The sequence below is a fragment of the Providencia burhodogranariea DSM 19968 genome (genome assembly GCF_000314855.2).
Taxonomy (GTDB): domain Bacteria; phylum Pseudomonadota; class Gammaproteobacteria; order Enterobacterales; family Enterobacteriaceae; genus Providencia; species Providencia burhodogranariea.
Genome location: NZ_KB233222.1, coordinates 381495 through 432695, shown reverse-complemented (window position 1 = coordinate 432695; position 51201 = coordinate 381495). Strand labels below are relative to the sequence as shown.

44 protein-coding genes and 1 other RNA gene are annotated in these 51201 nt (G+C 39.0%); 16 read left to right on the top strand and 29 right to left on the bottom strand.

Features of this window, described 5'->3' with window-relative positions; genetic code table 11:
• The 7 genes from OOA_RS20565 to xerD all read right to left on the bottom strand — a co-directional run.
• Nucleotides 1–1280, bottom strand: a 1280-nt coding sequence (locus OOA_RS20565; protein WP_008910406.1) for a coiled-coil domain-containing protein, incomplete at its 3' end; no start/stop codon positions are given.
• The gene (locus OOA_RS01780; protein WP_008910405.1) at nucleotides 1277–1831 is read right to left on the bottom strand and encodes a hypothetical protein; all 555 of its coding nucleotides are present in this window, start codon (nucleotides 1829–1831) and stop codon (nucleotides 1277–1279) included. The genes OOA_RS20565 and OOA_RS01780, both read right to left, overlap by 4 nt.
• 761 nt (nucleotides 1832–2592) lie before the next feature.
• Entirely contained in the window at nucleotides 2593–4110 is a 1518-nt protein-coding gene (lysS, locus tag OOA_RS01775; protein WP_008910404.1) for a lysine--tRNA ligase, read from the bottom strand.
• Nucleotides 4111–4117: 7 nt separating this feature from the next.
• Nucleotides 4118–5219, bottom strand: a protein-coding gene (prfB, locus tag OOA_RS01770; RefSeq protein ID WP_148284482.1) for a peptide chain release factor 2 whose coding sequence is annotated in 2 segments (ribosomal slippage) — nucleotides 4118–5140 and nucleotides 5142–5219 — 1101 coding nt in all. Because the reading frame shifts where the segments join, the coding sequence is not laid out codon by codon here.
• 137 nt (nucleotides 5220–5356) lie between these two features.
• Nucleotides 5357–7090 carry a single-stranded-DNA-specific exonuclease RecJ gene (recJ, locus tag OOA_RS01765; protein ID WP_008910402.1) on the bottom strand — a complete coding sequence of 578 codons (1734 nt, stop codon included), beginning with the start codon at nucleotides 7088–7090 and terminating at the stop codon, nucleotides 5357–5359.
• Nucleotides 7091–7099: 9 nt separating this feature from the next.
• Complete coding sequence (dsbC, locus tag OOA_RS01760) at nucleotides 7100–7801, bottom strand: bifunctional protein-disulfide isomerase/oxidoreductase DsbC (RefSeq protein WP_008910401.1); 702 nt, start codon at nucleotides 7799–7801, stop codon at nucleotides 7100–7102.
• A gap of 19 nt (nucleotides 7802–7820) precedes the next feature.
• Nucleotides 7821–8723, bottom strand: coding sequence for a site-specific tyrosine recombinase XerD (xerD, locus tag OOA_RS01755; RefSeq protein WP_008910400.1), 903 nt, complete (start codon nucleotides 8721–8723; stop codon nucleotides 7821–7823).
• Nucleotides 8724–8827: 104 nt separating this feature from the next.
• Between xerD and fldB the strand changes: the two genes are divergently transcribed.
• On the top strand, nucleotides 8828–9346 hold the full coding sequence (fldB, locus tag OOA_RS01750; protein ID WP_008910399.1) for a flavodoxin FldB: 519 nt from the start codon (nucleotides 8828–8830) through the stop codon (nucleotides 9344–9346).
• Between the two features lie 43 nt (nucleotides 9347–9389).
• Here the strand turns inward: fldB and OOA_RS01745 are convergent, their stop codons facing one another.
• Complete coding sequence (locus OOA_RS01745; RefSeq protein WP_008910398.1) at nucleotides 9390–9800, bottom strand: protein YgfX; 411 nt, start codon at nucleotides 9798–9800, stop codon at nucleotides 9390–9392.
• Nucleotides 9781–10047: an FAD assembly factor SdhE gene (sdhE, locus tag OOA_RS01740; protein WP_008910397.1), complete on the bottom strand. Its 267-nt coding sequence runs from the start codon at nucleotides 10045–10047 to the stop codon at nucleotides 9781–9783. Before sdhE ends, OOA_RS01745 begins: the two co-directional genes overlap by 20 nt.
• 252 nt (nucleotides 10048–10299) lie before the next feature.
• Between sdhE and ygfZ the strand changes: the two genes are divergently transcribed.
• Both ygfZ and OOA_RS01730 read left to right on the top strand, forming a co-directional pair.
• Nucleotides 10300–11289 carry a tRNA-modifying protein YgfZ gene (gene ygfZ / locus OOA_RS01735; RefSeq protein WP_008910396.1) on the top strand — a complete coding sequence of 330 codons (990 nt, stop codon included), beginning with the start codon at nucleotides 10300–10302 and terminating at the stop codon, nucleotides 11287–11289.
• A gap of 11 nt (nucleotides 11290–11300) precedes the next feature.
• Nucleotides 11301–11921 carry an HD domain-containing protein gene (locus tag OOA_RS01730; RefSeq protein WP_008910395.1) on the top strand — a complete coding sequence of 207 codons (621 nt, stop codon included), beginning with the start codon at nucleotides 11301–11303 and terminating at the stop codon, nucleotides 11919–11921.
• Nucleotides 11922–12060: 139 nt separating this feature from the next.
• Here OOA_RS01730 and gcvP read toward each other — a convergent pair whose 3' ends face one another.
• The 8 genes from gcvP to OOA_RS21170 all read right to left on the bottom strand — a co-directional run bounded on the left by gcvP (nucleotide 12061) and on the right by OOA_RS21170 (nucleotide 21998).
• Complete coding sequence (gene gcvP / locus OOA_RS01725; protein WP_008910394.1) at nucleotides 12061–14937, bottom strand: aminomethyl-transferring glycine dehydrogenase; 2877 nt, start codon at nucleotides 14935–14937, stop codon at nucleotides 12061–12063.
• Nucleotides 14938–15029: 92 nt separating this feature from the next.
• Complete coding sequence (gcvH, locus tag OOA_RS01720; protein ID WP_008910393.1) at nucleotides 15030–15422, bottom strand: glycine cleavage system protein GcvH; 393 nt, start codon at nucleotides 15420–15422, stop codon at nucleotides 15030–15032.
• A gap of 54 nt (nucleotides 15423–15476) precedes the next feature.
• Nucleotides 15477–16571: a glycine cleavage system aminomethyltransferase GcvT gene (gcvT, locus tag OOA_RS01715; protein ID WP_008910392.1), complete on the bottom strand. Its 1095-nt coding sequence runs from the start codon at nucleotides 16569–16571 to the stop codon at nucleotides 15477–15479.
• A gap of 609 nt (nucleotides 16572–17180) precedes the next feature.
• Nucleotides 17181–18410 (bottom strand): FAD-dependent 2-octaprenylphenol hydroxylase, encoded by a 1230-nt coding sequence (gene ubiI, locus OOA_RS01710; protein ID WP_008910391.1) that lies wholly within the window; start codon nucleotides 18408–18410, stop codon nucleotides 17181–17183.
• 25 nt (nucleotides 18411–18435) lie between these two features.
• Nucleotides 18436–19614, bottom strand: a complete 1179-nt coding sequence (ubiH, locus tag OOA_RS01705) for a 2-octaprenyl-6-methoxyphenyl hydroxylase (protein WP_008910390.1) — start codon at nucleotides 19612–19614, stop codon at nucleotides 18436–18438.
• A 28-nt stretch (nucleotides 19615–19642) separates the two neighbouring features.
• On the bottom strand, nucleotides 19643–20959 hold the full coding sequence (gene pepP, locus OOA_RS01700; protein WP_008910389.1) for a Xaa-Pro aminopeptidase: 1317 nt from the start codon (nucleotides 20957–20959) through the stop codon (nucleotides 19643–19645).
• Nucleotides 20960–21246: 287 nt separating this feature from the next.
• The gene (locus OOA_RS01695) at nucleotides 21247–21825 is read right to left on the bottom strand and encodes a YecA/YgfB family protein (RefSeq protein ID WP_008910388.1); all 579 of its coding nucleotides are present in this window, start codon (nucleotides 21823–21825) and stop codon (nucleotides 21247–21249) included.
• 26 nt (nucleotides 21826–21851) lie between these two features.
• On the bottom strand, nucleotides 21852–21998 hold the full coding sequence (locus tag OOA_RS21170; protein WP_158467567.1) for a hypothetical protein: 147 nt from the start codon (nucleotides 21996–21998) through the stop codon (nucleotides 21852–21854).
• On the opposite strand from OOA_RS21170, the gene zapA reads away from it, so the two are divergent.
• The 3 genes from zapA to OOA_RS01685 all read left to right on the top strand — a co-directional run bounded on the left by zapA (nucleotide 21997) and on the right by OOA_RS01685 (nucleotide 23355).
• A complete protein-coding gene (zapA, locus tag OOA_RS01690; protein WP_008910387.1) occupies nucleotides 21997–22326 on the top strand; it encodes a cell division protein ZapA in 330 nt (109 codons plus the stop codon). The two genes, OOA_RS21170 and zapA, sit on opposite strands and share 2 nt — an antisense overlap.
• A 111-nt stretch (nucleotides 22327–22437) precedes the next feature.
• Nucleotides 22438–22619: non-coding RNA, 6S RNA (gene ssrS, locus OOA_RS19895), on the top strand.
• Nucleotides 22620–22764: 145 nt separating this feature from the next.
• Complete coding sequence (locus tag OOA_RS01685; RefSeq protein ID WP_008910386.1) at nucleotides 22765–23355, top strand: 5-formyltetrahydrofolate cyclo-ligase; 591 nt, start codon at nucleotides 22765–22767, stop codon at nucleotides 23353–23355.
• Nucleotides 23356–23404: 49 nt separating this feature from the next.
• Here the strand turns inward: OOA_RS01685 and serA are convergent, their stop codons facing one another.
• Entirely contained in the window at nucleotides 23405–24655 is a 1251-nt protein-coding gene (gene serA, locus OOA_RS01680) for a phosphoglycerate dehydrogenase (protein WP_008910385.1), read from the bottom strand.
• A gap of 444 nt (nucleotides 24656–25099) precedes the next feature.
• Nucleotides 25100–25756 carry a ribose-5-phosphate isomerase RpiA gene (rpiA, locus tag OOA_RS01675; RefSeq protein WP_008910384.1) on the bottom strand — a complete coding sequence of 219 codons (657 nt, stop codon included), beginning with the start codon at nucleotides 25754–25756 and terminating at the stop codon, nucleotides 25100–25102.
• A 201-nt stretch (nucleotides 25757–25957) separates the two neighbouring features.
• Here rpiA and OOA_RS01670 point away from each other — a divergent pair, with 201 nt between their 5' ends.
• Both OOA_RS01670 and OOA_RS01665 read left to right on the top strand, forming a co-directional pair.
• Nucleotides 25958–26860: a LysR family transcriptional regulator ArgP gene (locus OOA_RS01670; RefSeq protein ID WP_008910383.1), complete on the top strand. Its 903-nt coding sequence runs from the start codon at nucleotides 25958–25960 to the stop codon at nucleotides 26858–26860.
• A 379-nt stretch (nucleotides 26861–27239) separates the two neighbouring features.
• Nucleotides 27240–28241, top strand: coding sequence for an FUSC family protein (locus tag OOA_RS01665; protein ID WP_008910382.1), 1002 nt, complete (start codon nucleotides 27240–27242; stop codon nucleotides 28239–28241).
• A gap of 167 nt (nucleotides 28242–28408) precedes the next feature.
• Here OOA_RS01665 and OOA_RS01660 read toward each other — a convergent pair whose 3' ends face one another.
• From OOA_RS01660 to nadC, 10 genes are all read right to left on the bottom strand, one after another.
• Nucleotides 28409–29143, bottom strand: coding sequence for an oxidative stress defense protein (locus OOA_RS01660; protein WP_008910381.1), 735 nt, complete (start codon nucleotides 29141–29143; stop codon nucleotides 28409–28411).
• Between the two features lie 120 nt (nucleotides 29144–29263).
• The gene (gene argO / locus OOA_RS01655; protein WP_008910380.1) at nucleotides 29264–29881 is read right to left on the bottom strand and encodes an arginine exporter ArgO; all 618 of its coding nucleotides are present in this window, start codon (nucleotides 29879–29881) and stop codon (nucleotides 29264–29266) included.
• A 377-nt stretch (nucleotides 29882–30258) separates the two neighbouring features.
• Nucleotides 30259–31134 carry a small-conductance mechanosensitive channel MscS gene (mscS, locus tag OOA_RS01650; protein WP_008910379.1) on the bottom strand — a complete coding sequence of 292 codons (876 nt, stop codon included), beginning with the start codon at nucleotides 31132–31134 and terminating at the stop codon, nucleotides 30259–30261.
• Between the two features lie 138 nt (nucleotides 31135–31272).
• Complete coding sequence (locus OOA_RS01645; protein WP_008910378.1) at nucleotides 31273–31644, bottom strand: YacL family protein; 372 nt, start codon at nucleotides 31642–31644, stop codon at nucleotides 31273–31275.
• Between the two features lie 132 nt (nucleotides 31645–31776).
• A complete protein-coding gene (gene acnB / locus OOA_RS01640; protein WP_008910377.1) occupies nucleotides 31777–34374 on the bottom strand; it encodes a bifunctional aconitate hydratase 2/2-methylisocitrate dehydratase in 2598 nt (865 codons plus the stop codon).
• A gap of 654 nt (nucleotides 34375–35028) precedes the next feature.
• A complete protein-coding gene (gene lpdA, locus OOA_RS01635; protein WP_008910376.1) occupies nucleotides 35029–36456 on the bottom strand; it encodes a dihydrolipoyl dehydrogenase in 1428 nt (475 codons plus the stop codon).
• Nucleotides 36457–36661: 205 nt separating this feature from the next.
• Nucleotides 36662–38518 carry a pyruvate dehydrogenase complex dihydrolipoyllysine-residue acetyltransferase gene (gene aceF, locus OOA_RS01630; RefSeq protein ID WP_008910375.1) on the bottom strand — a complete coding sequence of 619 codons (1857 nt, stop codon included), beginning with the start codon at nucleotides 38516–38518 and terminating at the stop codon, nucleotides 36662–36664.
• A 13-nt stretch (nucleotides 38519–38531) separates the two neighbouring features.
• Entirely contained in the window at nucleotides 38532–41198 is a 2667-nt protein-coding gene (gene aceE, locus OOA_RS01625) for a pyruvate dehydrogenase (acetyl-transferring), homodimeric type (RefSeq protein WP_008910374.1), read from the bottom strand.
• Between the two features lie 165 nt (nucleotides 41199–41363).
• Nucleotides 41364–42134: a pyruvate dehydrogenase complex transcriptional repressor PdhR gene (pdhR, locus tag OOA_RS01620; protein ID WP_008910373.1), complete on the bottom strand. Its 771-nt coding sequence runs from the start codon at nucleotides 42132–42134 to the stop codon at nucleotides 41364–41366.
• A gap of 1040 nt (nucleotides 42135–43174) precedes the next feature.
• Nucleotides 43175–44098 (bottom strand): carboxylating nicotinate-nucleotide diphosphorylase, encoded by a 924-nt coding sequence (gene nadC, locus OOA_RS01615; RefSeq protein ID WP_008910372.1) that lies wholly within the window; start codon nucleotides 44096–44098, stop codon nucleotides 43175–43177.
• Between the two features lie 109 nt (nucleotides 44099–44207).
• On the opposite strand from nadC, the gene ampD reads away from it, so the two are divergent.
• The 8 genes from ampD to OOA_RS01575 all read left to right on the top strand — a co-directional run.
• Nucleotides 44208–44750: a 1,6-anhydro-N-acetylmuramyl-L-alanine amidase AmpD gene (ampD, locus tag OOA_RS01610; protein ID WP_169316239.1), complete on the top strand. Its 543-nt coding sequence runs from the start codon at nucleotides 44208–44210 to the stop codon at nucleotides 44748–44750.
• Between the two features lie 391 nt (nucleotides 44751–45141).
• The gene (gene ppdD, locus OOA_RS01605; RefSeq protein WP_008910370.1) at nucleotides 45142–45567 is read left to right on the top strand and encodes a prepilin peptidase-dependent pilin; all 426 of its coding nucleotides are present in this window, start codon (nucleotides 45142–45144) and stop codon (nucleotides 45565–45567) included.
• A 13-nt stretch (nucleotides 45568–45580) separates the two neighbouring features.
• A complete protein-coding gene (locus OOA_RS01600) occupies nucleotides 45581–46981 on the top strand; it encodes an ATPase, T2SS/T4P/T4SS family (protein WP_008910369.1) in 1401 nt (466 codons plus the stop codon).
• A complete protein-coding gene (locus OOA_RS01595; RefSeq protein ID WP_008910368.1) occupies nucleotides 46981–48168 on the top strand; it encodes a type II secretion system F family protein in 1188 nt (395 codons plus the stop codon). Before OOA_RS01600 ends, OOA_RS01595 begins: the two co-directional genes overlap by 1 nt.
• A gap of 300 nt (nucleotides 48169–48468) precedes the next feature.
• Nucleotides 48469–49086 (top strand): dephospho-CoA kinase, encoded by a 618-nt coding sequence (coaE, locus tag OOA_RS01590; RefSeq protein ID WP_008910367.1) that lies wholly within the window; start codon nucleotides 48469–48471, stop codon nucleotides 49084–49086.
• On the top strand, nucleotides 49083–49841 hold the full coding sequence (gene zapD, locus OOA_RS01585) for a cell division protein ZapD (protein WP_008910366.1): 759 nt from the start codon (nucleotides 49083–49085) through the stop codon (nucleotides 49839–49841). The genes coaE and zapD overlap by 4 nt, the downstream gene beginning before the upstream one ends.
• A 16-nt stretch (nucleotides 49842–49857) precedes the next feature.
• Nucleotides 49858–50055, top strand: a complete 198-nt coding sequence (yacG, locus tag OOA_RS01580) for a DNA gyrase inhibitor YacG (protein ID WP_008910365.1) — start codon at nucleotides 49858–49860, stop codon at nucleotides 50053–50055.
• 546 nt (nucleotides 50056–50601) lie between these two features.
• Nucleotides 50602–51201: IS982 family transposase (locus OOA_RS01575; protein ID WP_008910364.1), on the top strand; the 600-nt coding region annotated here is incomplete at its 3' end.

Genomic DNA, 51201 nt, shown 5'->3' with positions numbered 1-51201 from the left:
TCTTCCAAATCGGCTTCAAAAACCTTAGCCACATCTTGTTGCTTCTCTAATTCAGCTTTAATTTCGTCTCTTTCATTTTCGATTAACTGCAATGCTGCTTCTTTCTGTTTGAGCAATACTTGCTGTTGTGCAAGATCTGCATTCACTGATTTAAGTTGTTCGTCCCTAGTTTTAGCTAATAATTCAGTTTGTTCTCTAGAATCCATTTCTAACTGAGCAAGCTGTGAGGTCAGCTGATTAATTTGCTGTTGAGCATCCTCAACTTGTTTATTTTTTTCAGCTAACTGCTTTTCCGCTAATAATTGAGCACTAACACTTTCACTGAGCTTGGCTTCGAGCGTATTAATTAATTGTTGAGCATTTTGATTCTGTGAAGTCAATTGCTCGAAATCATTTTGCTTTTGTGCAAGATTATTTTTAACTGACGTTAATTCATCGGTGAGTAAAGTAATTCTTTCTTGGTCATCAGTTACTTTTAATTGCTCTTGTAAAAGAGCAATCTGACTTTTATTCGAAGCTAATTCAGCATTGATTCGTTCTATTTCGAATTGTTTTTCTGCAATTGTATGACTAAGTTCTGCCACACTTTTATTATGTGCAATTAACTTTTCGACTAATTGCCTATCCGTCAATAATTGATGATAAGCAATCAACTGCCCTGTACCTTGAGCAACACCAAACTTAAATAGATGCGTAGATTGTTGTTGCCCTAAAAGATCCGCAAGTTGCTCTAAATATGCTGAGTTATCACTCGATGCCGCCATCGAGAACTTGGAGGAATACAGCCCTAATGGATCTAAAACAACTTGATACTTAGCAAAATCCTTAGATAAATACTGAGGGTGCCACTGATTCGAGTTAAAGAAATATGGGTACGATGATAATAGTAAAGATTGCTGTGCTGAGCCAGTTGGCTGCTCTACCATATTTATTTCTGGTATTGGGCATTCCGATAAAGAAGCTTTTGCTTCTTTTTTCGGTTGAGCAGCCACAGCCTTCGCGGTGGTATTCGTTTTAACTGGCTTATTTACCGAGCCTTTTGTTTTTAGCGAAGAACTCGGTTGCTTTTTAGGCTCAGCAACAAGCGGCAAAGATGATAATGAATCATAACCTTGAGCTTGAATATTCAATGGTTTTTCAGGCAGTTTACCTTCTTGCTCGAGTTTAAGGTAACTGTCAAAGTCATCAATGACATTATTAAAGCTATCCGATTTAGCAAATTGACTAAAAGCAGCCGAAAAAAGTGCCAGAGATATACAAAGCCTTAGGTTAATTCTCATAATCCACTAATTTTTTCCAATGTTGATTCGGTAGATAAGACTGAGTTATAACGAACTTTAGCGCAAAGAACTTTTGTTTTAGACTCTATCGCCATTTGTAACAGTTCAATTGTGTCAGGGCTTGCCGTCGATGCAACTTGCTTATAAAGCTGATTTATTTCGCTAACTTCTTTAAAAGAGCCTACAAGACGATTGTAATCAGTTGGTGATAGCGATTTTAATGCATTAAGTTCTTTAATACAGGTGTTTAAATATTGCAATGACCCTTTATCAGATTCATTTGAATTCAATGAGTCCTGTTCCGTTGCTGTGATTATCTGAGCATTTGAAACAGTCGCTAGTTTACTTGTTTCCGTTGGTCGGTTACTTGTTGCAGAATTCAAAACAGCTTGTGAATCAGAATATGAATAATCCGTTTGTGATGTTTGAGTCGCAGGTTCGCTGCTTGTTGGTGCTGTAGTGCGTGCATTATTACCGAAAGAACAACCAGATAGAATGACTGTACCAGCTAAAAGCAATGACACAGTAATAAAATTATTTTTTGAAAACATATAGTTACCTTAACAGTACTTTTTCTTTGCTATTATAAATATACCCAAGGATCCCAGTGTAAGCTAAAATTTAGCTATTTACTATAAGCCCTAATCTAGAAATAGAGTCATCTCATAAATTTAAGTTAATTGATTTAATATTAACACTAATTAGCCGACGTGCCATATTGTTTTTATCTCAGCAATATATCGACACTCTCTTTATGAGTGCAATTAATAAGGGCTGCAAAGCTGTCAACTCCTAACATGTTTATTTAGAACGTTTACCAATCTAAAGCCTTATTTCATTACAATCTAATAACACTTATTTGTGCTATTTTCTTAGTCGATTATATTAGTTTTGAAATATTTTTTAACAAAAAATATATTTATATTGTTTATCTATTTTAAAAAACCTGAACCGAGTTATCCATAATATGGATATTAACGTTCTAATGTTACTAGTATATTTTTCATATCAACTATCAGTTAATCATCACTTATATACTCTTTATACCTCTACTTACGTGATTGTTGACTATACTCAGCTAGTCGATTCACATTTTTTATCTATACTTTTCTTTCCTACCGTCCCTTTCCCACTAATGTAAATAGAATTATTTAGAGTATTGATGAGTATTTATAAGAACTTTATCTAACTAGTTTTATTTAAGTAATAACTTAACAAAGATTTGTTATATTAATTAGGATATTATCGATAAAGCTCATTATCGATATAAAACAATGCCCAGACTAAGCTGGGCATTTGAAGCACATCTAAATTAGCCTTTAGATGGACGCAATGCAGGGAATAAAATAACGTCACGAATAGTATGGCTGTTAGTAAATAACATCACCATACGATCTATGCCGATACCTAAACCTGCTGTTGGTGGCATACCATGTTCTAATGCGGTGACGTAGTCTTCGTCATAGAACATCGCTTCATCATCACCTTCATCTTTGTGGCGAACTTGCTCAGCAAAACGTTCTGCTTGATCTTCTGCGTCATTTAACTCAGAGAAGCCATTACCAATCTCACGCCCGCCAATAAAGAACTCAAAACGGTCGGTAATAAATGGATTATCATCATTGCGGCGAGCTAATGGTGAAACTTCCGCTGGATACTCAATAATGAATGTTGGCTGAATTAAGTGGCTCTCCGCGACTTCTTCAAAGATTTCACATTGGATACGACCTAAGCCCCAGCTTTTCTCAATCTTAATACTAAGAGATTGTGCAATAGCAACGGCTTTATCCATATCATCCAGATCAGACACATTAGTTTCAGGGCGATATTTGCAAATAGCTTCTTTCATTGTCAATTTAGTAAATGGTTTACCGAAATCGAACTCTTGCTCACCATATTGCACAACCGTATTGCCTAAAACTTCCTGCGCTAATGTACGGAATAGCTCTTCTGTGAGGTCTATCAGATCACGGTAATCTGCATACGCCATATAGAGTTCCATCATCGTGAACTCTGGGTTATGACGTGGTGATAAACCTTCGTTACGGAAGTTACGGTTGATTTCGAATACTCGTTCAAAACCACCAACAACCAAACGTTTCAGGTATAGCTCCGGCGCGATACGCAGGAACATATCAATATCGAGCGCATTATGGTGTGTAATAAATGGACGAGCAGAAGCACCACCTGGAATGACTTGCATCATTGGTGTTTCGACTTCCATAAATCCTTTACCTACCATGAAATTACGTAATTCAGCCAAGATCTTCGAACGAACCATAAAGGTATGACGTGATTCATCGTTAGCAATCAGGTCAAGATAACGCTGACGGTAACGAGTTTCTTGATCAGCCAAACCATGGAATTTGTCTGGTAATGGACGAAGTGCTTTCGTTAATAAACGAACTTCATGACAGTGGACGGTTAATTCACCCGTCTTGGTTTTGAATAAGCGGCCCTTCGCACCTAGGATGTCACCTAAGTCCCACTTTTTAAATTGTTCGTTATAAATGCCTTCCGCTAAATCATCGCGAGAAACATAAATTTGAATACGACCACCCATATCTTGCAGTGTTGCGAATGAAGCCTTACCCATGATACGACGAGTCATCATTCGGCCAGCAATCGAAACTTCGATATTTAAGTCTTCCAGTTCTTCGTTTGATTTATCATCATACTGTGCGTGGATCTTTTCTGATGTAATTTCACGACGAAAATCATTTGGGAACGGAATCCCTTTTTCACGTAAAGCAACCAATTTTTCTTTACGGCTTTGTAGTTCGTTATTCAAATCGGGAGCTTGTTCTGCACCCTGTTGTTGTTGAGACATTTTTCCCTCACAGGCCAGCTTTTAAACTAGCTTCAATGAATTTATCCAAATCACCATCCAGTACGGCTTGCGTATTACGCGTTTCCACACCAGTACGTAAATCTTTAATACGTGCATCATCAAGAACATAAGAACGAATTTGACTTCCCCAGCCAATATCCGATTTATTATCTTCCATCACTTGCTTATCTGCGTTTTTCTTCTGCATTTCCAATTCATAAAGCTTAGCTTTTAACTGGCGCATGGCTTGATCTTTATTTTTATGCTGTGAACGGTCGTTCTGGCATTGAGTCACGATATTTGTTGGTATATGTGTAATACGAACCGCTGACTCAGTTTTGTTTACGTGCTGACCACCCGCACCAGATGCGCGATAAACGTCAATCCGTAAATCAGCTGGGTTGATTTCTATATCGATATCATCATCAACTTCAGGATAAATAAAGGCTGAGCTAAACGATGTATGACGACGGCCACCTGAATCAAATGGGCTTTTACGAACTAAGCGATGTACACCCGTTTCGGTTCTCAGCCAGCCATAGGCATAATCACCAATAATCTTAACAGTAGCGGATTTTAAGCCAGCCACATCACCATCCGACTCTTCAATAATCTCTGTTTTGAAGCCTTTCGATTCCGCCCAACGCAAATACATACGTAACAACATGCTTGCCCAATCTTGGGCTTCAGTTCCACCAGAACCTGCTTGTAAATCAATGTAGCAATTAGCGCTGTCGTATTCACCTGAAAACATACGACGAAATTCAAGTTGCTCTAACTTCGCTTGCAGCTGTTCTAACTCTTCACCAGCTTCGTTAAAGGTATCTTCATCATCGGCTTCAATCGCGAGTTCAAGTAAACCTTCAACGTCCTCAATACCTTGAGTTAGTTGATCAATAGTGTCAACAATTGCTTCAAGGGAGGAGCGCTCTTTACCTAATGCCTGTGCTCTTTCGGGTTCATTCCAGACATCTGGCTGCTCAAGCTCTGCATTGACTTCTTCTAAGCGTTCTTTCTTGGCATCATAGTCAAAGATACCCCCTCAGAACTGCTGTCCGTTCAGACAGGTCCTGAATCTTACTTTTTACCGGATTAATTTCAAAGGTCATTTTTCAATGTCTTATGTTGGATCGTTAAGTAGAATGAATTCTACACAAACCGTCGATTATAACGGAATTTCATTAAGGTTTATAGCACCCCACAAAACCGATGTTACTACAAACTTTCTTAACAAAAACTATGCCCATTACTCAGGCCAAATATGTTCGACCATCAACTGAACACTTTTTTGCCCACGGAATTCATTTACATCGAGTTTAAATGCAATTTTTGCTCGCTTTACACTATTGTCAGGCCATCTACGAACATCGATATTAAACATAATCGCATCAATCATCGGACCACCATTCACTGGTTCTAACATCAATTTAAGATGACGTTCACCGACTAATCGTTGTTGTAAAAGTTGAAACTGCCCATCAAATATAGGTTCTGGGAAAGATTGCCCCCAAGGGCCACTTTCACGAATGAGCTCTGCTGTTTCCAAAGAAAACTCATTGCGTTTTAGTTCACCATCACTCCAAACCACCCCAGATAATTGTTCAGGTTGGATGATCTCTCCCATTAACTGTTCAAAATGGTATTTAAATAACTCAAATTTAGTCTCTTCGAGACTTAAACCTGCCGCCATTGCATGGCCACCAAATTTTTGCATCAAACCAGGTTGCAATGTATTTAGACGTTCTAAAGCATCACGCATGTGTACACCTTGGACTGAACGCCCTGAACCTTTAAGAATACCATCACCTGCTGGTGCAAATGCAATCACAGGACGATGATATTGCTCTTTAATACGAGAAGCCAAAATACCCACCACACCTTGATGCCATTCTGGATGATAAATGGCTAACCCATTGGGTAATTGATTATTACCGTACTCTATTTGATTAAACAAAACAGCCGCTTCCTGCTGCATTCCAGCTTCTATTTCGCGCCTAGATTGGTTCAAACCATCCAATTCGTTAGCAAGCTCACGCGCATAAGCCATATCATCAGTTAGCAGTAACTCAATACTAACTGACATATCATCAAGCCTACCTGCCGCGTTTAAACGAGGCCCTAGCGCAAAACCAAAATCATTTGCGACCATACGAGAGCATTCGCGTTTTGAAACTTCAATCAAGGCTTTAATACCTGCGCAGCAACGCCCCGCCCTCACCCTACTTAAACCTTGATGAACTAAAATACGATTATTGGTATCAAGTGGAACAACATCTGCAACAGTTCCAAGTGCAACTAAGTCCAAAAACTCGGCTAAATTAGGTTCGTTTAGCCCTTGCTTAATAAACCAACCTTCAAGGCGTAGTTTGGCTCGTAATGCTGACATTAAATAGAAGGTAACACCAACACCCGCAAGGGATTTCGAAGCAAACTGGCAATCTTCAAGGTTAGGGTTAATAATTGCGTCTGCACTTGGTAATATAGCACCGGGTAAATGATGGTCCGTCACAATCACTTTGATTCCAAGTTGATGTGCGGCGTCAACACCTTCATGAGATGAAATGCCATTATCAACCGTGACGATAAGATCAGCTCCATGTTTATGAGCTTCTTCTACGACAAGTGGCGTAAGGCCATAACCATTTTCAAATCTGTTTGGAACAATATAATTTAAATTAGCATATCCCATTGCTTTTAGTGCACGAATAGCCAAAGCCGTACTAGTTGCGCCATCAGCATCGAAATCACCCACTATCGTAATCGAGTCGTTATTTTCTAATGCGCTATAGAGCAGTGATAAGGCATTTTCCATTCCAGATAATGTACGATAATCCAATAAATTAGCAGATTTTCGTTCTAATTGAGCAATATCAGTGATACCACGATGAGCATATACTCGTTGAAGAATTTCAGGGAATCCGTCTAACGTGTAGATTTCATCAGTTAATATTCTTTGGCGTAAAAAAGTTTCAACATTCACAATAATTAACTATTTTTGTTCGAGTAGTTGTAAAAGAGAGTCCGGCGCTAAATAACCTGAAAGTAACTGACCATCAGGTAGCACAATCGCTGGTGTGCCAGTCATTTTAAATTGGCTGCCCAACTTAATATGTTTACTGAGATCAATTTTGCAATCATCAATGATGGCAACCTCATCACCTTTAAATGCTTTTGTTAATGCGCTTTGCGGTAATGCATTACACCAAATTGATGCCATTTGCTTCGCTGATTCATGCTCTAACCCTTGGCGTGGATATGCAAGGTAGCGAACTGTAATGCCTTTACTATTTAATTCACCAATAGATTCATGCATTTTCTTACAATAACCACAGGTAATATCTGTAAATACTGTGATGACATATTTTTCTTTCGGTGCTTTGAAGATGATCATTTCATCTTTTAGTGCTTCCACTTTTTTCATCAAGGGTTGATTAGAGATATTAACTGGCGCGTTTCCGCTTAAGTCGTAAATTGGGCCTTGTAATAGATATTTACCATCATCCGTAACGTAAATAATCCCATCTGAGGTATCAACAGTATTTAATCCAACAATAGGTGATGGCTTAATAGACTCTACTGATATGTTATATTTTGCGAGTTTTTCTTCTATTACTTTATCATCTGTGGCCGCAGAAACTGAGACGGAAAATGTTGCAATACAAGCTGCCCATAATAATAATTTACGTTTCATAATTATCCTTTTACGCAAATCACCCTCTAGGGTGATGCTGCTCATGTAACATGCGCAAACGCTCTGTTGCGACATGTGTATAAATTTGTGTTGTGGACAGATCACTGTGCCCTAATAACATTTGAACAACGCGTAAATCCGCGCCGTGATTAAGTAAATGTGTAGCAAAAGCGTGTCGTAAAACATGAGGCGATAATGCTTCTGAATCAATATTCGCGAGCACCGCATAATATTTAATACGGTACCAAAATGTTTGGCGTGTCATTTTTGTTCCGCGCTTGCTAGGAAATAAAACGTCACTCGCTTTACCATTTAATAGGTCAGGCCGCCCTTCTTGGATATATTTTTCTATCCAATAAATAGCCTCTTCACCTAAAGGGATCAACCTTTCCTTATCCCCTTTACCTAGAACACGAATAACACCTTGCCGTAAACTAATATCGGGGAAAGTTAAACCCACCAGCTCAGAAACACGTAACCCACATGCATAAAGTACTTCCAACATCGCTTTATCGCGAAGTTCGAGTGAATCTTCAATAGCAGGTGCATTAAGCAGGTCTTCAACTTGATGTTCACTCAAATCCTTCGGTAACCGCTTAGGTATTTTAGGTGCTGCAATAACTGCGGAAGGGTCATCAAGACGAATTTTTTCACGATAAAAATATTGAAATAATCGACGCATTGCGCTTAATAACCGTGCAGAGCTTGCCGCTTTATAGCCGCTATCTATGCGCTCAGCTAAAAAAGACTGTAAATCAATTGACTGAACACTTTCTAAATCCAATTGGTTAGCTTCTAGCCATTTATCTAATAAGTGTAGATCATGCCGATAAGACGCTAGCGTATTTTCAGCTAGATCTTGCTCTAACCAAATTGTATCAAGAAAATTTTCTATTAATGGATTTAATTGTTTTGTTTCCACGAAACGATATTCCTCATCGAGACCACCACACAATCTATTATGCCTGAATACCATTCATTCTGTTACAATACTTATCTCCTGCAACGAAAACTAGTTACAATAACATGAAAATAGGTCTCTTTTACGGTTCTAGCACCTGTTATACCGAAATCGTCGCTGAGAAAATACGCGATATTCTTGGGGATGATTTTGTTACATTGCATAATGTTAACGATACGCCACCGGAAATGATGGAGCAGTATGAAATCCTTATTTTTGGGATCCCTACGTGGGATTTTGGTGAAATACAAGAAGACTGGCTAGCAATTTGGGACGAGCTTCCCAATCTGCAACTCAACAATAAGATTATCGCTATGTATGGAATGGGCGATCAGGTTGATTACAGTGAATGGTTTCTTGACGCACTAGGCATGCTTTATCATCAAATCAAACCAACTGGGGCTAAATTTATTGGTTTTTGGCCACTTAAAGGGTATGAGTTTGATAGCCCGAAACCGTTAAGTGACGATGGTACGCAATTCGTCGGTTTAGCCTTAGATGATGTGAATCAATTTGAGGAAACAGATGAGCGAATTGCACAATGGTGCATGCAAATCCTAAACGAAATAGAAGAGTTGCTGTAACCTAACTATACCAATATTCCATTACTGCAATAAAATCTGACGATTAAATATCAGGATATTGCAGTAATAACTGATTTAAATTACGCCAGCTCTCTTCCGATAGTGCATCTTTTGCCACCCACAAGCGAATTTCCTGAGATTTTCCCTGTAATGCGCTGAGTGTCAATAGTATACCAACTTGACTACACCAAGGCTGTTTTATAATACTCCACTCATTCTTTTTCCACTGAACTTTATTGCCATTAAGTAATACGAGTACACCTTTAATTTTACTGATATTTTTTTGGCTTTTCGCCCAGCTGGCAATAACCACAACCAGCAAAGGCAGCCATATGACTAAATTATCCTGAGCCCATGGCGCAGCTAATAGCGCAAAGCCTATCGCCCCGTGAGCACAGGTTGAAAAAAGCTGCGTTTTCCATGAAATGAAAAGATTAGATTTCCACAGGACCACGATCTTTATTTCTTTTTTGAATGAGTTTAATCATACCGAATAGTTCATCGTCTTCTGGACGACCGTGATTCATTAACCAGTTAAAAAGGTCTGGATCAGCACATTCGAGTAAACGTATAAATGTATGTTTGTCCTTATCTGAAAGACTATCATACTCATATTCAAAGAATGGCATGATGGAAATATCTAATTCACGCATACCACGACGGCAAGCCCAATGAATTCTTGCTTTGTTCTCTATATCCATTCCACTACGACCTTATATTGTTGCAGCTAGCTGATAAGATTGATTATTTTTAGCACTCTAACAGATAATGGGATAAGAAAACATGACATAGAAGGCAATGTTGCTATTTTTCATTGCTCTATCCCGCTTTTATCTAAACCCACCGCTTAAAAATATTGGATAATTGAGAACGCATCATAATAACTACTTGCAATGTTATCCAGCTCTTTTACCATTACTATCTTCTGATATGAAAGAATAACAGGTGAAATCATGACTACTGAAGTTGCTCACTCACAACAATTCCCTCTCGATTCTCAGTCTTTACCACTTATATTGATTTCACTGGAAAACTGGGGGTTAGTTCACTTACATGGCCTTGATGCTGAAAAATATATTCAAGGGCAAGTTACCGCCGATGTTGCGGCATTAACACCATCCCAGCATACCTTAACGGCTCATTGTGACCCGAAAGGTAAAATGTGGAGTGACTTGCGACTATTCCACCATCTTGATGGTTTCTCTTACATAGAAAGAGCCAGTGTGCTCGCAAATCAATTAGCAGAGCTAAAAAAATATGCTGTTTTCTCTAAAGTGTCCTTTGAACATAAAACTGATCTGAAATTATTAGGAATTGCAGGAAAAGGTGCCCGTGATGCATTAGCTATCATTTTTAATGAATTACCTGACGCTGAAAACCAAGTCGTTGTTGATGGTGAATCTACCTTGCTGCAATTAGCATTACCTCGCGAGCGTTTTTTAGTTATCACTGATGAGCTAACGGCACAAAGACTCAGCAGCATACTGAATGCTACGGTTGTATCTGATGAGCAATGGCTATCATTAGATATAGAAGCTGGCTACGCTGTAATTGATCCAACCAATAGTGCCCAACATCTCCCACAAGCAACTAATTTACAAGCCTTACCTTATGGCATTAGCTTCAAAAAAGGTTGTTATACTGGACAGGAAATGGTTGCTCGTGCAAAATTTCGTGGTGCGAACAAACGTGCAATGTATTGGTTAAAAGGCACTGGCACATCAATCCCTGCTGCGGGAGAAGGTCTTGAGTGGCAACTTGGGGATAAATGGCGTCGAACTGGCACCATTCTTGCTGCGGTACAATTAGCTAATGGCGAAATAAATGTTCAGATCATTATGAATAATGATATGGAAGCTGACAGCGTATTTAGAATCACCGGCGATGAGCAAAGCCGACTCACCATTCAACCACTCCCTTACTCTTTGGAAGAAGAAAAATAATTGAGGTTTCTATGTCATCTGTAAATGGTAATAAGCCAGTTGAAGTCATGAATTTTGGCGCGTTTACCGAGGTTATTCAATTCATAATGGAGTTGGATAAACTAAAAAGTATTTATCGCAAAAATAAACTACTCAATAATGAAAGACATGAAAATACGGCTGAGCATAGTTGGCAATTTGCCATGGCAGCAATGAGCTTTGCGCCTTATGTTGATGGAGTTAATGTAGAACACGCGATCAAATTAGCATTAGTTCATGATGTAGTGGAAATCGATGCAGGAGATGTTCTAGTTTATGATATTGCTGCGCGTGAAGCTGTTCGAGAACAAGAAGTTAAAGCAGCTGTTCGTATTTTCGGATTACTTCCATCCCCACAAAATGAACAGTTTTTAGCACTTTGGAATGAATATGATGCAGCTGAAACATTAGATTCAAAATTCGCTAACGTCATTGATAGAGTCACCCCAATGCTATTAAACTTACATAATAATGGCCAAAGTTGGGTTGAAAATAATATTCGTCTGGAACAAGTTCTAGATAGAAGTAAATTTATTGTTGACGTTTTTCCTGAGCTATGGGAACAGCTTCTCCCGCAATTAGAATTAGCACAAAAAAAAGGCTGGTTGCTTTAATATACGCGCCATAATTCATGTTACATAAGTATCGATTAAAAAACGTGAATTATGATATATATATACAATCCACCACTGCTGATAAAAAAGCCCACAATTTCAATCCATTGCGGGCTTTTTTTTATTTAATGAAAGCTAACTAGATATAATCTTCAATTGGTACACATGAACAATGCAAATGGCGGTCACCATACACATCATCTAAACGTTTTACTGCTGGCCAATATTTGTTAGCCCTTGTAGCTAAAGTTGGAAATACTGCAAGCTCACGACTGTATGAATAGTTCCACTCACCGGCTAGCTCAGTCTGAACATGTGGTGAATTAACGAGTGGGTTATCTTCAAGTGTCCACTCCCCTTTAGCAACTTTGTCAATCTCATTCCGGATAGCCAACATCGCATCAACAAAACGATCAATTTCAACAAGGCTCTCTGATTCTGTTGGTTCGATCATTAGAGTCCCGGCAACAGGGAATGACATAGTTGGGGCATGAAAACCATAATCAATTAATCGCTTAGCAATATCTAACTCACTGATACCTGTTTCTTTCTTGATTGGACGTAAATCAACAATACATTCATGAGCCACATAACCATCACGACCTGTATATAAAATTTCATAATGCTTGCTGAGTCGCTTAGCTATGTAGTTAGCATTCAAAATAGCAACTTGGCTAGCTCTTCTTAGCCCATAAGAACCCATCATGCGGATATACATCCAACTAATTGGTAAAATCGATGCACTACCAAAAGGGGCGGCAGAAACAGCACCTTGATCTGTTACCATCTCTTGTTCAACGACGGAATGCCCTGGAACAAATGGTGCTAAGTGTTTCTTCACTCCAATCGGCCCCATACCTGGGCCACCACCGCCATGAGGAATACAGAACGTTTTATGTAAATTAAGATGAGAAACATCAGCACCGATATAGCCCGGTGTGGTTAATCCTACCTGTGCATTCATATTGGCACCATCAAGATAGACTTGACCACCATACTGATGAATTATCTCGCAAACTTCTTTGATACTTTCTTCATAAACACCATGAGTTGATGGATAAGTCACCATAACACAAGAAAGATCTGCACTGTGTTTTTCAGCTTGTTGACGTAAATCCACAAGGTCAATATTGCCTTCATCATCACAACGTACTACTACAACTTCCATTCCTGCCATATGTGCAGATGCAGGGTTTGTCCCGTGTGCTGATGCAGGGATCAGACAAATATTACGATGACCTTCATTACGGCTTTCATGATAGCGACGAATGGCCAACAAGCCTGCATATTCACCTTGAGCACCAGAGTTAGGCTGCATACAAACAGCATCATATCCAGTCAATTGAACCAACCAATGGGACAGTTGCTCGATCATCTGATGATAACCTTGCGCTTGCTCAGGTGGACAGAATGGATGCAATTCGCCAAATTCAGGCCAAGTAATCGGTAGCATTTCAGCCGCAGCATTTAGCTTCATCGTACAAGAGCCTAGTGGGATCATGGCCTGATTAAGCGCTAAATCTTTACGCTCCAAGCTGTGCATATAGCGCATCATTTCAGTTTCGCTATGATAACGATTGAAATTTGGATGAGATAAAATGACATCATCGCGCTGCATAGAAGCACAAATTACACTTTCTTCAGCAGAAACTTGCTTATCTAGCTTTTCAAAATCCAGTTTTTGCTCAATCCCAGTGATAACTGCAAATAAATCATTCAGATCTTGGCGTGTCGTAGTTTCATTAAAGGTAACACCTACAGCACCGAGAATATCTGTACGTAAGTTAATTTTTGCTGTTTCAGCAAGTGCGAGTACCGCCGCTTTATCGGCAACTTCAATCGCTAGAGTATCAAACCAGCTCTTATGGCGAAGTGAAATGCCGGCTTCTTCAAGCGCCTTAGCAAAAATAGACGTAAAGCGATGAATTCGCTGTGCGATGAGTTTTAGTCCTTGAGGGCCATGATAAACAGCATACATTGCAGCAATATTTGCCAGTAAGACCTGTGAGGTACAGATATTTGAGTTCGCTTTTTCACGACGAATATGTTGTTCACGCGTTTGCATAGCCATACGATATGCTGTATTGCCCGCTGCATCGCGAGAAACACCGATGATACGTCCTGGCATTGCACGCTTGAATTCATCACGACAGGCAAAGAAGGCTGCGTGAGGGCCACCATAGCCCATAGGAACACCAAAACGCTGTGCCGAACCAAAGGCGATATCAGCACCTTGTTTCCCCGGTGCTGATAATACGACTAAGGCCATCATTTCAGCAGCAACACAACTCACCACTTTGCGTTCTTTTAATGTTGCAAAGAGATCACTGTAATCATGCACCTCTCCCGTTGTGCCAACCTGCTGTAATAACGCACCAAAAATCCCCTCGTGGTCGAGCACTTTTTCCGCTTTATCAACAATAACTTCAAAACCGAATGTCCCTGCACGGGTACGGACAACATCTAATGTTTGTGGATGAATATCATCAGCCACAAAAAATCGCTCAGCGCCTTTCAATTTACTAATGCGTTTTGCCATTGCCATTGCTTCCGCAGCAGCAGTAGCCTCATCTAATAATGATGCTGATGCCAAATCTAAACCCGTTAAATCAATTGTTAACTGCTGAAAATTGAGCAGAGACTCTAATCGCCCCTGCGATACCTCGGGTTGATAAGGAGTATAAGCTGTGTACCAACCAGGGTTTTCTAATAGGTTACGCAAAATAACAGGAGGAAGGATTGTTGGTGCATAGCCCATTCCAATGTAACTTTTGTAGCGTTTATTTAAAGAAGCAATTGCTTTAAGTTCTGCAAGCGCTTCTTGCTCTGTGGCGCCACTCCCCACTCTCGGGGGTTCGTCCAATAAAATAGCTTTAGGTACAATATTATCCGTCAGCGCATCCAATGACGTTAAACCAACAGTTTCCAACATGGTATTTATTTGTTGTTCTGATGAACCAATATGGCGTTGAATAAATTCTGAACGGTTTTCTAACTGACTGAGTGACATCGTCATATCTGTGTTCCCATTCCTTTATCTGCTGTGAGTGAGGTAGGCTTTAAAGCAAAACGCCCCGAAATTTATCATTAACGGGGCGCCTATTAGTTTTATTCGTCTTCAGCAAGTAATGCTGAATAAGCATCTGCATCCAACAAATCATTCAGTTCAGATTCGTCAGAAATTTTGATGCGGAAAATCCAACCTTCTTGGTATGGGTGCTCATTGATTAATTCAGGAGAGCTAGCCAGATCTTCATTAACTTCAATCACTTCACCAGTTAAAGGCACATAGATATCCGAAGCAGCTTTAACTGATTCAACAACTGCACATTCACTACCAATATCAACGACGCTACCCACCTCAGGTAAATCGACAAAGACCATATCACCTAATAGTTCTTGCGCGTGCTCAGTAATCCCAACGGTATATTCACCGTTCCCATCAGAACGAACCCACTCATGCTCACGTGTATATTTCAACTCAGCAGGAACATTACTCATCATCAACCTCACTCTTATTCTTGAATTTTTAAATGTATTTTGAATTAGCCGCGATTAAACGAGGGCTTTTCCTTCTCGTACAAAACCAGGTTTTACAACTTCAACAGGCATTTCTCGGTTACGGATCTCAACAATTGCTTTATCTTGTATTCCAGTCGGCACGCGCGCGAATGCAATACTAAAACCGAGTGTCGGCGAGAAAGACCCGCTGGTAATAATACCTTCTTGCAACTTACCTAAGTTATCGGTAAAGCGAATAGTTTGACCCGCTCGCAATATCCCTTTATCACGCATAACGATACCAACCAGTTTATCCGTTCCTTGCTCTCGGAGTTTTTCTAATGCTTCACGTCCGATAAATTGACGGTCTTCAGGTTTCCAAGCAATCGTCCATCCCATATTAGCAGCAAGTGGAGAAATGGTTTCATCCATATCTTGACCATATAAGTTCATCCCAGCTTCTAAGCGCAACGTATCACGCGCTCCTAATCCCGCAGGATGCACGCCAGCTTCAACAAGCTGGCGCCAAAAATCAATCACTTGTGTTTTTGGCAAAGCAATTTCATAACCTTTTTCACCGGTATAACCTGTGGTAGCAATAAAAAAATCACCCGTTTGAATACCGTAAAAAGGTTTCATATCAGCAATCGCAGCACGCTGTTCATCTGTAAGTAAAGAGTCTATTTTTTGCTGTGCTGTTGGGCCTTGAACGGCAATGAGAGCGAGGTCATCACGAACTTCAATTGATACAACATAAGATTTAGAATGTTGTTCAATCCATGCAATATCTTTGTCTCTGGTTGCAGAGTTAACAACTAAACGATAAAAATCATCATCTAAGTAATAAACGATTAAATCATCAATTACTCCACCGGACGCATTTAGCATCCCGGTATAAAGCGCTTTGCCTTTATCGGTTAATTTTGCGATGTCATTTGCCAAAAGGTAGCGTAAAAAGTCACGACTGCCTTCCCCATGTAAATCAACAATGGTCATGTGGGATACATCAAACATCCCAGCATCGGTTCTCACTAAATTATGCTCATTGATTTGTGAACCGTAGTGCAGCGGCATCATCCAACCATGAAAATCCACCATTTTTGCACCGCAAGCTATATGTTCATCATATAGCGGGGTTTGCTTTGCCATGAATACCCTCTTTACATTTGAATATGATAGGGTGAGCGCCACATGTTGGTGTAGAAAAAGATAATTTCATCATACTTGAAGTTGTATCGTTGTTAACTTTACTCAGCAACTAGGATTACATGCTATGCATGCTAATCAGTAGAACTTTGCAGTTTATTCGGATGCAACTCGAGTTATCTTCACTACACAACCAATAACGCTACGCAAACGATAACATCTTATTAAAAACTACCACTGTTTTTAGTAAGAAACCATTAAAAAAAATAGGGCTATCTATACTCTGTATTACTGATTACAAGAGATATTATCCAGCAAATTTTGTTAAAAAATTGAGAATGATCACTCAATCTCACCATAATTAAGATAAAAGAGTCGAATTAATCATCGTATTGCTGCTAATTCTAACCAAGTACTGATCCCCTTGCCGAGCATTAAAATTACTAAAACTAATCCGAAAATTGTTTGTGATTAGAATTTCTCAAGTTTTAATAATAAAAATGAAGAGGAAATGTTAATTAACTAAGACGAGTAAACAATTGACTAAAGAATGAGGTTGGAAGTCATAAGAGAAGATTGGCAGTTTTAAGCACTGCCAATCGTTGAGGTCTATTATTTTGCCGATTTAACTTGAGCTGTTTCTAGCCACTCTGGCATATCAAATAACCCCATCGCATGATTAAGTAATTGAGGTTTAATACCCGGTAGGCTATCCGCAAGTATTAATCCTAAGTCACGTAGTAATTTTTTAGCTGGGTTATTACCATCAAATAGCTCACGGAACCCTTGCATGCCAGCAAGCATAAGAGCTGCACTATGTTTGCGACTACGCTCAAAACCACGCAAATACAAATATTGCCCGAAATCTTTGCCTTCACGATGTAAACGTTTGATTTCACCAAGTAGCATAGCAACATCCATAAAGCCTAAGTTAACACCTTGGCCTGCAAGTGGATGAATAGTATGCGCAGCATCGCCTAACAAAGCCAAACGTTGCGCTGCAAATTGGCGGGCATATCGCCCAGTTAGCGGTATCGTCAATCTATCGCTTTCCAGCTGACATAAGCCTAAACGAGTATCAAATGCCACTGCTAGCTCTTTTTCAAAATTTTGTTTATCGAGTTGCTGGCGTCTAGCTGCTTCAATTGCTGGCTGAGACCAGACAATCGAACAAAGATGTGGGTCACTAAATGGCAAAAATGCCAATATCCCTGAGCCATCAAAAGCTTGACGAGCAATTCCTTCATGAGGCTGTTCAGTACGAATTGTTGCAACTAAAGCGGTATGTTCATAATCCCAGAATGTCAGTGGAATATCAGCATGACCACGCAACCATGAGTTTGCGCCATCAGCACCAACAATTAGTCTTGCGGTTAACATAGATTCATCAGTGAGGGTGATAAAAACATCGTTTTCACCCCAAACAACTTTTTGAATTGTTGCTGGAGCCATTAAGGTTACATCACGCAGTGACGCAGCTTTTTGCCATAGAGCATCACGAATGACGTTGTTTTCGACAATGTGCCCCAGATGAGTCAGGTTTTGATCTTCTGCTGCAAATTTGATACGACCAAAACTATCGTTATCCCAGACTTCCATACCATTATAAGCAGATGCTCTCATCGATTTAATGGCAGACCAAACATCTAGGTAGGTTAATAATTTTTCGCTTGCCGCATTGATTGCAGAAACGCGTAATTCATGGGGTTCATTATCTGAAAATATTGTCTTTGGGGGATGATTTTCAATCACTGCGACACGAAGGCCTGTCCCTTCCAATCCACAGGCAAGCGCCAATCCAACCATACCACCACCGGCGATAACCACATCAAACGATTGCATATTTTTATTCCTCTTAGTTCTGTGGTTATTGATGTGCTACCCAGCCAAGTGTTTGGCGAGCCAATACATTTCGTGCTGATGGTAGCATTTCCATTGCCATTAAACCTAAATTACGTCCAATAACTAAAGGTAAACAACGATTCGCAAAAATTCGGACAAGACCATCTGTCATGGTGACTGTTTTGTCTCTATCAATAACGCGAGCTTGCTGATAAGTATTTAAAAGTGAATACGCACCAATATCCTGCCCTTGTCGGTGAGCGGCAACAACTGTTTCAGCTAATTGCATCACATCACGAATACCAAGATTAAAGCCTTGTCCTGCAATAGGATGCAGTGTTTGAGCCGCATTACCGACTAAAACTGTTCGATGACTAATGGGACTTAATGCTTTTCTCAAAGAAAGCGGATAGCAAAAACGTGTTCCTACTTGGGTCATTTTACCAAGACGCCAGCCAAAAGCTTGCTGAAGTTTATGGATAAATGTTTCATCATCCCACGATTTGATGGTTTCTGCTTGCTCCTGCTGGTGACACCACACAAGGGAGCTACGGCCTTGAGACATCGGTAATAATGCGAGTGGCCCAAACTCAGTGAAACGCTCGAAGGCTTTTCCTTGGGGATCAATTGACGTTTTAACATTGGCTATAATAGCAACTTGATCATAATCATCTTGTTGCCATTGCATATGACAAGCTTGCCCCACCACAGAGCGGCTGCCATCCGCAGCGACTAATAGTGAACCATTTATAGTCTCACCGCTATTTAGCGTAACAGTTACACTATCAAGATGGCGTTGAATATTTTCAACTTTAGCAGGACAGTACAAAGTAACACCGGGAGCTTTACGTAATAATGAGAATAAGCGCTCTCCCGCATCATGCAATTCGATCACGTTACCAAGCTCGGGAATGTGATAATCCTTAGCATCGATGTTCACAAAACCTGCATGACCTCTATCGGAAACATGAACATGCGTTATCGGGGTGACACAATCAGCAAGTGAATCCCAAATACCGATTTTTGACAACCGCTGACAAGTACCATGAGCAAGCGCAATCGCACGTGCATCAAATCCCGGATGTTTTCCTTCCGGTAAAGAAGCTTCAATTAAGGAAACTGATAACTTACCTTGACTCAAGGAAGAAATAGCTAGCGCCGTCGTTGCACCTGCCATTCCACCACCAACAATAATCACATTCATGTTTTGTTAATTACCTTTTACTGCTCGATTAAGCATTTTTAGCAATAGCCATTAATGCTTCAATTTCATCAGGATCTTTCGCAACTAAATCCGTCAAGTTTTCATTGCCGTCTTCAGTTATCACAATGTCATCTTCAATACGAATACCAATGCCACGATATTCTGGAGGTACATCTGCATCAGGTGCAATATAAAGCCCTGGCTCAATCGTTAAGACCATTCCAGGTTCTAACAGACGATCACGATCGGCACCATAGAAACCTACATCATGAACATCTAAACCCAACCAATGACTTAAACCATGCATAAAGAATGGAAAGAGTGCTTTGTTTTCGATCAATTGATCGACATCACCATGTAAAATACCCAGCTCTACGAGCCCTTCTATTTTGATTCGTACGATCTTTTGGGTTACTTCATGAATACTGGTACCTGGGCGATATAACTCTAATGCAGTATTTAAAGCTTTAAGTACGATATTATAAATTTCGCGTTGTGGTTGGCTAAACTTACCATTCACAGGGAAAGTTCGTGTGATATCACCTGCATAACCATCAAATTCGGCTCCAGCATCAATCAATACCAGCTCGCCATCTTTCATTTCACTTTCATTCTCGGTGTAATGTAAAATGCAGCCATTTTCACCACTACCAACAATAGAGTTATAAGATGGGAAGCGAGCACCATGGCGAGTAAACTCATACTCAACTTCACCACATAATTGATACTCATACATACCCGGCTTACAGGTTTTCATTGCCCTAATATGTGCCAGTGCAGATATTTCACCCGCTTTACGCATCGTGGCAACTTCAGCTTCCGACTTAAACAATCGCATTTCATGAACTAGTGGACGCCAATCGATCATTGTTCCCGGCGCACGTAAGCTTCGGCGACTGCCTTTGCGTAGAATATCTAATGCGCCAAAAACGAGTTTATCTGCATATTCAAATTCACCTTGAGCGTGGTAAACCACATCAAGACCATTTAATAATTGATACAGTTGCTCTTCTATCTCACCAAAAGGAAGAGCTTTGCTGATACCTAATGCTTCAGGAGCTGCCTCTTGCCCGAGACGGCGGCCAAACCAAATTTCAGCAGTTAAATCACGAACACGGTTAAAAAGAACAGTATGGCTATGTTTTTCATCGCTTTTAATTAACAACAAAACAGCTTCAGGCTCGCTAAATCCGGTCAAGTAAAGGAAATCACTATGTTGACGATACGGATATTCACAATCTGCATTACGCTGAGCTTCTGGCGCAGAAAAAATAATAGCTGCGCTTGCTGGCTCCATCTGAGCCAATAATGCGTTACGACGAGAAATAAATTCCTGCTTATTCATACCGTTTCTGCCTTATTATCTAGATTATTGAGTTTATACCACACGTTTATATTCAAAATAATTTTAGCCATATGAAAATGATAAATAACACTATACTCATTGAAAAATCTCGATGAGCATAGATAACATTGTGACCCAGATATTTGAATGCATCCCCATACAACTGTGAAGTATGGCAGCTATAGATCAAAAGCTTATAATGCAAAGAGCTTAACTTGTATCAGATTCATCCTGCGAAATGATATTTAGCTCAAATAAGCAAATGCCACTGCTAATACCATCATTTTTTAGTGAAGGGTCGGCTTGCTATTTTCAACTGCTGTCGGCTGTTTTTTACCTTCAGTAAAAGTGATATAGCAAAGTTGGACGGCAACTCTGACATATTCAACAACTTCTTCTAAAGCATGTTCTAGCTCTTCTTGATCTTCATCTTCGTCATAACCTAGCATACCGATATTGCGCAAATCAGTGATAACCTCACCAATTTCTTTGTTATCAGCAAATTTTGGTTGAGTGACACCGATTCCAAGTAAAAAATGATTAACCCATCCAGCTAATGCATCTGCATGGTCAAACACCGATGCATTTTCATCTGGAGACAGCATGAAAAAAGCACATTCGGTATCATCCAATGATTCAAATGTTGCATCGAATAATTCACGCAGCGGTTGAGCAATAGTTTGCGGAAAAGCTAAACCGTCATTAGCCAGATCGTGGACTAATGCCTGCCAGCCGTGATCGCGACTACCACCACAAATAAGCCCTGTGATTAAACCGTGTATTTCAGCTGCAGTGAGTGCAATAGAGTGTTGTTGGAGAAGGTTATCCAACGTTTCATAATTTGGTAAAGATTTTTGTATAGACATCTGAATTCGTCATGTTAGCTAATGATTCATGATATGCTACCATCAAGGATAGCCGCTAGACCAGTAAGCTTTTTGTCCGCATTTACAATATAGCTGCCAATATAGCGGAAATTAATATCTGTTACGCCGAACATTATATTTGCGGCGAGTCCTATTTCGTATGGAGGTATCATGTCCGCACAACCTGTTGACATTCAAATTTTCGGGCGTTCAATGAGAGTCAATTGCCCTATAGAGCAAAAAGAAGCCCTAATAGCATCAGCACAGGAACTTGAACAACGCCTACAAGATCTGAAAACGAGAAGTGGTGTTACGAATACAGAACAGCTTATTTTTATCGTTGCATTAAACGTGTGTCACGAATTAACACAAGAAAAGACAAAGACTCGCGATTATGCATATAATATGGAACAAAAAATAAAAATGCTGCAACAAACTATTGAGCAAGCATTACACGATCAGGTTTCAATCACTGAGAGGCAGGTTATGCCCCTTGGCTAAATCCGCTTAATTATCATACATTAGTATGAAAAAAATAAATAAAAATTGGGTTGCTTTTTAAATCCAGTTTCATACAATGAAGTCATCGAGTACAAGTAATTACTCAACCAAATTTCTCTGAGATGTTTGCAAGTGGGCGAGTCCCCTGAGCCGATATTCATATAAAACAGAATGTAGTTTTTGCGCTGGTGAGCATGCCCGATTCGTTCAGGAAGCCTAAAGGTTGCAAAGCTACGTTCACCTTGAACCAAGGGTTCAAGGGTTACAGCCTACAGCGGCATCTCGGAGATCCTCAATTTTCACTTCTTGTGTTTTCAAGCTAGTTTATTCTTAAATAAATTCCAAACCAGCTTTCTCTAATCAATTACACTATACTTTCCTCCATCAAACCAATAAAAATCACATTACTCTCAATATATCTCTGGAGGTATTATTCCTATGGAAGATAATCGATTAGCTATGCGTCAACATATTCGGAAAAAAATCCGAAAAAAACGTCAAGAACTCACGGCACATGAGCAGCAGCTCGCAGCACAAAACCTTATGCACAATGCATTAGAACATCCCGCAATTATTCATGCCCAACACATTGCTCTATTTCTCTCTTTTGATGGTGAAATCGATACTCATCCGCTTATTGATGCATTATGGCAGCAAAACAAAGAAGTATATCTGCCAGTATTGCATCCATTCAATCGACATAATTTATTATTTTTACGCTATACGCCAGAAACGAGGCTAGTAAAAAATCGCTTTAATATTGATGAACCACCATTGGATATCACCAGTGTACTGCCACTAAGTCAGTTAGATATAATGATGATCCCACTTGTCGCTTTCGATGATCAAGGGCAGCGTTTAGGGATGGGAGGAGGGTTCTATGATAGGACATTGGCTAACTGGCAACAAAAAGGCTTTTATCCAATAGGATTAGCTCATGACTGCCAACAAGTACAGTCACTCCCTACCGCTCATTGGGATATTCCGTTACCTGAGATTATTACACCCAAAAAAACATGGCACTGGTAATTCAGTGCCACCATAACTAATTGATAAATATATCTTACCTGTCAATTCATTAGAACAATAAACGTGCACGAATAGTGCCCGGCAGCTGTTTTAATTTTAACAGGATTGCATCCGCTTGATCAGCATGTTGGGTAATAATATCGATAACAACATACCCGACATTTCCTGTTGTACGTAGATATTGCCCATCTACATTGATATTGTTTTCAGTAAACACTTGGTTGATGCTATTCATCATACCAGGGCGGTTTTCATGAATATGCAATAAACGATTTGTATCTTGAGTATGTACTGGTAGAGAAACCTCTGGGAAGTTAACCGCAGAAAGCGTTGAACCATTGTCAGAGTACTTAGCCAATTTACTAGCAACTTCTAAACCAATATTTTCTTGTGCTTCTTCCGTCGAGCCACCAATATGTGGTGTTAATATCACATTATCGAATTTAATTAGCTCACTAATGAATGGGTCATTAGGATCATCGTTACCCGCAGGTTCGGTTGGATACACATCAATAGCGGCACCCGATAAATGCTTACTTTCTAATGCATCAGCCAGAGCTGGAATATCAACGACAGTACCACGTGAAGCATTGATGAAAATAGCACCTGGTTTCATCAATTCAAACTGTTCTTTGGCAAACATATTTTTTGTACTTGATGTTTCAGGTACATGTAAGCTGATAACATCACTCATATTCAGTAATTCAGCCATTGTGCGAACTTGTGTTGCATTACCTAATGGGAGCTTGTTTTCGATATCATAAAAATAGACATTCATACCAATCCCTTCAGCCAAAATGCCTAGCTGCGTACCGATATGACCATATCCGACTATACCTAAGCGTTTACCACGTGCTTCAAAGCAGCCTTTTGCTTGCTTGTCCCAAATACCGCGATGAGCTTTCATATTAGCTTCTGGAATGCGACGTAATAATAGTAACAGTTGACCCAGAACCATTTCTGCAACAGAACGAGTATTGGAGAAAGGCGCATTGAAAACTGGAATACCGCGTTTAGCAGCAGCATCTAAATCAACTTGGTTAGTCCCGATGCAAAAACAGCCAACGGCAACTAATTTTTCAGCTGATGCAAAAATCTCTTCAGTCAAATGAGTACGGGAGCGAATACCGACAAAACGAGCATCTTTTATTGCTTCTTTTAATTCTTCGTCCGATAACGCACTTTTATGATATTCAATGTTGGTATAGCCTGCTGCTTTTAAATTATCAACTGCACTATGGTGAACACCTTCCAACAGTAAAAATTTAATTTTTTCTTTTTCCAAAGATACCTTGACCATTTCCCCTACCCTATCATGCTTAAGATTCGTAACAGATGAACTTTCCGTGTACCAACATAGCAAAAAATAGCACAGTATCAATACAATCGTTTGCCTAGACCATATGTTCAAACACAAAGAAAAAGAAGTTATATGGCAGAAAATCAGGGGGCATAATACAAAATAAGGATTTTGCCTATGTATTAAGCATGAATGTGAGATATATCACCAAAATACTGTGTTATTAAAAATAGTGAAATTTTTTATTTAGATTTGATAACTAAAAAAATAGGAATGGAAATCATGCTTTGTCTATAAAAAATAAGCTAGCTAAGCGCAGCATTATTTGATTTATGTATATTAATCAAACTGTAAGGCAGGTGAATCTTAAGCATATTTAAATACCTGAGTCACATCATTAATCAATGTTCCTCAGGCTGCTATCAAAGCAATGGCAACTTAAGGTTATTTCAGCGTTTTGACACCTTCAGGTGTACCCATCAATACAATATCTGCACCACGATTTGCGAACAAACCTACAGTCACAACACCTGCAATACTATTGATTTTATTTTCAAGAGCAACAGGATCAAGAATGCTTAAATTAAAGACATCTAAAATAACATTACCGTTATCAGTAACAACATTTTGACGATATTCAGGCATCCCACCCAACTTAACCAATTCACGAGCAACATAGCTGCGAGCCATTGGAATGACTTCAACGGGTAATGGGAATTTACCTAAAACGTCAACTTGCTTAGATTGATCAACAATACAAATAAAGGTTTTAGCAATAGCGGCAACAATTTTTTCACGCGTTAAAGCTGCTCCGCCCCCTTTAATCATATTCATGTGATGATCAACTTCATCAGCACCATCAACATAGATATCTAGAGAGTCAACTTCATTGCAATCAAAAATAGGGATACCCAGTGCCTTTAGTTTCGCTGTTGATGCCTCTGAACTGGAGACAACACCTTCAATTTGACCTTTCATTGTCGCTAATGCATCAATAAAATGAGAAGCCGTAGACCCCGTCCCCACTCCAACAATTGTTCCGGGTTTCACGTATTCCAATGCTGCCCAACCTACCGCTTTTTTTAGTTCGTCCTGAGTCATACTCATGTCTTCTACCATTTATTTAAGGGTGAATGAGATTTTATGGATAATAGTATATATCGGACACCTTGCAAGTTCAGCCTCGTTAATAGCATTTCCATGCTGTTTTTTGTGATTCATATAATGTAATCAATATTTCAGGTGTTCTGACACAAAATATGGCATAGTAAGCGGTAGAATAATACCAAGGAGATCCCCCCAATGAAGCGCCCTGATTATCGCGCGTTGCAAGCACTGGATGCTGTCATTCGTGAAAGAGGCTTTGAACGAGCAGCACAAAAATTGTGTATTACACAATCTGCTGTTTCGCAGCGTATTAAGCAGCTAGAAAACTTATTTGGTCAGCCATTACTCGTTCGTACAGTGCCGCCACATCCTACAGAACAAGGGCAAAAACTATTAGCACTGCTGCATCAGGTTGAATTATTAGAAGAACAGTGGCTCGGCGATGAAAATGGAGGGTCAACACCTCTATTGCTTTCACTTGCTGTTAACGCTGATAGCTTAGCAACTTGGTTATTACCTGCACTAAATCCTGTTTTAAGTAACAGCCCTATTCGCTTGAATATACAAGTGGAAGATGAAACACGAACGCAAGAACGTTTAAGACGAGGTGAAGTTGTCGGCGCTATCAGTATTCAACCTCAAGCTTTACCGGGGTGTTTAGTCGATAAGCTAGGTGCTCTAGATTATATATTTGTTGCATCACCGGGTTTCGCTGCTCAATATTTTCCTGATGGTGTAACGCGTTCATCACTCCTCAAAGCGCCTGCGGTAGCTTTTGACCATCTTGACGATATGCACCAAGCCTTTGTGCAGCAGAACTTTGGGCTTTCGCCGGGTAGCGTCCCCTGCCATATTGTCAATTCATCAGAAGCATTCGTACAACTCGCAAGGCAAGGTTCCACTTGCTGTATGATCCCTCATTTACAAATAGCGAATGAGCTAAAAAATGGTGAGTTAGTCGATTTAACACCAGGCCTCTGCCAACGTCGGATGCTCTACTGGCATCGCTTTGCACCAGAAAGCCGAACCATGAAAAAAGTGACTGATGCGTTACTAAAAACTGGGCATCACCTGTTAAAGCAGGAAGAGGACCTCTAAGTTCAGCAGGCACTAAAATTTAAATCGTCTATAAACCAGTAGATTACGTAAATTTATGCCTGCGCACATTAAGACGCTTTGATGTTAAATATACTTAGCGACTCGAATCACACTATTATCTCTATAATAGGTATATTGTATCAATTCGTTTATATCCTCAATAATTCGAATGAATGTAAATAATAAATACGACTATCCCTAAACCTTCGATAAAATGTGATTCGAGTGACTCAACATAAGCAAAATATGAAGCTTAAACTATTCGTTCTTTAAATGACTAAATATTACTTTTTTATATTTTGAGAGTTCAAGCTTATTTGCATTTTTCCTTATAATAATGATAGTTATTTAAACATGAATCTTTATATCCAGCTTGCCGATGCTTAATTACACAAAAAATATGCGTTTACTGACCTCCACTAAAACTGTACGTGCATTCTTAATGGCACTTAGTACTGTATTCCCATGGAGTGTCGGTATTTTATTGGGTAATGCCCAATATGGTAGTATCGCGGCTTTCGGTACCTATTTATTATTGGTCTCTTTCCCTTATCTTCCATCAAAACATAAATACCGAATACTAACTATATCTGCTTGTATTTTTAGCTTATTTGCTACAATTGGCGTTAATGTTACGCTTGGTTCATGGATGTTTTTCCTTTGTGCACTACTCGCTGCATTTGCACAATGTCTTGGCGAATTAAAAGAAGGGTATTTTCGATTACCTGTTGCACTCGCGACATTAGCTTTCTTTTTATCAGTTGGACAAATACCTGCTGGCGGTCCAACAAATTATGGTATTTGTTTTTCTGTCGGACTATTGTGGGGAGCTATAGTTGCCTTTATCTGTATCCCAACCACTCAAGATGTTGCACAAGAACATTCGATTGATTTACTGAAAGATAAAAATCAAAAACGCTTTGCGTTTAGCATGATATTAGCATCATTGTTAGGAAGTATTGCAGCTTGTATGAGCCCTGGATCACATCCTTGTTGGCTAACTGCTGCGGGTCTTCGAGTCATGAAACCAACACGAGAACAAACTATTTATCGAATGAAAGCAAGAGGGATTGGTACGTTACTTGGTGCTGCCGTGGGGGGATTGCTATTAGGCTTATCACCATTACCTTGGTTACATGTATTACTTGTGGGGGGATTGGTATTCACAATGCTATTGATTGGAGCTAAACGCTATGGCGGCTGGTCATTTTGCCTGACTGCAATTGCACTTGCATTTAATTTATTGCCTGAGGGTGATCCCTTAACCATGGCATCAAACCGAGTTATGTTAACCATCGGCGGTATTTTTATTGCTTTACTGATGCTTCTATTCCTTCCCGCAAATCCTAACCCGTTAAAAAATAAAACAAAAAATGGATAGTTTTAGTGCTTGAGTGACTAGACACTTAGAATAACTCTCCTTTTTTCTTCTCCCTACTTTTTACCACTATCTCAGCTCTAAACAGGGTTATTTTAGTGTAAATCAAATAAGCCATCACTCATAAAGTAACGAGCAATGGCCTGGGATTCACTAACAATCTGATATAATTAACGTTTTAATTCAAAAACCACATCCACTTGGTCGTTAAAATCAATACTTTGCTGGTCATAAGTTTCATTGACACTAGGTGCTGGAGCATCAGCAGCAGCCATTCTTGCACTAAATTTCATTACTGGCGCAGGATATGGCACAGCATCAGGAGCACGATAGCTCACGCTATACACTGGGCCTAACTGAACACTAAATCCTTTTGCGAGTGCACTCGCCTGTTCAATGGCATTCTTAATGGCTTTTTCACGTGCTTCATCTTTGTATTGTTGTGGGTTATTCACACCAAATTGCACTGAGTTGATTTCATTAAGACCTGCTTTCAATGCACCATCCAAAAGTGTATTTAACTGGTCCAATTTAGTTACTTTAACTTCTACAGAGCGAACCGCGGTATAGCCAACAATTGATGATTGCTGAGATTCTTTATTGTATTCATACTTAGGTTGAGTACGAACATTAGCGGCATTGATATCTTTCTTTTCGATGCCATTTTGTTTCAGAAATTCAAAATACTCAGCAACACGTTTATCAACATCAGCTTTCGCAGCTGCTGCATCTTTTTCAGTGGCTTCAACATTGATATTTAATGTTGCCATATCAGGTACAGCCTTAATAATTGCATTACCTGATGTTGTAATATGTGGTCCTTCCGGAAGTGGATTTGCTTGCGCAATAGCCGGAACCGTAACACCCGCCAACATGGTGGCAAGAACAAGAGACTTTAACTTCACAGGACCTCCTAATAAATAATAATAAGACGTAGTTGGATCATATATTTAAATGACTCCCACTACCTTATCTAAACCTTAGCACATAGACAGTAAAATTAGTTTCGGATTAATAAGAAATTATCAATAACCTAACCCTTGTTTTGCTAATTGAAAAGCAATAAACCACATAATTAGGCCCACAAAGAGATTAATAATTCGCTGCGAACGAGGTTTATTTAATATCGGTGAAAACCAAGCAGCTAGCATTGCCAGTGCAAAAAACCAGACAAAAGATGCAGTTAAGGCTCCAGCTGTAAACCATGGACGTAATTGGCTATCAAGCTGGCCACCGACACTACCTAATACAACAAAAGTATCTAAATAAACATGTGGATTCAACCAAGTGACAGCAAACAGCGTCACTATGACTCGCCAACGATTTGCAACTTTATTTTCCGCTTGTATTATAACATCATCACTATACATTGCGGTGCGGAATGCGCCATATCCATACCAAATAAGAAATACGACACCAGCCCATGTAATTAATTGCATAAGAATTTCAGATTGACCAAGAAGAGCACTTCCTCCAAATACACCTGCGACAATTAAAAACGTATCACTTAACGAGCATAAAAATGCACTCATTATATGATATTGTTTTCGACTTCCTTGCTGCAATACAAAGGCATTTTGTGGACCTAAAGGAAGAATCATTGCGGCTCCCAATAAAGCACCCTGTAAATAAATCGTAAACATGCATTAATTCCCAATAACTATTCATTTTATTTAAATGAATTCTAATCAATAAGAATTATTAGTTAAAATTATTAATTCTAATACATGATTAGAGTTACTTATAATGAAGCAATTTAATATATCGAAGTATTACTGGCATAAATGTCTTAATAAAAAGCACTAAAGCTATACTGGCAACATCATTTTAATTACAAAATTCATCTAAATAATTAAAAATAAGGTTGTATATGGCGAGTTACATGAATAAAAGTGTTATCTAGGTATTCAAATTTCGTAATTTACGTCAATAGGTAATCAAGGATTGAACGTTAAATTCTTTAATAAAAAGTGGGGACAATTCATATGAACGGCCCCCACTTTGCTATTAATTAATATTCTTATTCCGCTGAAGCTTTTTTCTCTGCCGCTTGTGCTTGCTGATACAAATGAACATCCATTTGTGGGAATGGAATACCAATATTGTGCTTATCAAGCGCACGTTTAAAGTTTTCCATTAAGTCCCAATAGATAGGCCAAGCATCACCATTAGTAGCCCAGAAGCGCACCAGATAATTTAAAGATGATGGCGCCATTTCATGTAAACGGATTGTCACCCCTTTATCATGTTGAATACGGCTATCTGCTGCAACAATATCACCCAAAACCTTTTTCACAAGGTCAATATCTGAATCATAAGCGACACCGACGATAATATCAGTTCGACGATTTGGCTCACGAGTGACGTTAATGATGTTGTCTGCAATAATTTTACCGTTTGGGATGACAATAATACGGTCATCTGATGTTCTCAGTGTAGTAGAGAAGATCTGGACGTGCTGTACTGTTCCTTCCACCGCGCCGATTTGTACATATTCCCCCGCACGCAATGGTCTGAAAACAACCAATAATACACCCGCGGCAAAGTTACCTAATGAATTCTGTAATGCCAAACCTACAGCCAAACCAGCGGCACCCATTACGGCAATAACTGAGGCTGTTTGGACACCGATTTTGCCCAGTACAGCAATAAATGTGAATGCAATGATGGTATAACGTGCAATTGCTGATAAAAAATCGCTCACAGTTGAATCAATACCGCGTAATGTCATTACACGATGTAAACCACGACCAACCCATTTAGCGATCAACATACCGACAATAAGGATGACAATAGCGGAAACGATATCAACCGCATACTGAACTAATAAATCCTGATTTGCCGTGAACCAACCTGTCGCGTTATTCAACGCCCCTGTAACATCATCCGTATTCATAAATTCCTCTAGCTTTGAGTTGAATTATTTTGCTAACTTTATACCGATTAATTCACCTTTATTCAGGTAAATAACGCAATACATCTTTTAAATCATAGCTGCAATTTTTAAAATCAGACAATAGACTAAAACAAAATTTTATTTAACTTTATTTTCTAAAACAAATCTTCTGTATTCATTCAGCATACTAATAAAATCATCAATACCACAAAATGAGACACTTTCATTATCGTAGTAACTCATACCTTCTTCCAGACCGTCCGTTTCAAAAGATAGTTGATTGGCGCGGATCATGACTTCTTCATCATCTAATATCAGCGTGTACTCGTGACCAATCAGCTCCCACTGTTTTTCACTTCCTTTGAGCGACTCGTAGCTAACTTCTATTGTATCTAATAGGCTTAAATCACCTTTGACTTCTTCATTAAGCCAATAGCCAATAGCTTCGTGATCCATTGAAAATTTTGCAGATATTTCGCCGGTAATATCCTGAAAAAATTGGTAGTCCATAAAACACCCCACACCAGACGTTATTATTAGTAATTATACCTCTAGTTAGACATTAATGTTTACTCTAGTCTGCTTTAAAACGAAAAAAGGCCCCGAATATTTCGGAGCCTGTAAATTATTTAAAGTAATTTATTAAACAGTAGTCTGGAAAATCACACTATCTGCTTTTTCAGTATATTGTTCTAACTGATCAAAATTCAGGTAGCGATAAGTATCTGCTGCGGTTTCATCTACTTTACTTATAAACTGTAAGTATTCATCTGGAGTTGGTAAACGCCCCAACAGAGAAGCAACAGCAGCCAGCTCAGCTGACGCTAAGAATACATTAGCTCCCGTTCCAAGACGGTTAGGGAAGTTACGCGTTGAAGTCGAAACAACCGTAGCGCCATCAGCAACACGTGCTTGGTTACCCATGCACAGCGAACAACCAGGAACTTCAATACGTGCCCCACTCTTACCAAACACACTGTAATAACCTTCCTCTGTCAATTGTGCTGCATCCATTTTAGTCGGTGGAGCAACCCATAGACGAGTTGGTAATTGACCTTTGTGTTGGTCAAGTAATTTACCCGCGGCACGGAAGTGACCTATGTTCGTCATGCAAGAACCGATAAATACTTCGTCGATTTTTTCATTTTGTACAGCTGATAATAAACGAGCGTCATCAGGGTCATTTGGTGCACACAGAATCGGTTCTTTGATATCATTTAAATCGATTTCAATCACCGCAGCATATTCAGCATCTGCATCGGCTTCAAGAAGCTGAGGATCTGCTAACCAGCTTTCCATCCCTTTAATTCGACGCTCGATCGTACGACGATCACCATAACCTTCAGAGATCATCCACTTCAGCAAGACAATGTTTGATTGCAGGTATTCGATGATTGGCGCTTTATCGAGTTTAATCGTACAACCCGCAGCAGAACGCTCCGCTGATGCATCTGCCAACTCAAAAGCTTGTTCAACTTTAAGTTCAGGTAGACCTTCAATTTCAAGAATTCGGCCAGAGAAAATATTCTTCTTACCTTTTTTCTCAACAGTCAGTAAACCATCTTTGATCGCATATAGAGGGATCGCATGAACAAGGTCACGAAGTGTGATACCCGGCTGCATTTCACCTTTAAAGCGAACCAAAACTGACTCAGGCATATCAAGAGGCATAACGCCTGTTGCAGCAGCAAATGCAACTAAGCCAGAACCCGCTGGGAAAGAAATACCAATTGGGAAACGAGTATGTGAATCACCACCAGTACCGACAGTGTCAGGTAATAGCATGCGGTTCAGCCATGAGTGGATAATACCATCGCCAGGACGCAGAGAAACACCACCACGATTCATAATAAAATCAGGTAATGTATGATGAGTCGTGACATCAACTGGCTTCGGATATGCAGCTGTATGGCAGAATGACTGCATCACTAAATCAGCAGAGAAACCAAGACAAGCTAAGTCTTTTAACTCATCACGAGTCATAGGGCCTGTTGTATCTTGAGAGCCAACAGAAGTCATCTTAGGTTCGCAATATTCGCCAGGGCGAATACCTGGATGACCACAGGCGCGACCAACCATTTTCTGCGCTAAGGAGAATCCACGGTCACTTTGAGCAACAGATTTCGCATGACGGAAAATGTTAGTCACTTCTAAACCTAATGATTCACGCGCTTTGCTGGTTAAGCCACGACCGATAATCAGCGGAATACGACCACCAGCACGAACTTCATCAACCAATACATCTGTTTTTAGTTCAAACTTTTCTAATAATTCACCGGTTTCATGATTGCGAACTTCACCTTTAAATGGATAGATATCAATCACATCACCCATATTTAGCTTAGACACATCAACTTCAATCGGTAGCGCCCCTGCATCTTCCATCGTGTTAAAGAATATTGGTGCAATTTTGCTGCCAAGTACAACACCACCACCACGCTTGTTAGGGACGAATGGGATGTCATCACCCATAAACCACAACACTGAATTGGTTGCTGATTTACGTGAAGAACCTGTACCAACAACATCACCGACATAAGCTAATGGGAAACCTTTTTTGTTCAGCTCTTCGATTTGCTTTATTGGGCCAACATTACCTTGATCGTCAGGCTCGATACCTTCACGAGCATTTTTCAGCATAGCGAGTGCGTGCAATGGAATATCTGGACGAGACCATGCATCTGGTGCTGGAGACAAATCGTCAGTATTCGTTTCGCCCGTAACTTTAAATACTGTTACGGTCATTTTTTCTGCAAGTGCCGGGCGTTCCAAGAACCATTCAGCATTAGCCCATGATTCAATAACTTGCTTAGCGTATTCATTACCCGCTTTAGCTTTTTCTTCTACGTCATAGAAGTTATCAAACATCAGCAAAGTATGTGAAAGTGCTTTTGCAGCGATCGGAGCAAGTTTAGCGTCATCCAATGCTTCAATAAGTGCATGAATATTGTACCCACCCTGCATTGTGCCTAACAGTTCAATTGCTTTATCAGGGGAGATAAGAGGAGAGGTTGTTTCACCTTTCGCGATAGCGGCTAAAAAGCCAGCTTTGACATAGGCTGCTTCATCAACACCGGGCGGTACGCGGTTGGTTAGCAAGTCTAATAGGAAATCTTCTTCACCTTTAGGTGGGTTTTTCAGTAGTTCAACCAGTGCAGCTACTTGTGGCGCGTCTAATGGCTTCGGGACAATCCCTTCAGCAGCGCGCTCGGCTACGTGCTTACGGTATTCTTCTAGCACGACGTTCTCCTCGCTTCATTGTAATTTATATACCCGGCTGTCTGCACCATTCTGAAAAATCATCATCCGGTGCCAGGTCAGAGGAACTTGCTCACATAATCTCAATGGCTATAAAATTATGTCCAGCTTCGGGCGTCCAGCATAGCAGAGTTTGAATGAAATGTTAATTCATTCACAAGAAAGCAACATACCCTGCTTTTTTAGGCCTTAACAAACAATTACGAGTTTATTTTTAATTTAAGATACGATAAACAATCATAAAGAGCAGATTAAGCCCCCACTTTTTATAATGCATTTGGAGGTTTATAGCACCCTCTTTTGTCGCTTTTTACCTTTGATATCACAAATTATTTTTACTCGGTCAATTAACGCAGGTTCTTAATTGATAAGGTAAATCATTTCGATTTATAAAGAGAGTATCAACAACCTACTTTATTTTCTTTTTAAGCTAAATCGCTATCTATTGCTACCATGCCAAAAAATCATCAACATTACTCATAAGTCAAACATAACCCCCAGATCTAATTTAAATTAGGCTATTTTTCAGCTTATTTATAAAGCAAAAAAAGGCCATCGAGTTTCCTCAATGGCCTTAAACGCTGACTTGATAAACAATACACTAAAAATATTGTTCATCACTGTAACAAAAGAAAATTATTTTTTCTTTTTCGCTTTCGCATTTGGCAAGTCAGTGATGCTACCTTCGTAGATTTCAGCTGCCATACCAATTGATTCGTATAGTGTCGGGTGAGCATGGATAGTCAATGCGATATCTTCAGCATCACAACCCATTTCGATAGCAAGACCGATTTCGCCCAGTAGCTCACCACCATTAACACCAACAACCGCACCACCGATAACACGGTTAGATTGTTTATCGAAAATAAGCTTAGTCATACCTTCAGAGCAATCTGATGCAATCGCACGGCCTGAAGCAGCCCATGGGAAAGTTGCAACTTCATAGCTAATATTCTTCTCTTTAGCTTCTTTCTCTGTCAGACCAACCCAAGCAACTTCTGGCTCGGTATAGGCAATGGATGGAATAACTTTTGGATCAAAGTAATGTTTCAAGCCAGAGATAACTTCTGCTGCAACGTGACCTTCATGAACACCTTTGTGAGCCAGCATTGGCTGACCAACGATATCACCGATAGCGAAAATGTGCGGTACATTAGTACGCATTTGCTTATCAACATGAATGAAACCACGATCATCAACTTCAACGCCTGCTTTGCCTGCATCAAGGTTTTTACCATTCGGTACACGACCAATCGCAACCAAAACTGCATCATAGCGCTGCGGTTCTGCGGAAGCTTTTTTGCCTTCCATAGAAACATAGATACCATCTTCTTTAGCTTCAACCGCGGTCACTTTTGTTTCTAAAAGAAGATTGAATTTTTTACTGATTTGTTTAGTAAAGACTTTAACCACATCTTTGTCAGCCGCAGGGATGACTTGGTCAAACATCTCAACAACATCAATCTGAGAACCCAGTGCATGATACACAGTTCCCATTTCCAGACCGATGATACCACCACCCATAACCAACAGACGCTCTGGAACTTCTTTCAGTTCTAACGCATCTGTTGAATCCCAAATACGTGAGTCTTCATGAGGAATAAATGGTAACTGAATAGGACGTGAACCAGCAGCAATGATAGCATTATCAAAGTTGATAGTTGTGCTACCATTTTCGCCTTCAACAACCAGAGTATTAGCGCCAGTAAATTTACCAAGACCGTTAACAACGTTAACTTTACGGCCTTTAGCCATACCAGCCAAACCACCAGTCAGCTGATTAATCACTTTTTCTTTCCAGACGCGAACCTTAGAAATATCAGTTTTTGGTTCACCAAAAACAATACCGTGTTCACCTAAGGCTTTAGCTTCTTCAATCACTTTTGCTACGTGTAGCAGTGCTTTCGAAGGGATACAACCAACATTTAAACAAACTCCACCTAGAGTTGAATAACGTTCAACTAAAACTGTTTCTAGACCTAAGTCAGCGCAACGGAAAGCCGCAGAATATCCTGCAGGGCCTGCACCAAGTACAACTACTTGGGCTTTAATTTCAGTACTCATCATGACCTCTTTTTGTTTTGTCCAGCGGGGCAGCCGAAAAAACGAATTATTCCACTGGAAAGTACACACTACGAGCAGTTTACAGAATTGTTAACACCCTGAAAAGGCTCATTACGTGATACAACTCCCAACGTTTCGGATGAACAGTAAAAAACTCTGCCCCAGCCTAAATAAAACAGACCGGCTAATCAGCCGGTCTAATTTATTACATCACCAGTCGGCGAATATCGCTCATCAATTGACCTACTAAGGTGATGAAGCGAGCACCATCGGCGCCGTCAATCACACGGTGATCAAACGAAAGAGACATTGGCAGAATTAGGCGAGGTACGAATTCACTGCCATTCCATACTGGTTTCATGGAAGAGCGAGATAGACCCATAATTGCTACTTCTGGCGCATTTACAATCGGTGCAAAACCGGTAGTTCCGATACCACCAAGGCTAGAAATTGTGAAACAGCCGCCTTGCATATCAGAAGCAGTTAATTTACCTGCACGCGCTTTCTTAGAAACTTCCATCAGTTCACGAGAAAGCTCCATGATACCTTTTTTGTTCACATCTTTGAAAACTGGAACAACAAGGCCATTCGGTGTATCAACGGCAATACCGATGTTGATATATTTCTTTAAGAACAAGCGTTGAGCATCTTCAGAAATAGAGCTATTGAAGCGAGGCATTTCTTCTAGCGCACGTGCGACAGCTTTCATGATAAAGACTAATGGTGTAATTTTGACACCAAGCTGTTTTTTCTCAGCTTCTTTGTTCTGTTGTTTACGGAACTCTTCAACTTCAGTGGTATCAACATCTTCCATCAAGGTAACATGTGGGATCATTACCCAGTTACGGCTAAGGTTAGCACCAGAAATCTTCTGAATGCGTCCCAGTTCAACTTCTTCAACTTCACCGAATTTGCTGTAATCGACTTTAGGCCATGGCAACATGCCTGGTAAGCCGCCACCAGCTGCTGCTGGTGCTTCCGCACGTTTAATCGCATCTTTAACGTAAGACTGAACGTCTTCACGTAAAATACGACCTTTGCGGCCAGTACCTTTGACTTTAGCAAGATTAACACCAAATTCGCGAGCTAAACGGCGAATAACTGGTGTTGCGTGAATATAGGCGTCATTTTCAACAAATTCATTTTTGCTCTCAGTTGCTTTTGCAGGTGCTGAAGGAGCTGGTGCAGATGTCGAAGCGGCTGGCGCAGCTGGTACTGATGCTGCTGGAGCAGTTGGTGCTGCACCTGCAACTTCAAAGGTCATGATAAGCGAACCAGTTTTAACTTTATCGCCCGCTGCAATTTTAATCTCTTTAACTGTACCAGCAAATGGTGCAGGGACTTCCATTGAAGCTTTATCACCTTCAACAGTAATGATTGATTGCTCAGCAGAAATGCTGTCGCCAACCTTAACCATGACTTCAGTGACTTCAACTTCATCACCGCCAATATCTGGCACGTTAACATCTTTAATAGCAGAAGCCGTTGGAGCTGGTGTTGCAGCTGCTGCTGGCGCGGCCGCTGGAGCTGCACCTGCAATTTCAAAGACCATAATCAGTGAGCCAGTTTTTACTTTATCGCCCGCTACAATTTTGATTTCTTTGACTGTGCCTGCAAATGGCGCTGGTACTTCCATTGAAGCTTTATCGCCTTCAACAGTGATCAGTGATTGTTCTTCTGATACTGAATCACCGACTTTAACCATAATTTCAGTAACTTCAACTTCATCGCCACCGATATCAGGTACAGCAACTTCTTTAAGAGCAGAAGCTACAGGTGCAGCAGCAGCTTGTGCTGGAGCCTCAGCTGGCGCAGCCGGAGCTGCGCCTTCTGCTGATTCAAATACCATGATTAATTTACCAGTTGTGACTTTATCGCCAACCGCAATTTTAATTTCTTTAACCACACCAGCTTGTGGTGATGGGACTTCCATAGAAGCTTTATCACCTTCAACAGTGATCAGTGATTGTTCAGCTTCTACTTTATCACCAACTTTAACCATAACTTCGGTGACTTCAACTTCATCAGCACCGATATCAGGTACTTGGATTTCAATAGACATTGATTATTACCTCTTATGCCAGACGTGGGTTAACTTTTTCTGGATTGATGTTGTATTTTTTAATCGCTTCTTCAACGACCTTAACATCAATCTCACCACGTTTAGCCAATTCACCCAGCGCCGCAACGATCACATAAGATGTATCCACTTCGAAGTGGTGACGCAGGTTTTCACGACTGTCAGAACGGCCGAAACCATCTGTACCTAATACGCGATAGTCACTTGCTGGTACGAAAGTACGAATTTGTTCTGCAAACAGTTTCATATAGTCAGTTGATGCTACAGCTGGTGCATCATTCATAACTTGAGCAACATATGGCACACGTGGTGCTTCAGATGGATGCAGCATATTCCAACGCTCACAGTCTTGACCATCACGAGCCAATTCAGTGAATGAAGTTACGCTATAAATATCAGAGCCAATACCATATTCAGTAGACAGTACATCAGCAGCTTCACGAACATGACGCATCATAGAACCTGAACCTAACAGTTGAACTTTACCTTTGCTACCTTCGATTGAAGCTAGTTTATAGATACCTTTACGGATACCTTCTTCAACACCTTCAGGCATTGCATGCATGTGATAGTTTTCATTCAGAGTCGTGATGTAGTAATACACGTTCTCTTGTTTATCACCATACATACGATCCAAACCATCTTGCATGATAACAGCAACTTCATAAGCATAAGCTGGGTCATAAGAGATACAGTTAGGAATTGTCAGTGACTGAATATGGCTATGGCCATCTTCATGTTGTAAGCCTTCACCATTTAAGGTTGTACGGCCTGAAGTACCACCAATCAGGAACCCACGAGCTTGTTGGTCACCTGCTGCCCATAATAAATCACCAATGCGTTGGAAACCGAACATTGAATAATAGATATAGAATGGGATCATTGGCAGGTTGTTAGTGCTATAAGAGGTTGCCGCAGCTAACCATGATGCACCCGCGCCCAACTCGTTAATACCTTCTTGCAGGATTTGACCTTTAGAGTCTTCTTTGTAGTAAGCAACTTGCTCACGATCCTGTGGGGTATATTTTTGACCGTTAGAACTGTAAATACCAATTTGACGGAATAAACCTTCCATACCAAAAGTACGTGCTTCATCAGCAATAATTGGTACTAAACGATCTTTGATCGATTTATTTTTCAACATTACATTTAATGCGCGAACAAATGCGATGGTTGTTGAAATTTCTTTAGATTGTTCTTCAAGCAATTGACTGAAATCACCTAATGCTGGGATTTCCAGTTTTTCGTCAAAGTGAGTACGACGAGCAGGAAGGTAGCCACCTAAATCTTGACGACGCGCATGCAGGTATTTGTACTCTTCTGAATCTTTTTCAAAAGTGATAAATGGCAGTTTTTCAATTTGATCATCAGCAACTGGCACATTGAATTGATCACGGAAGTGACGAACACCGTCCATATTCATTTTTTTCACTTGGTGAGCAATGTTTTTACCTTCAGCAGTTTCACCCATACCATAACCTTTTACGGTTTGAGCTAGGATAACTGTTGGTTTGCCTTGAGTATCAGCTGCTTTTTTGAATGCTGCATAGACTTTCTTCGGATCATGACCGCCACGGTTCAACGCCCAAATTTCATCATCAGTCATATCTTTAACTAATGCAGCTGTTTCTGGGTAACGATTGAAGAAGTGTTCACGAACATAAGCGCCATCACGAGATTTAAATGTCTGATAGTCACCATCGAGAGTTTCATTCATCAGCTGGATCAATTTGCCGCTTGTATCTTTACGCAGCAGAGCATCCCAACGATCGCCCCACATCACTTTAATTACTTGCCAGCCAGCACCACTAAAGATGCCTTCTAGCTCGTTAACAATTTTGCCGTTACCAGTAACTGGGCCATCAAGACGCTGCAAGTTACAGTTAACAACGAATACTAGGTTGTCGAGCTTATCGCGAGTTGCAATTGTAATTGCACCTTTTGATTCTGGCTCATCCATTTCACCGTCACCTAAAAATGCATAAACGGTTTGTCCTGAAGTATCTTTCAAGCCACGATGCTCAAGATATTTAAGGAATTTAGCTTGATAGATAGCACTTAATGGTCCTAGCCCCATTGATACTGTCGGGAACTGCCAGAAATCAGGCATTAGTTTAGGGTGCGGGTATGAAGATAAACCTTTACCACCAATTTCTTGACGGAAGTTATTCATCTGCTCTTCAGTCAGACGACCTTCAAGGAAGGCACGTGCATAAATACCTGGGGAGATATGGCCTTGGAAGTAAACAAGGTCCCCACCATCTTTATTATTTTGCGCGCGGAAGAAATGGTTAAAACAAACTTCATATAAAGTTGCAGAAGACTGGAATGATGCCATGTGGCCACCCAGCTCTAAATCTTTTTTAGAAGCGCGCAGTACAGTCATCACTGCGTTCCAACGAATTGCGGAGCGAATACGGCGCTCCAAATCCATGTTACCAGGGTATGCAGGCTCATCTTCAACAGCAATAGTGTTGATATAATCAGGACTACCAGATGCACCAGCGGCAATATTTAGACCGCCTTTACGCGCTTCATTCAATACTTGTTCGATAATGAACTGAGCACGATCAACACCTTCTTCACGGATGACCGATTCAATCGCCTGTAGCCAGTCGCGAGTTTCAATCGGATCCACGTCATTTTTCAACATATCTGACATGGTGTATTCCTTATCTGTTATCTATTTTTTAATGTTTATGTGGAGCCTATCTTCCTGCTATTTTACCAAAAAATAACCGGAAGATAGGCCCTGCTGTTGTTGCCGCTATAACTCTCAAAAGAGTAGTTATCGTAATACAGACGCAGCAGTCAGTAATCCGTATTACTAATTTAATTCAGGGTGTTGCTGTAACCTGCGTAGAGAACGTTCACGCCTAGTTTGTTCACGGCTTATATCCAAAAGTAACTCTTCTATAAATGCTAAGTGACGATGGGAAGCTTCTCGAGCTTTCTCAGGTTCTCTTGCCATTATAGCGGAGAAAATTTGAGCGCGGTGTTCACTAACTGCGTTATACATTTCTTTACGGGTATATAAGAATTCAAAATTCTGGCGGATATTTTGTTCCAACATAGGAACCATGCAGCGCAACAAATGTAATATCACCACATTGTGAGCGGCTTCTGTAACTATCAGTTGATATTGTAAAACAGCATCGGATTCAGTATCGATGTCACTAGTTTGTTGTGCACTTTTTATTAATTCATAACTTTGTCGAATTCGTTCCAAATCTTCATCGGTCCCACGCAATGCCGCATAGTAAGCTGCAATTCCTTCAAGGGCATGACGAGTTTCAAGGAGATCAAATTGAGATTCTGGATTGCCAGCAAGAAGCTCAGCCAAAGGATCACTAAAGCTTTGCCACATTTGCTTTTGCACAAAAGTGCCACCGCCTTGGCGACGAGATAAAAGCCCTTTGGCTTCCAGAGTTTGAATAGCTTCACGCACTGATGGCCTAGACACGTCGAACTGTCTTGCTAGCTCACGCTCAGGAGGTAACTTTTCGCCGGGGCGTAATGTCCCTTCGAAAATGAGATGTTCGAGGCGTTGCTCAATAACATCAGATAATTTTGGTTGGCGAATTTTACCGTAAGCCATAACCTGCCGTGATCATTAGTGAGTAATTATTGATTCGGTATTACCCAGTGTTAATTGGTAATACCAATTTCATTATGGATTAATAAAGTAACAAAGTATTCACTAGCTGTCCATAAAGACCTTGTGCTAAATCATCAAATCCTGCAAATTTTAACAGATTTTTTTAAAATTTAGCATGTTTTGATAACTATTTCCTGCGCTCGCCACACTAGGATTTAACAATAAAATTGCATTTATATGCTTTTAAATTAAAAACTGAAACGATATAGCCGCCATTAAAACACTTATAAAATCGTTTTTTATGCATTTTTATTCAAAAAGCCACTAGCTATATATTATAACCTAAATTACGTTCATCAAATATTAACAAGGTAGTTAAATATTCACGTAATTTGTTGTTTTACTCAATATATGAGTCATGGATATTCAATTTGCATATCAAATGAAGCGATACAAAAAGCTGGCAAGTCGAAAAAAAGCTCTCACATATTCGTCATACGGGCCGTACACTGGAAACTTTGTGACTCCAGCTTAACCCCCCTTCAATTATGGCAACGCGTTCGATACCTTTCTCATCACTAATGAACATGTAATGACAATTTAGCAGAGCATATAGTGAACACAACGAGGTAAAAGGAGGTTCATAACATATCCGAATCTATAACCTAAAGGATAAATTTTTATTACATAACCTAAATATGTATTATTTATCTACTACAGCTAAAAAGTATGATATTTAGCAGTTATATCTTTACTTCTGGGCATAAGCTGGAATGGAAAAATTTTCAATGGCTCCAACAACTCCCCTTATAAAGTCAAGTTGCACTGAACGGGGATACCGCTAAGCTATTCTATTCATATGATTATCTATAAACCTGCTTTATTGCTGGGCATATTATGAATTATCTTGAGTAAACATTCTCAACAAGTCAGAGAATGTACGATTTTTTAATTAAAAAAATTTGCTGGATATGTAACTCCAGCATTTTTATTTAGGTATTAAATAAAAGAACTATAGTTTTAATTAATTACAATAAATATTATGGGCGATTTAAATGATCTACCTCATTTGTATTAACAAAGCGCATAGATAGATCCATTGCTTTAATATGCTTAGTCAGTGCACCAACAGAGATGAAGTCGATTCCTGTTTCAGCAAATTCTTTGATTGTCTCTAAAGTCACATTCCCTGACACTTCTAAAGCAGCCTTACCCGCTGTGAGAACAACAGCATCCTTCATCATAGTGACAGTAAAGTTATCGAGCATAATAATATCTGCATCTGCTTTTATTGCTTGAAGTAGTTCATCTAAATTCTCAACTTCAACTTCTATCGGCACTTCCGGATACGCTTGTCGAGCCAAATTTACTGCTTGGTTTACAGAACCCGCTGAAATAATATGATTTTCTTTAATTAAATACGCATCAGATAAGCCAAGACGATGATTAAACCCACCCCCCATTAATACTGCATATTTCAAAGCCGTTCTAAGTCCCGGGATAGTTTTACGGGTATCTAATAATTTTGCCCTTGTACCTTTAAGCTGCGCCACATATTGTGCAGTGACCGTGGATACTGACGATAATGTTTGAATGAAGTTTAGAGCCGTTCTTTCCCCTGTAAGCAATACCTGAGAAGGTCCTTGCATATCACAGAGTACCTGATTAGGAGAAACTTTATCCCCATCATTAATATGCCATATAATACTTACCTGTCCACCGAGTTGCTTAAAGACTTCCTCTACCCATTTTTGCCCACAAAATACCCCCTCTTCTCTTGTTAGAATTCGCGCATTCGCTGGTAAATCTGATTGTAATAGCTGGCCCGTAATATCTTTTTTAAGATCAATTATCTGACCAAGATCTTCTTTCAATGAAGCATTCACCATAAATGGAATATCAATCACTAACCTTTGAAGCAGCATTTCACGTCTTTGATTTTCGTCGTAACGCCTTGTAGCCATCATTAAACTCCAAAATATACATTTTACTATTTGCCATCTATGCTAATCTTTTTTGCTAAAGATAACGAATACAAGCGAATAAAGAAAAGAGAATACTATGGTACCTGATATGGAAATATATAATGGCTGGTTAAAAAATGTGACTCATATCCCTTCACCACACTATGATAACCGCCCTGAAGAGACCTCCCCCTCTCTTTTAGTCATCCATAATATCAGCCTTCCACCGGGACAATTTGGTGGGCCTTACATTAATCAACTTTTTACTGGCACACTGAACCCTACAGAACACCCATTTTTTGAGGAAATTAAACATCTTCGTGTTTCAGCACACTGTTTAATCCGACGTGATGGTGAAATTATCCAATATGTTCCTTTTCATTTAAGAGCTTGGCATGCAGGCCTGTCAGTCTATCAAGGTAAAGAAAAATGTAATGACTTTTCGATAGGCATTGAACTTGAAGGCACAGATTTTGAGCCCTTTACTTCCGCGCAATACGACGCTTTGGTAAAACTTACACAACAACTTATTAATCTTTACCCTGCATTAGAAAATCATATTACGGGTCATAGTGATATTGCACCAGGCCGTAAAACGGACCCAGGTCCTTATTTCGATTGGCAACAATTCAGCAGGAAATTAGGCTCTTGATAAAATAATTATTATAATTAATAGCTAATATTATCAGCAACGATATATTAGCTATTACTATTTATAACTAGTTTCATAATAATTCATTCCTGCTATAACGTAAATTCTATTAACTAATATCATAATGTATATTCTGACCTATCTTTACTTATTAAAATAACGTCATTTAGTTTTTTATGCGCTTTTCTATTTAACGTTTCTATCATGGTAGTGAAGTGTTTCCAATTCTAATTTTTACCGAATTATTTCTTTGCGATCACGTTCTAATATAAATGTAATCGCTACATTTTTTATGCTTTTTTTTCTACATATGCTCGCAAAAAATATTTTAGTTAATTAAATGACTATCCATTAAGATTTAAGGTAAAGCCTCATTTAACAAGGAGGCAGTATGAATCAAAAAGGATTTTCTTTAATCGAAGTAATGATTGTTATAGCAATAATTTCGATATTAAGTGCAATTGCCATTCCAACTTATCAAGGATATATGCAAAAAGCAGCAATGACTGATGTACTACAAACCATTTTACCGTATAAAAATAGTATTGAAATATGCTCAGTTAACCAAGGAGCATTATCATCATGCAATTCAGGAAGTGAAAACATACCAAGTAATATAAAAGGAAAATATATTAAAAGCATAGATGTCAAATCAGGAATAATAACTTTCATTGCAGATAAAAGCCTCTCTGGGCTATCTGCAAAATTAACTCCATCTATTCCTGTTGACGGCTCATCTTTTCAGTGGCAAGTTGCATGTGAAAGCAAAGTTAATGATAAATTGAAATCATTATGTGAGCGCACTTTCATTTTTTAATCAAGGATGAATAATGAACACCACCAGGGAAAAACAATTTATATTTAAAGAACTAAAAATCGTATGTGATAAACATTATATTATTATTATTGATTACAATCATAAGCGATTATCGATAGCAGCATCCAAAAAACCTGATGACAATGTACTTGCAACACTACGATTCATTGCCAGTGTTTCTGTCTGCTATGATATCTGGCCTAAGGAAAAAATTGACCATTATTTCAATCAAAAATATGAAGAGATTCAGGAACCAGAAACAACCTATCACGCAAATGAAAATGAACAATTAAATACGACTTCACCCGCTGTTGATTTTGTTGAAAACTTATTTAAAACAGCCGTCAGAAAACGAGCTTCTGATATTCACATTGAACCAACAAAACAAGGGATAAAAATTCGATTACGAGTTGATGGAAAGCTCTACTATGTTCCATCACCTCCTCTTGAAATTAATAATGAAATTATCGCTCGAGTAAAAATACTCGCCAAATTGAATATCGCGGAAAAACGACTTCCACAAGATGGGCAAATGAATTGGCACTTCGATGGACACAACTACAGTATTCGACTATCAACTGTACCGACACTATATGGTGAAAAACTAGTTCTACGAATACTCAGTACCCAACTAAAATATTCTATTGAACAGATTGGAATGCGTGGAAATTTACTTAAAAATTTAAAGAGAAACTTATTGCAACCACAAGGCTTAATACTTGTAACGGGTCCTACTGGTAGCGGAAAAACAGTCACTCTTTATAGTGCATTAGAGTATCTAAACCAATCGTCACGCAATATATCCACCATTGAAGATCCCATTGAAATTCCACTACAAGGAATAAATCAGGTACAAGTTAACGATAAATATGGATTAAATTTCGCCGATGTATTAAGAGCTTTACTTAGGCAAGATCCAGATATTGTAATGATAGGTGAAATAAGGGATGAAGAAACTGCTCAAATAGCAACAAGAGCTGCACAAACAGGCCATTTAGTACTATCGACTCTACACACAAATTGTACATTTAGTGCGATTGAACGTATGTCACAATTAGGAGTGGGTAAGTCACAATTAAGCTCTTGTTTAAAAATGGTGATTGCACAAAGGTTAGTTCGAAAATTATGCCCTCATTGCAAGGAAAAAAATCATAAACAAATACAAATAAATGAAAGCCAAGTAATCAAAGAGTGGTCATCAGCGGGTTGTGAGCTATGCTTTTCCGGCTTTATGGGAAGAACTGCAATTTATGAGTATATAGAAAACGATTCTCTAACCGCTATTTTTAATGATGAAAAAAATAGTGTAAAAAACATTACGACTCTTTTTGATTCCGGATTAAATTTAATTGAATCAGGGGAAACAACATTACAAGAACTATACTCAATCACAGGGAAAGTGGAGGTGTTTTAATGTTTATTTATTCATACACAGCATTAACTAATGATAGTGTTATTATTAAAGATATAATTGTATCTAAAAACAAAAAAATGGCATTTTTTGATGTTCTAGAGCTTAACCAAACCCCCATTAAAATAACATTAATAGCTATATTTATTTTAGATGCTAATAATTTAAATTACCGAATTCACTTTTTCCATCAGCTTAGTACATTAGTCTCATCAGGAATAAATTTACTTCAAAGCCTAACTATCCTTAACAAAAATTGTCGACTGCCATTTTGGAAAAAAATTATTACATTAGCTATTCAGGATATTAAAAAAGGAAATAGCCTATCGGATAGCTTGAAAAAGTATCCAATAATTTTTAGTCATTCTATTATCAATCTCATTAAAGTTTCAGAAAAAACAGGGAAATATAACGAAAACTTTTATATCATTGCTGATATGCTAGAGTATAATTTAAAAATAAAACAAAAAATAAACCAATCATTACGATACCCAGTAACATTAATTTCATTCTCATTTATATTAACTTTCATCATGTTAGTTTATGTATTACCTGAATTTAAAACCATCTATCAAAGTTTCAAACATGATTTACCTATAGTAACTAAAATTCTGATTAACATTTCAGATTTTATTATTGAATACTTAGCCCATTTATTATTATCTATAGTTACTTTAGTATTATTAATTTACAAATTAATAGGTCAACATATCAATTTATTAATAGATTTAACATTAAAAGTTCCTTTACTAAAAAAATTAATTAAATTCAAAAATATTAATATCTATTTTTTAACACTCTCTTCTACGTTGCAAGCCGGCTTGCCGTTGCTTGAATGTTTAAAATGTACCACTGAAGCAATCCATAATCTTAAATTTAAAAAAGAAAGTTTAGAAGTATATCAATCAGTTGTAAAAGGTGAGTCACTATCAAATGCTGTGCAACATAAATATCTTTTTCCAAGCATTGTTCCTCAATTGCTTGCAATAGCTGAAGAATCAGGTCAGTTAGCTCATTTTGTACAATATTTATTTAATTATTTATCAACTCAATATACTACTTTAATTGAAAAATCTCTTAAAAACCTAGAGCCTATATTACTGCTTCTAATGGCTTGTTTAGTTGGAATTCTTATGTTGGCTATGTACCTCCCTATATTTAATTTAGGTAGCGTCATAACTGGTGTTTAATTAATTTTATAATGATGGCATTTTCTTTATTTATGATAGAAATACAAAATAATTAAAGATGTTTTTCAATGGCAAATAAAGTTAATCGTATACAATAAGGCCAATACTTATAGATAACCAGATAAATCAAATAGTAAGCTTTCTTATTTAGGCAATCGACAAGGTTTTACTTTTTATCAATATAGGACCTTCTTATGATTAAGGCATTTATAAACCTATAATATGTATAGAATTATGGATAAAGACAAATGGAGAAAATCGGTGTAACCTATTAGTCTTTTAACATGCATGAATACAAATATGGCTTATATTGTCGCTCTAACAGGTGGTATCGGTAGCGGAAAAACAACAGTTGCCAATGAATTTGCAAAACTCGGGATACCACTTGTCGATGCTGACGTTATCGCTAGGCAAGTGGTTGAACCGGGCTCAGCTGCTCTTAATGCTATCTTGAATCGTTATGGTACAAATATAATTCACTCAGATGGTTCACTCAATCGACAACACCTTAGGGATATTATTTTTTCTGATACAACAGAAAAAGTGTGGCTAAATGCCTTGCTTCACCCTCTTATTCATCAGAAAACCCAGCAGCAACTACAACAAGCTAATACTCCTTATGTTTTATGGATTGTCCCATTACTATTTGAGAACAATTTATCCCATTTAGCTGACCGTGTGCTTGTTATTGATGTCACACCAGAAGAACAAATTTCACGTACAGTGCACAGGGACAATGTCAATGAAGAACAGGTTGCTAATATTTTAAAAGCGCAATCGAGTAGAGAACATCGTTTAGCATACGCTGATGATGTGATTACAAACCATAATGGTGAATTGAACATTTCTGATAAAGTAGCCAAACTGCACAAAAGGTATATGACGCTGGCACAACAGAAAAATAGGAAATCGATATGAGTGAGTCAAACACCGTAGACTTCGTTACTTACGAATACCCGTTGAATGAAAAAATCCGTTCCTGGTTACGCCTCGAAACATTGCTACAACAAGTTTACGAACTTAGCCACATTACATCCTATACCTCAGGTATTGCTTTTCTCCGTTCTGTTTGCGAGCTAATTGAAATTCTCGATCGAGGTGAGGTACGTTCCGACCTAATTAAAGAGCTTGAAAAGCACCGAAAACGCTTAGCTGTATGGGCAGAAGCACCAAATGCGGATAACCAACTTATCTCATCTCTTCTTAACGACCTATCGGCTAAAACAGCGAATATGAACTCAGTCCCACGATTTGGTCAGCAATTAAGAAATGATAAAATTATTAGTATGGTTCGACAACGTTTAACCATTCCCGGTGGCTGCTGTAGCTTTGATCTCCCAACGCTTCAGCTTTGGCTACATATGCCACAAGAACAGAGAAACCCGATTATTAAAGATTGGCTTGATGGCCTAACTCCATTAAAAGATACATTAGATACAATTCTAAATTTACTACGTCATGCGAGCTCTTTTGAAACAAAAGAATGCCATAATGGTTTTTATCAAGATAGTGTTGAGGACAAAGAATTATTGAGAGTAAGACTATCCATTGATAAGCTTATTTATCCGCAAATTTCAGGCCATAAAACACGATTTGCTATTCGTTTTCTTCACATCGACAGTGAAAATGGTATTGTACCCACAATAATGACCTTTGAATTATCCTGCTGCTAATAAGAGGAAGCAATAAATGAGTGAGAATATTGAAGTTAACTGCCCAACCTGTCAGAAAATTGTAATTTGGGGGGAGCAAAGTCCATTTAGACCATTCTGTAGCAAACGCTGTCAATTGATAGATCTTGGGGAATGGGCTGCTGAAGAAAAACGAATTGCCAGTCAAAATGATATTTCTGAAAGTGATAATTGGAGCGAGCAACCGGAAAATTAGTAAGCAACAGAACATAATTTAAATATGTGAGCTTGCCCAGTCATTTAAAAATGAAAATTTCTCTCGACTGGTAATTTAATACCTAACGTGATTTATCTGACAATAAAATAATTGTTAATTCATGGGATACAAAAATTCACTAGATAATAAATTTTTTTGATTTTGAGTAAAAAAAACAACTGCATAGCAACACCTAATAAAAGGCAGATACACTGAGTTAATTATAAAATCGATTTAGTTACCGCTAAAACCATGCCTTACATTTCAACCTCAACATATTGATTAGTAAAGATATAAGGCATAACTGATAATTTAATATTACAGTATCTTCGGCATACTTCAAGTCACATAAATTGTGTAGTGAATACAGATGTATCGTTCAGCCGTCTTAGGAGTAAATTTATCTCACGCTTCGCCTTTTTCAGGGAAATTATTTTTTAACTAACCTGAACTCGGGATAAGAAAAACAAAAAAGAAGGGAACTAAAGCGGGTTCTGTGATCAGATCTTTCGACCAAAAAAGAGACTTTTCACTGAGGAACCCACTATGTGTAATCTAGTTAATTTATTCTGTCATGTCGATGATTTTTGCAAATTATTCATGCCTCAATGGCCAAAACACTTGATTGAAAGTGGCGAGTGCCAGCGGTTACGCCAAACAAGAATGACAAGCAGTGAAATTATGACCATTATTATTGCATTCCATATGTCTCATCAGCGTGATTTTAAGCATTTTTATATTGGATTCATTGCGGTATACCACAAAAAAGACTTTCCAACCTTACTGAGCTACACCCGTTTTCTTGATGTTATGCCGAAGGTTTCAGTGCCATTAAGTTCCTTCTTTACCCATCTAAAAGGTCAACCAACAGGCATTGAGTTTATTGATTCAACCCGTATTAAAGTGTGCCACAACCTACGGCTCCCAAGACATCGAGTTTTTAAAAACTCAGCGGCCAAAGGAAAAGCGACGATGGGATGGTTCTACGGTTTCAAGCTGCATATTATCGTTAACCATCTTGGTGAGATTGTTGCCGCGAAGCTCACGCCAGCAAATGTTAATGATAGAACGCCAGTCAAGGTGCTCTCCAAAGGGCTTTTGGATAAGCTTTATGCAGATAAAGGTTACATCAGCAAAGCATTAACT

Coding starts and splice junctions, on each gene's coding strand:
- ampD (WP_169316239.1), top strand. CDS start 44,208: ATGGAAATATATAATGGCTGGTTAAAAAATGTGACTCATATCCCTTCA.
- ygfZ (WP_008910396.1), top strand. CDS start 10,300: ATGACTACTGAAGTTGCTCACTCACAACAATTCCCTCTCGATTCTCAG.
- OOA_RS01645 (WP_008910378.1), bottom strand. CDS start 31,644: ATGGACTACCAATTTTTTCAGGATATTACCGGCGAAATATCTGCAAAA.
- ubiH (WP_008910390.1), bottom strand. CDS start 19,614: ATGAATGTGATTATTGTTGGTGGTGGAATGGCAGGTGCAACGACGGCG.
- mscS (WP_008910379.1), bottom strand. CDS start 31,134: ATGAATACGGATGATGTTACAGGGGCGTTGAATAACGCGACAGGTTGG.
- gcvT (WP_008910392.1), bottom strand. CDS start 16,571: ATGGCAAAGCAAACCCCGCTATATGATGAACATATAGCTTGCGGTGCA.
- OOA_RS01695 (WP_008910388.1), bottom strand. CDS start 21,825: ATGTCTATACAAAAATCTTTACCAAATTATGAAACGTTGGATAACCTT.
- nadC (WP_008910372.1), bottom strand. CDS start 44,098: ATGGCTACAAGGCGTTACGACGAAAATCAAAGACGTGAAATGCTGCTT.
- OOA_RS01730 (WP_008910395.1), top strand. CDS start 11,301: ATGTCATCTGTAAATGGTAATAAGCCAGTTGAAGTCATGAATTTTGGC.
- argO (WP_008910380.1), bottom strand. CDS start 29,881: ATGTTTACGATTTATTTACAGGGTGCTTTATTGGGAGCCGCAATGATT.
- pdhR (WP_008910373.1), bottom strand. CDS start 42,134: ATGGCTTACGGTAAAATTCGCCAACCAAAATTATCTGATGTTATTGAG.
- dsbC (WP_008910401.1), bottom strand. CDS start 7,801: ATGAAACGTAAATTATTATTATGGGCAGCTTGTATTGCAACATTTTCC.
- OOA_RS01595 (WP_008910368.1), top strand. CDS start 46,981: ATGTTTATTTATTCATACACAGCATTAACTAATGATAGTGTTATTATT.
- aceE (WP_008910374.1), bottom strand. CDS start 41,198: ATGTCAGATATGTTGAAAAATGACGTGGATCCGATTGAAACTCGCGAC.
- OOA_RS01670 (WP_008910383.1), top strand. CDS start 25,958: ATGAAGCGCCCTGATTATCGCGCGTTGCAAGCACTGGATGCTGTCATT.
- rpiA (WP_008910384.1), bottom strand. CDS start 25,756: ATGACTCAGGACGAACTAAAAAAAGCGGTAGGTTGGGCAGCATTGGAA.
- lysS (WP_008910404.1), bottom strand. CDS start 4,110: ATGTCTCAACAACAACAGGGTGCAGAACAAGCTCCCGATTTGAATAAC.
- OOA_RS21170 (WP_158467567.1), bottom strand. CDS start 21,998: ATGATACCTCCATACGAAATAGGACTCGCCGCAAATATAATGTTCGGC.
- gcvH (WP_008910393.1), bottom strand. CDS start 15,422: ATGAGTAATGTTCCTGCTGAGTTGAAATATACACGTGAGCATGAGTGG.
- ubiI (WP_008910391.1), bottom strand. CDS start 18,410: ATGCAATCGTTTGATGTGGTTATCGCCGGTGGTGGTATGGTTGGATTG.
- OOA_RS01685 (WP_008910386.1), top strand. CDS start 22,765: ATGGAAGATAATCGATTAGCTATGCGTCAACATATTCGGAAAAAAATC.
- sdhE (WP_008910397.1), bottom strand. CDS start 10,047: ATGGATATAGAGAACAAAGCAAGAATTCATTGGGCTTGCCGTCGTGGT.
- aceF (WP_008910375.1), bottom strand. CDS start 38,518: ATGTCTATTGAAATCCAAGTACCTGATATCGGTGCTGATGAAGTTGAA.
- coaE (WP_008910367.1), top strand. CDS start 48,469: ATGGCTTATATTGTCGCTCTAACAGGTGGTATCGGTAGCGGAAAAACA.
- OOA_RS01665 (WP_008910382.1), top strand. CDS start 27,240: ATGCTTAATTACACAAAAAATATGCGTTTACTGACCTCCACTAAAACT.
- zapA (WP_008910387.1), top strand. CDS start 21,997: ATGTCCGCACAACCTGTTGACATTCAAATTTTCGGGCGTTCAATGAGA.
- fldB (WP_008910399.1), top strand. CDS start 8,828: ATGAAAATAGGTCTCTTTTACGGTTCTAGCACCTGTTATACCGAAATC.
- gcvP (WP_008910394.1), bottom strand. CDS start 14,937: ATGACGATGTCACTCAGTCAGTTAGAAAACCGTTCAGAATTTATTCAA.
- ppdD (WP_008910370.1), top strand. CDS start 45,142: ATGAATCAAAAAGGATTTTCTTTAATCGAAGTAATGATTGTTATAGCA.
- zapD (WP_008910366.1), top strand. CDS start 49,083: ATGAGTGAGTCAAACACCGTAGACTTCGTTACTTACGAATACCCGTTG.
- OOA_RS01780 (WP_008910405.1), bottom strand. CDS start 1,831: ATGTTTTCAAAAAATAATTTTATTACTGTGTCATTGCTTTTAGCTGGT.
- pepP (WP_008910389.1), bottom strand. CDS start 20,959: ATGAATAAGCAGGAATTTATTTCTCGTCGTAACGCATTATTGGCTCAG.
- OOA_RS01600 (WP_008910369.1), top strand. CDS start 45,581: ATGAACACCACCAGGGAAAAACAATTTATATTTAAAGAACTAAAAATC.
- lpdA (WP_008910376.1), bottom strand. CDS start 36,456: ATGAGTACTGAAATTAAAGCCCAAGTAGTTGTACTTGGTGCAGGCCCT.
- yacG (WP_008910365.1), top strand. CDS start 49,858: ATGAGTGAGAATATTGAAGTTAACTGCCCAACCTGTCAGAAAATTGTA.
- serA (WP_008910385.1), bottom strand. CDS start 24,655: ATGGTCAAGGTATCTTTGGAAAAAGAAAAAATTAAATTTTTACTGTTG.